General features: G+C 63.3%; 44 protein-coding genes, 2 tRNA genes, 1 pseudogene and 1 riboswitch (2 of these 48 only partly in view). Of the genes and pseudogenes, 12 read left to right on the top strand and 35 right to left on the bottom strand.

Annotation, left to right across the window (positions count from 1 at the left end; genetic code table 11):
• The 3 genes from rpsF to rnr form a co-directional block, all read right to left on the bottom strand.
• Positions 1-329, bottom strand: partial view of a 30S ribosomal protein S6 gene (gene rpsF / locus CAG00_RS03985; protein ID WP_013974420.1) — the 5' portion only. The gene continues 97 nt to the left of window position 1, outside the view; only the first 329 of its 426 coding nucleotides appear in the window; it begins with the start codon at positions 327-329; its stop codon lies beyond the left edge, outside the window.
• Between the two features lie 307 nt (positions 330-636).
• Entirely contained in the window at positions 637-1383 is a 747-nt protein-coding gene (gene rlmB, locus CAG00_RS03980; RefSeq protein WP_085663545.1) for a 23S rRNA (guanosine(2251)-2'-O)-methyltransferase RlmB, read from the bottom strand.
• Entirely contained in the window at positions 1380-3956 is a 2577-nt protein-coding gene (gene rnr, locus CAG00_RS03975) for a ribonuclease R (RefSeq protein ID WP_025340822.1), read from the bottom strand. Before rnr ends, rlmB begins: the two co-directional genes overlap by 4 nt.
• 271 nt (positions 3957-4227) lie before the next feature.
• Here rnr and CAG00_RS03970 point away from each other — a divergent pair.
• From CAG00_RS03970 to CAG00_RS03955, 4 genes are all read left to right on the top strand, one after another.
• Positions 4228-4314, top strand: a tRNA-Leu gene (locus tag CAG00_RS03970).
• A gap of 88 nt (positions 4315-4402) precedes the next feature.
• Positions 4403-4489, top strand: a tRNA-Leu gene (locus CAG00_RS03965).
• A gap of 313 nt (positions 4490-4802) precedes the next feature.
• A complete protein-coding gene (locus CAG00_RS03960; protein ID WP_085663544.1) occupies positions 4803-5816 on the top strand; it encodes an extracellular solute-binding protein in 1014 nt (337 codons plus the stop codon).
• On the top strand, positions 5816-7381 hold the full coding sequence (locus CAG00_RS03955) for an iron ABC transporter permease (RefSeq protein ID WP_085663543.1): 1566 nt from the start codon (positions 5816-5818) through the stop codon (positions 7379-7381). Before CAG00_RS03960 ends, CAG00_RS03955 begins: the two co-directional genes overlap by 1 nt.
• Before the next feature lie 176 nt (positions 7382-7557).
• Here the strand turns inward: CAG00_RS03955 and CAG00_RS29250 are convergent, their stop codons facing one another.
• The 13 genes and pseudogenes from CAG00_RS29250 to CAG00_RS03885 form a co-directional block, all read right to left on the bottom strand.
• Positions 7558-8262 carry a methyl-accepting chemotaxis protein gene (locus tag CAG00_RS29250; protein ID WP_371053067.1) on the bottom strand — a complete coding sequence of 235 codons (705 nt, stop codon included), beginning with the start codon at positions 8260-8262 and terminating at the stop codon, positions 7558-7560.
• A gap of 201 nt (positions 8263-8463) precedes the next feature.
• Positions 8464-8604 (bottom strand): annotated as a pseudogene (locus CAG00_RS29245) (hypothetical protein); the annotation flags it as partial.
• A gap of 1184 nt (positions 8605-9788) precedes the next feature.
• Positions 9789-11081 (bottom strand): adenylosuccinate synthase, encoded by a 1293-nt coding sequence (locus CAG00_RS03935; protein WP_061550605.1) that lies wholly within the window; start codon positions 11079-11081, stop codon positions 9789-9791.
• Positions 11082-11137: 56 nt separating this feature from the next.
• The gene (locus CAG00_RS03930; protein WP_013974431.1) at positions 11138-12325 is read right to left on the bottom strand and encodes an ATP phosphoribosyltransferase regulatory subunit; all 1188 of its coding nucleotides are present in this window, start codon (positions 12323-12325) and stop codon (positions 11138-11140) included.
• Positions 12326-12626: 301 nt separating this feature from the next.
• Positions 12627-13496, bottom strand: coding sequence for a protease modulator HflC (hflC, locus tag CAG00_RS03925; protein WP_013974432.1), 870 nt, complete (start codon positions 13494-13496; stop codon positions 12627-12629).
• On the bottom strand, positions 13496-14677 hold the full coding sequence (gene hflK, locus CAG00_RS03920) for an FtsH protease activity modulator HflK (protein ID WP_025340824.1): 1182 nt from the start codon (positions 14675-14677) through the stop codon (positions 13496-13498). The genes hflC and hflK overlap by 1 nt, the downstream gene beginning before the upstream one ends.
• Before the next feature lie 96 nt (positions 14678-14773).
• Positions 14774-16075, bottom strand: coding sequence for a ribosome rescue GTPase HflX (hflX, locus tag CAG00_RS03915; protein ID WP_015272005.1), 1302 nt, complete (start codon positions 16073-16075; stop codon positions 14774-14776).
• Positions 16076-16087: 12 nt separating this feature from the next.
• Positions 16088-16348: an RNA chaperone Hfq gene (hfq, locus tag CAG00_RS03910; RefSeq protein WP_003258160.1), complete on the bottom strand. Its 261-nt coding sequence runs from the start codon at positions 16346-16348 to the stop codon at positions 16088-16090.
• 94 nt (positions 16349-16442) lie between these two features.
• A complete protein-coding gene (miaA, locus tag CAG00_RS03905; RefSeq protein WP_013974436.1) occupies positions 16443-17414 on the bottom strand; it encodes a tRNA (adenosine(37)-N6)-dimethylallyltransferase MiaA in 972 nt (323 codons plus the stop codon).
• Position 17415: 1 nt separating this feature from the next.
• Positions 17416-19311 (bottom strand): DNA mismatch repair endonuclease MutL, encoded by a 1896-nt coding sequence (gene mutL, locus CAG00_RS03900; RefSeq protein ID WP_025340825.1) that lies wholly within the window; start codon positions 19309-19311, stop codon positions 17416-17418.
• Positions 19308-20738 (bottom strand): N-acetylmuramoyl-L-alanine amidase, encoded by a 1431-nt coding sequence (locus CAG00_RS03895; RefSeq protein ID WP_085663541.1) that lies wholly within the window; start codon positions 20736-20738, stop codon positions 19308-19310. The genes mutL and CAG00_RS03895 overlap by 4 nt, the downstream gene beginning before the upstream one ends.
• Positions 20739-20749: 11 nt before the next feature.
• Complete coding sequence (gene tsaE, locus CAG00_RS03890; protein WP_025340827.1) at positions 20750-21223, bottom strand: tRNA (adenosine(37)-N6)-threonylcarbamoyltransferase complex ATPase subunit type 1 TsaE; 474 nt, start codon at positions 21221-21223, stop codon at positions 20750-20752.
• Positions 21211-22071 carry an NAD(P)H-hydrate dehydratase gene (locus tag CAG00_RS03885; protein WP_085663540.1) on the bottom strand — a complete coding sequence of 287 codons (861 nt, stop codon included), beginning with the start codon at positions 22069-22071 and terminating at the stop codon, positions 21211-21213. The genes tsaE and CAG00_RS03885 overlap by 13 nt, the downstream gene beginning before the upstream one ends.
• A gap of 65 nt (positions 22072-22136) precedes the next feature.
• Between CAG00_RS03885 and queG the strand changes: the two genes are divergently transcribed.
• Complete coding sequence (queG, locus tag CAG00_RS03880) at positions 22137-23201, top strand: tRNA epoxyqueuosine(34) reductase QueG (protein ID WP_085663539.1); 1065 nt, start codon at positions 22137-22139, stop codon at positions 23199-23201.
• A gap of 112 nt (positions 23202-23313) precedes the next feature.
• Here the strand turns inward: queG and CAG00_RS03875 are convergent, their stop codons facing one another.
• Together CAG00_RS03875 and orn are read right to left on the bottom strand one after the other, a co-directional pair.
• Entirely contained in the window at positions 23314-23925 is a 612-nt protein-coding gene (locus CAG00_RS03875; RefSeq protein ID WP_013974442.1) for a trimeric intracellular cation channel family protein, read from the bottom strand.
• A gap of 100 nt (positions 23926-24025) precedes the next feature.
• Complete coding sequence (orn, locus tag CAG00_RS03870) at positions 24026-24568, bottom strand: oligoribonuclease (protein ID WP_025340831.1); 543 nt, start codon at positions 24566-24568, stop codon at positions 24026-24028.
• Between the two features lie 143 nt (positions 24569-24711).
• Between orn and rsgA the strand changes: the two genes are divergently transcribed.
• The gene (gene rsgA, locus CAG00_RS03865) at positions 24712-25743 is read left to right on the top strand and encodes a small ribosomal subunit biogenesis GTPase RsgA (RefSeq protein ID WP_025340832.1); all 1032 of its coding nucleotides are present in this window, start codon (positions 24712-24714) and stop codon (positions 25741-25743) included.
• Between the two features lie 189 nt (positions 25744-25932).
• Here rsgA and motB read toward each other — a convergent pair whose 3' ends face one another.
• Entirely contained in the window at positions 25933-26946 is a 1014-nt protein-coding gene (gene motB, locus CAG00_RS03860) for a flagellar motor protein MotB (protein ID WP_085587910.1), read from the bottom strand.
• 3 nt (positions 26947-26949) lie between these two features.
• Positions 26950-27801, bottom strand: coding sequence for a flagellar motor stator protein MotA (motA, locus tag CAG00_RS03855; RefSeq protein WP_015272014.1), 852 nt, complete (start codon positions 27799-27801; stop codon positions 26950-26952).
• Positions 27802-27931: 130 nt separating this feature from the next.
• On the opposite strand from motA, the gene CAG00_RS03850 reads away from it, so the two are divergent.
• The 3 genes from CAG00_RS03850 to asd are packed head-to-tail and all read left to right on the top strand — an operon-like array spanning position 27932 to position 31194.
• Positions 27932-29467 carry an HDOD domain-containing protein gene (locus CAG00_RS03850; protein ID WP_085663538.1) on the top strand — a complete coding sequence of 512 codons (1536 nt, stop codon included), beginning with the start codon at positions 27932-27934 and terminating at the stop codon, positions 29465-29467.
• A 44-nt stretch (positions 29468-29511) separates the two neighbouring features.
• On the top strand, positions 29512-30321 hold the full coding sequence (locus CAG00_RS28995) for a rhodanese-like domain-containing protein (protein WP_085663537.1): 810 nt from the start codon (positions 29512-29514) through the stop codon (positions 30319-30321).
• 9 nt (positions 30322-30330) lie between these two features.
• Complete coding sequence (gene asd, locus CAG00_RS28990; RefSeq protein ID WP_085587903.1) at positions 30331-31194, top strand: archaetidylserine decarboxylase; 864 nt, start codon at positions 30331-30333, stop codon at positions 31192-31194.
• A gap of 158 nt (positions 31195-31352) precedes the next feature.
• Here the strand turns inward: asd and serB are convergent, their stop codons facing one another.
• Positions 31353-32567, bottom strand: a complete 1215-nt coding sequence (serB, locus tag CAG00_RS03835) for a phosphoserine phosphatase SerB (RefSeq protein ID WP_025340836.1) — start codon at positions 32565-32567, stop codon at positions 31353-31355.
• A gap of 135 nt (positions 32568-32702) precedes the next feature.
• On the opposite strand from serB, the gene CAG00_RS03830 reads away from it, so the two are divergent.
• Positions 32703-34160 (top strand): AhpA/YtjB family protein, encoded by a 1458-nt coding sequence (locus tag CAG00_RS03830; protein ID WP_085663536.1) that lies wholly within the window; start codon positions 32703-32705, stop codon positions 34158-34160.
• Positions 34161-34260: 100 nt separating this feature from the next.
• Here CAG00_RS03830 and CAG00_RS03825 read toward each other — a convergent pair whose 3' ends face one another.
• The 9 genes from CAG00_RS03825 to CAG00_RS03785 all read right to left on the bottom strand — a co-directional run bounded on the left by CAG00_RS03825 (position 34261) and on the right by CAG00_RS03785 (position 43681).
• Positions 34261-34971: a membrane integrity-associated transporter subunit PqiC gene (locus CAG00_RS03825; RefSeq protein WP_025340838.1), complete on the bottom strand. Its 711-nt coding sequence runs from the start codon at positions 34969-34971 to the stop codon at positions 34261-34263.
• Between the two features lie 172 nt (positions 34972-35143).
• Positions 35144-37402, bottom strand: a complete 2259-nt coding sequence (gene parC, locus CAG00_RS03820; RefSeq protein WP_085663535.1) for a DNA topoisomerase IV subunit A — start codon at positions 37400-37402, stop codon at positions 35144-35146.
• Positions 37403-37412: 10 nt separating this feature from the next.
• Positions 37413-37931, bottom strand: a complete 519-nt coding sequence (locus tag CAG00_RS03815) for a TIGR02281 family clan AA aspartic protease (RefSeq protein ID WP_085663629.1) — start codon at positions 37929-37931, stop codon at positions 37413-37415.
• Positions 37928-38914, bottom strand: a complete 987-nt coding sequence (locus CAG00_RS03810; protein ID WP_025340841.1) for an esterase-like activity of phytase family protein — start codon at positions 38912-38914, stop codon at positions 37928-37930. Before CAG00_RS03810 ends, CAG00_RS03815 begins: the two co-directional genes overlap by 4 nt.
• Entirely contained in the window at positions 38911-40815 is a 1905-nt protein-coding gene (parE, locus tag CAG00_RS03805) for a DNA topoisomerase IV subunit B (protein WP_015272020.1), read from the bottom strand. The genes CAG00_RS03810 and parE overlap by 4 nt, the downstream gene beginning before the upstream one ends.
• 35 nt (positions 40816-40850) lie before the next feature.
• Positions 40851-41459 (bottom strand): YqiA/YcfP family alpha/beta fold hydrolase, encoded by a 609-nt coding sequence (locus tag CAG00_RS03800; RefSeq protein WP_025340842.1) that lies wholly within the window; start codon positions 41457-41459, stop codon positions 40851-40853.
• A gap of 275 nt (positions 41460-41734) precedes the next feature.
• On the bottom strand, positions 41735-42535 hold the full coding sequence (gene cpdA, locus CAG00_RS03795) for a 3',5'-cyclic-AMP phosphodiesterase (RefSeq protein WP_085663534.1): 801 nt from the start codon (positions 42533-42535) through the stop codon (positions 41735-41737).
• A gap of 85 nt (positions 42536-42620) precedes the next feature.
• Positions 42621-43073 (bottom strand): DUF1249 domain-containing protein, encoded by a 453-nt coding sequence (locus tag CAG00_RS03790; protein WP_016501905.1) that lies wholly within the window; start codon positions 43071-43073, stop codon positions 42621-42623.
• On the bottom strand, positions 43064-43681 hold the full coding sequence (locus tag CAG00_RS03785; RefSeq protein ID WP_015272022.1) for an NUDIX domain-containing protein: 618 nt from the start codon (positions 43679-43681) through the stop codon (positions 43064-43066). Before CAG00_RS03785 ends, CAG00_RS03790 begins: the two co-directional genes overlap by 10 nt.
• A gap of 185 nt (positions 43682-43866) precedes the next feature.
• Between CAG00_RS03785 and CAG00_RS03780 the strand changes: the two genes are divergently transcribed.
• Positions 43867-44613, top strand: coding sequence for an RsiV family protein (locus CAG00_RS03780; protein ID WP_025340845.1), 747 nt, complete (start codon positions 43867-43869; stop codon positions 44611-44613).
• On the opposite strand, the gene cytX is transcribed toward CAG00_RS03780, so the two are convergent.
• Both cytX and thiC read right to left on the bottom strand, forming a co-directional pair.
• Positions 44582-45865 (bottom strand): putative hydroxymethylpyrimidine transporter CytX, encoded by a 1284-nt coding sequence (gene cytX, locus CAG00_RS03775; RefSeq protein ID WP_085663533.1) that lies wholly within the window; start codon positions 45863-45865, stop codon positions 44582-44584. The two genes, CAG00_RS03780 and cytX, sit on opposite strands and share 32 nt — an antisense overlap.
• A gap of 173 nt (positions 45866-46038) precedes the next feature.
• A complete protein-coding gene (gene thiC / locus CAG00_RS03770; protein ID WP_025340847.1) occupies positions 46039-47919 on the bottom strand; it encodes a phosphomethylpyrimidine synthase ThiC in 1881 nt (626 codons plus the stop codon).
• Between the two features lie 154 nt (positions 47920-48073).
• Positions 48074-48180, bottom strand: a riboswitch (TPP riboswitch).
• Positions 48181-48340: 160 nt separating this feature from the next.
• Between thiC and CAG00_RS03765 the strand changes: the two genes are divergently transcribed.
• On the top strand, positions 48341-49777 hold the full coding sequence (locus CAG00_RS03765; protein WP_025340848.1) for a TolC family outer membrane protein: 1437 nt from the start codon (positions 48341-48343) through the stop codon (positions 49775-49777).
• A 115-nt stretch (positions 49778-49892) separates the two neighbouring features.
• Here the strand turns inward: CAG00_RS03765 and CAG00_RS03760 are convergent, their stop codons facing one another.
• From CAG00_RS03760 to CAG00_RS03755, 3 genes are all read right to left on the bottom strand, one after another.
• The gene (locus tag CAG00_RS03760; protein ID WP_139832728.1) at positions 49893-54662 is read right to left on the bottom strand and encodes a S8 family serine peptidase; all 4770 of its coding nucleotides are present in this window, start codon (positions 54660-54662) and stop codon (positions 49893-49895) included.
• Between the two features lie 644 nt (positions 54663-55306).
• The gene (locus CAG00_RS27570) at positions 55307-56110 is read right to left on the bottom strand and encodes a hypothetical protein (protein WP_139832720.1); all 804 of its coding nucleotides are present in this window, start codon (positions 56108-56110) and stop codon (positions 55307-55309) included.
• Positions 56111-56653: 543 nt separating this feature from the next.
• Positions 56654-57671 carry the 3' portion of an HlyD family type I secretion periplasmic adaptor subunit gene (locus CAG00_RS03755; RefSeq protein WP_085663532.1) on the bottom strand. Its footprint extends 401 nt past the window's final position, so only the last 1018 of its 1419 coding nucleotides appear in the window; its start codon lies beyond the right edge, outside the window; the stop codon is at positions 56654-56656.

The following is a 57671-nucleotide window of genomic DNA, read 5'->3' as shown; positions in this document are numbered from 1 at the left end:
CTGCGGTTTTCTTCAGCCTTCAGCATCTCGGACTGGCCGGTAACGGCTTCGTCGCGACGGATGACCAGGTTACGGATAACGGCATCGTTGTAGCGGAAGTTGTCTTCCAGCTCGGCCAGGGCCTTGCCGGTGCACTCAACGTTCAGCATCACGTAGTGAGCCTTGTGAACATTGTTGATTGCGTAGGCCAGTTGACGACGGCCCCAGTCTTCCAGGCGGTGGATCTTGCCACCATCTTCTTCGATCAGCTTGGTGTAACGCTCAACCATGCCGCCGACTTGCTCGCTCTGGTCCGGGTGAACCAGGAAGATGATTTCGTAATGACGCATGAATGCTCCTTACGGGTTAGTAGTCTGCCAGCGAATCTGGTCAGACAAGGAGTGAATGACACTGTATGTCTTGCACGGAGGGGAGGCACATGCGCGCCTGCCAGCTCGGCAAGGGGCGCAATTGTAGAGAAGGCGAGGCGTACAAGCAAGGTGATTGGTGAATATTTGAACAGCCTGAAAAATATTCAGAATGTGTCAGGCCCGATTCGCGGGCACGCCCGCTCCCACAGATCAACTGCTGCCTTTGGCATTGCAGATTACCTGTGGGAGCGGGCGCGCCCGCGAAGAGGCCGGCGCAGGTTATAGATCAGCGCTTGGCCTGACGCTGACGCACAGCCTCGAACAGGCACACGCCAGTCGCCACCGACACGTTCAGGCTGCTGACACTACCGCCCATCGGCAACTTCACCAGGAAATCGCAATGCTCGCGGGTCAGCCGGCGCATGCCCTTGCCTTCCGCGCCCATGATCATCACCAGCGGCCCGGTCAGGTCCTGCTGGTAGATTTCCTGTTCGGCCTCGCCGGCGGTACCTACCACCCACAGGCCACGCTGCTGCAGTTTTTCCAGGGTGCGCGCCAGGTTGGTCACGGCCACCAGCGGGATCACCTCCGCAGCGCCACAGGCCACCTTGCGCACGACCGGCGTCAGGGTTGCGGACTTGTCCTTGGGCAACACCACTGCCGTGGCACCGGCGGCATCGGCGGTACGCAGGCAGGCGCCAAGGTTGTGCGGGTCGGTCACGCCATCCAGCACCAGGATCAGCGGGGGTGTTTCGGTGCGTTCGAGCAATTCCTCGAGCATCAACTCGCCCCAGACCTGGCTCGGGCTCACCTCGGCGACCACACCCTGATGCACGCCCTCTACCCAGGCATCCATCTCACGGCGCTCGGCCTGGCCGACCGCCACGCGATTTTCCGCGGCCAGCGCCAGCAGCGCCTGCAGGCGCGGCTCGCTGCGCCCTTCCGACAGCCAGATCTGCTTGACCCGCTTCGGATGGTGCTGCAGCAATGCCTGCACGGCGTGCACGCCGTAGATCTTTTCCAGCTGACTCATGACTTGCTCTTGCTCTTGCGTGGCGCGCCGGACTTCGACGGGCCTTTACGGTGCTTGGTCGGCTTGCCGGAGGCCTTGCCACCCTTGTCCGACTTGCTGCTGGCATGGCCGCCACTGCGCGCCTCGCTCATCAGCGCCTTCTTCATTTCGCGGCTCTTGCGTACTTCGGCGTTACGCTGCACAGCGTCTTTCGGGAAGTACGCCTCGGCGGTCTCGCTCTTGCGGCTGCGCGGCTTCGGCGTGGCCTTGGCCTCGACCGGGGCCTGCTCGGCCTGGCCGGCAGCCGGTGCGGCACCACGCTGCTTGCGGCCGATCGGGGCGGCGAGGGTCTTTTCCGACACTTCGAAGTCGATCTTGCGCTCGTCCAGGTCGACGCGCATGACCTTGACCTCGATCGTGTCGCCCAGGCGGAAGCTGCGACCGGTACGCTCGCCAGACAGGCGGTGGTGCACCGGGTCGAAGTGGTAGTAGTCGCCCGGCAGCGCACTGACGTGCACCAGGCCTTCCACATAGATATCGGTCAGCTCGACGAACAGGCCGAAACCGGTCACCGCGGTGATCACACCCGGGAAGGTCTCGCCCACGCGGTCCTTCATGAACTCGCACTTGAGCCAGTTGACCACGTCACGGGTAGCTTCATCGGCCCGGCGCTCGGTCATCGAGCACTGCTCGCCGAGCTGCTCGAGGGTGTTCTCGTCGTACGGGTAGATGCGCGCCTTGGGGATGCTCATGGCGCCGGCACGCTTGACGTGCGGGGTTTCGACCCTGGAACGGATGATGCTGCGGATGGCGCGGTGCACCAGCAGGTCCGGGTAGCGACGGATCGGCGAGGTGAAGTGGGTGTACGCCTCGTAGTTCAGGCCGAAGTGGCCGTTGTTGTCGGTGCTGTACACCGCCTGGCTCAACGAACGCAGCATCACGGTCTGGATCAGGTGGAAGTCCGGGCGCCCGGCGATGCTCGCCAGCAGTGCCTGGTAATCCTTCGGCGACGGGTCCTTGCCCTTGTGCAGGGTCAGGCCCAGTTCGCCCAGGAAGGCGCGCAGCTTTTCCAGACGCTCCGGCGGCGGGCCGTCATGCACGCGGTACAGGGCCGGCACGCCATGCTTCTGCAGGAACTCGGCGGTGGCCACGTTGGCCGCCAGCATGCATTCCTCGATCAGCTTGTGGGCGTCGTTGCGCACGGTCGGGCGGATTTCCGCGATCTTGCGCTCGTCACCGAAGATGATGCGGGTTTCCTGGGTCTCGAAGTCGATCGCGCCACGGGTGTGACGGGCCTCCACCAGCACCTTGTACAGGTTGTACAGGTTCTTCAGGTCCGGCACGACTGCCTTGTACTCCTCGCGCAGCGCCTTGCCCTCACGGGTGCGGGAGTGCTCGAGCATGCTGCTGACCTTGTTGTAGGTCAGGCGGGCGTGGGAGTGGATGACGCCTTCGTAGAACTGGTAGTCGACCATCTGGCCGGCTTTGTTCATGGTCATTTCACAGACCATGGCCAGGCGATCGACATGCGGGTTCAGCGAGCACAGGCCGTTGGACAGCTCTTCAGGGAGCATCGGCACCACGCGCTCGGGGAAGTACACCGAGTTGCCGCGCTGCTGGGCCTCGACGTCCAGGGCCGAACCCAGGCGCACGTAGCTGGACACGTCGGCAATGGCCACATACAGGCGCCAGCCGCCGGAGAACAGGCGCAGCTTGCCCAGCGGCTCGCAATAGACGGCGTCGTCGAAGTCACGGGCGTCCTCGCCGTCGATGGTGACGAACGGCAGGTGGCGCAGGTCGACGCGCTTCTCCTTGTCCTTCTCTTCGACTTCGGAGCGGAACTTGCGCGCTTCCTTGATCACGTCCTTGGGCCAGACGTGCGGGATATCGTAGCTGCGCAGGGCAACGTCGATTTCCATGCCCGGCGCCATGTAGTTGCCGATGACCTCGACCACATCGCCTTGCGGCTGGAAGCGCGGGGTCGGCCAGTGGGTGATCTTGATCTCGACGAACTGGCCGATCTTGGCACCGCCGTTGCGCCCGGCAGTGACCAGTACTTCCTGCTGGATCTTCGGGTTGTCCGGGGTCACGTAGCCGATACCGCCTTCTTCGAAGTAACGGCCGACCACGCTTTCGTGGGCACGGGAGATGATTTCGACCAGCACGCCTTCACGGCGGCCACGGCGGTCGACGCCAGATACGCGAGCCAGGCCGCGGTCACCGTCGAACACCAGTCGCATCTGCGACGGGCTGAGGAACAGATCTTCGCTGCCGTCGTCCGGAATAAGGAAGCCGAAGCCGTCGCGGTGACCAGAGACGCGGCCGCAGATCAGGTCCAGCTTGTCTACCGGGGCATAAGTGCCGCGCCGGGTATAGATAAGCTGGCCATCGCGCTCCATTGCACGCAGTCGGCGGCGCAGGGCTTCGATCTGGTCTTCGTCGTAAAGACCGAACTCGGCCGCCAGCTCCTCGCGTGCGGCCGGTTCGCCACGGTCGGCGAGGCGCTGCAGGATCAGCTCACGGCTGGGAATGGGGTTGTCGTATTTTTCCGCTTCGCGAGCGGCCTCGGGATCGAGGGATTGCCAATCGGCCATCAGAAGGGGTTCACCTTGGGGTATATAGATATGAATTCTGGCATAGGCGTATTGAAACCGGAAATGTCAGCCTTGGACAGCCCCACCGGCGCCTCCGGCGAGCAGGAATAGGCCTGCGGAATCAACAAGTTGAATTTTTTGAAATTTTTTTCGCTTGGGGGGTTTACAGCCCCCCGGACCGTCCGTATAGTGCGCACCACAACGACGGACAACCCCGAAGTTGTAGTAGAGATGAGCGGCGCTGTAAAGCATCAAGTAATCTCGAATGTGTGCCCAGGTGGCGGAATTGGTAGACGCGCTGGTTTCAGGTATCAGTGGCTTAACGGCCGTGGAAGTTCGAGTCTTCTCCTGGGCACCAAATATTTTCAAGTAACAGATGACCAAGGATCTGTTACTACTGTGTGAAAGCGAACGATAGTCGCCTTCTCCAGATGATGTAAAGCTTTGCCCAGGTGGCGGAATTGGTAGACGCGCTGGTTTCAGGTATCAGTGACTTAACGGTCGTGGAAGTTCGAGTCTTCTCCTGGGCACCATACAAAAACCCACTAGCTTGCTAGTGGGTTTTTTCTTGCCTGCGATTTTTGTATCCCTCCTCTTTCGGTCATAGGTGCAAACCTGTGCCGGCCTCTTCGCTGCTAAAGCCGCTCCCACAGGTATTTCCCCCCCTCAAGACCTGTGATTTCCCTGTGGGAGCGGGTTTACCCGCGAAGAGGCCAGCACAGCCAACACACCTTCAGCCTCTTGCACCATGGTCTGACCATGAATTTCTCGTCACCCGGCCACTTGAGAAACGATTTCGTTTACCATTGTTTCCAAATATGTAGCCGTAAGCGAGGAAGTACCCGCATGACGATCCGCCCGCAACCGCTGATGCGTACCTTGGCCGCCGCCGTGCTGAGCCTGGTCATCGGCGCTCCGGCCGCCATGGCAGACGCACCGGTCACCCTGACCATGTACAACGGTCAGCACAAGGAAATCGGCGAGGCCATCGCCAAGGCCTACGAGGCCAAGACCGGCATCCACATCGATATCCGCAAGGGCAGCAGCAACCAGCTGGCCAGCCAGATCATCGAGGAAGGCGAACGCTCGCCGGCCGACATCATCTATACCGAAGAGTCCCCTCCCCTGAACAACCTGGGCGAACTGGGCCTGCTGGCGAAGATCGACGACGCCACCGCGAACATGATGCCCAAGGAGTACGTTGGCGCCAACGGCACCTGGATGGGCATTACCGCCCGTACGCGCATCGTCGTGTTCAACCCGAAGAAGGTCGACGAGAAAGACCTGCCGACCACAGTGATGGACTTTGCCAACCCCGAGTGGGAAGGCCGTGTCGGCTATGTGCCCACCAGCGGCGCCTTCCAGGAACAGGCCGTGGCCATCCTGAAAATGCACGGGCGAGAAGCCACCGAAGAATGGCTGACCGGCCTGAAGGCATTCGGCAAGACCTACACCAACAACATGGTCGCCCTCAAAGCCGTGGAAAAAGGCGAAGTGGCTGCGGTACTGGTGAACAACTATTACTGGTATGCGCTGGAGCGCGAGCGCGGCAAGCTGGACACCAAGCTCTACTACCTGGCCGATGGCGATGCCGGCAACCTGGTCACCATTTCTGGTGCAGCCGTGGTCAAGGCCAGCAAACACCCGAAAGAAGCCCAGGCCCTGCTCAACTGGATGGCCAGCGAAGAAGGCCAGCGCGTGATCACCCAGACCACCGCCGAGTACCCGCTGCACAAAGGCATGGTCTCCGACCGTGGCCTGAAGCCGTTCGAAGACCTGCGCCCACCGAAGATCTCACCAGCCGACCTGGGCAATGCCGAGGAAGCGATCGAGCTTGAGCGCGAGGTCGGCCTGCTCTGATGACTGCCGTCCTGTCCGAGCCGGTGCCGGTACGCTTCGTACCGCGCCGCAAGCGCCCCTCCGTCTGGGTAGTGCTGCCTGTGCTGTTCCTGGTAGCGATGAGCTTGCTGCCTTTGCTGTACGTTGCCATGAAAGCCTGGGAGGCCGGCTGGCGCGAAGCCCTGCACCTGCTGTGGCGGCCGTTTGTCTGGGGGCTGATGCGCAACACCCTGATGCTGATGGTCGGGGTGACGCTGACCTGCATGGTGGTCGGCCTGGCCCTGGCCTGGCTGCTTGAACGCAGCAACCTGGCCGGCCGTCGGCTGTGGGGCGTGGTGCTGTGCCTGCCGTTCGCCGTGCCGTCGTTCGTCAGCAGCTTCACCTGGGTGTCGCTGAGCTCGGACTTCGAAGGGCTGGGCGGGGCGATCATGGTCATGGCCCTGTCCAAGTACCCACTGGTGTTCCTGCCGGTAGCCGCGACCCTGCGCAACCTCGATACCTCGCTGGAGGAATCGGCACGTACGCTGGGCTGCAGCCGCTGGGGCGTATTCATCAAGGTCACCCTGCCGCTGCTGTGGCCATCGATGCTGGGCGGCGCACTGCTGATCGCCCTGCACATGCTGGTGGAGTTCGGCGCCTTGTCGATCCTCGGCTTGCAAACCTTCACCACGGCGATTTACCAGCAGTTCGAACTGGAGTTCAGCAATGCCAACGCGGCCATGCTGTCCGCCGTACTGTTGGCGATGTGCCTGGTGATGCTGTGGCTTGAACTGCGGGTACGCGGCAAAGCCCGTCATGTGCGCATCGGCCAGGGTGTGGCGCGGCGAGCACAACCGGTGCGGCTGCGTGGCTGGGCAGTGCTGGCGCAACTGTTCTGCGTGGGCCTGGCGGTGTTGGGCAGCGGTATTCCGCTGGCCATGCTCGGCTACTGGTTGAGCGTGGGTTCATCGGCGGCATTCCCTGTGGCAGCCATTTCCAAGGCGCTGTTCACCTCATTGTCGGTGTCGCTGGGGGGGGCCGGTTTCTGCGTGTTGCTAGCCCTGCCAATCAGCTTCCTGGTGGTGCGCTACAAGGGCCGCCTGGCAATTTGGGCCGAGCGCCTGCCATACCTGTTGCACGCCCTGCCCGGCCTGGTGATTGCCCTGACCCTGGTATTCTTCGCCCTGCATTACGTGCCGGCGCTGTACCAGACCACGGCACTGTTGCTGCTGGCCTATGCGCTGCTGTTCCTGCCGCTGGCGCAGTCGCCGGTGCGCACCGCACTGAACAAGGCTTCACCTACCCTGGAGGAAGCGGCACGGACCTTGGGCGCGAGCAGCTTTGCCGCGTTCTGCCGGGTGACCCTGCCGATCATCTTCCCGGCCATGGCGGCAGCCTTTGCCCTGGTGTTCCTGGATGCCATGAAGGAACTGACAGCTACCTTGCTGCTCAGCCCGACCGGCATGACCACCCTGGCCACCGAGGTGTGGGCGCACACGGCCAACGTCGAGTTCGCGGCGGCAGCGCCTTATGCGGCGTTGTTGATTGTGGTTTCGGGGTTGCCAGTGTATCTGCTGACTACGCGGATGTATCTGAACAAGGCGTAACCTTCTTCGCGGGCTTGCCCGCTCCCACAGATACCGCGCAGCCCTGCTGCCCACAGAGGCAAGGGCTCTGTGTCGCGATCGATGTGGGAGCGGGCATGCCCGCGAACACCGGCGAAGCCGGTGCCATCCACCGTGTCGCCTGCTTCGCGGGCACGCCCGCTCCCACAATGATCGGGTCAGGCTCTGAATTGCCCCAGGCTGGCACGCAGCTGTGCCGCCAGGTCATCCAGCACCTTGCTGCTGGCGGTGGTCTGCATCACCACCTCGGCCGAGCGTTCGGCCTGGGCGTGTATGGTTTCCACCCGTCCACGCACTGCCTGCGCCCCGCTCGCCTGCTGCTCGGCCGCCCGGGTGGCCAGGCCGATGGCCGCGTGCACCTGCTCCACCGCTGCCTGCACCGACTGCTGGCGGCGCTCGTTGTCACGCAGCACCAGCAGCCCTTCGCTGGCCTTGAGCCCGGCCTGGCTGATGGTGGCCACGGCCTCCTTGGCCCCCTTCTGCAGCGCGGCGATATGCGCCTGGATATCGCCCGTGGAACTTTGCGTCTTGCTCGCCAACGCCCGCACCTCATCGGCCACCACGGCAAACCCGCGCCCGGTTTCGCCAGCACGGGCGGCTTCGATGGCCGCGTTCAAGGCCAGCAGGTTGGTCTGTTCGGCGATGCCGTGGATAACCGTCAGCACCACTTCGATCTGCTCGCTCTGCTTGGCCAGGCGCTCGATCACCTGGGAGCCGGCCTCCACCTGCCCAGCCAGGTTCTCGATCAGACCGGCTAGCTGGGTCGATGTGCGGCTGTTCTCGTCAGTTGCCTGGCGGATATCCACCACCTGCTGCAGGGCTGCCTGCATCGCGTGGCTTTCAGCCTGGGCCTCGTCGGCCATGCTCGACAGGTCGCGCAGGCTGGCCGCCACTTCGTCGCGTTGCAGTGCAGCGGCAGCATCGGCACCGGCATTGCGCTGGGCCATCGCGCCAATCTCAACGCCGGTGCGCTGCGCCACCTCGCCCGCCTCGCGCACGATGGGTTGCAGCTTGTCGACAAAGCGGTTCACCGCCGAAGCCATGTCGCCAATTTCGTCGCGGCTGTCGAGGGGCACACGCTTGGTCAGGTCGCCTTCACCAGCCGCCAGGTCATCGAGGGCGGCAATCAGCAGGCGCAACTTGCTCAGCACCCGGCGACCAAGCACCACAGCCACCACCACCAGCACACCCAGGCCGACCAGCATCAGGCCCAGGCCGATGCGCCAGCGCAGTTCGGCGGCAGCATCGCGCACGGTCTGTGCGGTATTGGCCTGCATCGCGGCTGCGCTGCCCTGCGCCTTTTCCAGGCGCTCGCGCAAGGTCTTGCCACTGTCGGCTGCAGCACCGACCAGGCTGTCGCCGACCAGTTGCTCGCCGCTGGCGATCAGTGCGGCGAAGCGCTGGTCGAGGGCCTTGAGCTCCTGGTCGATGCCGGCGGTGGAAACGCCCATCACCACCTTGCCGATTTCTGCACCATTGGGGTTGATCGAGGCCTCGACGAAGTACACCGCCGGGTCGCGCCGGGCCGCGTCGATCACCTTGTCCAGCGCACGTTCGCCCTGGCCCTTGTCCATCAATGCCTGGTTGATCGGGTTTTGCCGGTTCAGGTAGCGAGTCAGGTGCTGGCCCTGGGCGTCGTCGTAGACCACGAACAGCACGTTAGGGTTGCGCTGGGCGCGCCGGGCGAAGTCGGAGAGCACCGGCACGTCGTTGTCCCATATCGCCCGCGGTGCGACCGACGCCAGCAGCTCGGCCATATCGTTGGCGGAGTCCTTGAGGTTCTTTTCCAACGTGCTGCGCAGCTGCTGCTGCTCGCTTTGCAGGCGCGCCGACAAACCTGCGCTAAGGCGCTGGCGGGTGCTGCTGGAGAGGCCGTCGAGGCCTGAGCGCACGTCTTGCCCGGCTTGCTCCAGCTCACTGGCGAGCTGGCGGCTGTCATTGCCCAGGCGTTCGCCCAGGTCGGCTTCCAAGGCGGTGACCGTGCTTCGGGTAAGCGCAACGGCGACCAGCACCTGCACCAAAAGAGCGATACCAAGGGCAACAAACACAGGCCGCAAAAGGCGGCTTCGTAACAGTGAGAGGATGGCAGACACGGTGTAACCCTCGTGTTTTCTGGCGCCACTATTTTGATGGCATCTTCAGAAACTTCTTACAGCAAGGGTTGTGCCGGGGTCAGCAGGGATAAGTGCCAAGGTTCAGCAATGGGTTTTCCTGTACTGGCCTCTTCGCGGGCTTGCCCGCTCCCACAGGTACTCCACATGTCTTGAGGCCTGTGGTGTACCTGTGGGAGCTGGCTTGCCGGCGATAGGGCCGGGACAGGCATACCCCACAAATGAAAACGCCGCAGCCCCTTTCAGGGCCACGGCGTCAGATCAGCCTGGAAGGCAGATCAGGCGAACGGATGACGCAGAACGATGGTCTCGTTGCGGTCCGGGCCGGTGGAGATGATGTCGATCGGCGCGCCGATCAGCGCTTCGATGCGCTTGATGTAGGCGCGAGCGTTGGCTGGCAGATCTTCCAGGGTTTTCACGCCCAGGGTCGACTCGCTCCAGCCTGGCATCTCTTCGTACACCGGCTCCAGGCCGATGTAGCTGTCGGCATCGGAAGGCGCGTCGATGACGGCACCGTTCTCGTTCTTGTAGCCAACGCAGATGTTGATGGTTTCCAGGCCATCCAGCACGTCCAGCTTGGTCAGGCAGATGCCCGAAATGCTGTTGACGTCGATGGCGCGGCGCAGGATCACGGCATCGAACCAGCCGCAACGGCGCGCACGGCCGGTGGTGGAGCCGAACTCATGGCCACGCTTGGCCAGGGTAGCGCCAGTCTCGTCGAACAGTTCGGTCGGGAACGGACCGGAACCTACGCGAGTGGTGTAGGCCTTGGTGATACCCAGGATGTAGTCCAGGTACATCGGGCCAACGCCAGAACCGGTGGAGATGCCGCCAGCGGTGGTGTTGGAGCTGGTGACGTACGGGTAGGTACCGTGGTCGATGTCCAGCAGCGAGCCCTGGGCACCTTCGAACATGATGTCCTTGCCAGCGCGACGCAGGTTGTGCAGCTCGGCGGTGACGTCGAGCATCATCGGCTTGAGCTGCTCGGCGTAGGCCATGCATTCGTCCAGGGTCTGCTGGAAGTCGATGGCCGGCTCTTTGTAGTAGTTCACCAGCTGGAAGTTGTGGTAGTCCAGCAGCTCACCCAGCTTGGCGGCGAAACGCTCGCGGTGGAACAGGTCGCCCACGCGCAGGCCGCGGCGTGCGACCTTGTCTTCGTAGGCTGGGCCGATACCACGGCCGGTGGTGCCGATCTTGGCTTCGCCACGGGCTTTTTCGCGGGCCTGGTCCAGGGCAACGTGGTACGACAGGATCAGCGGCGCAGCCGGGCTGATGCGCAGGCGCTCGCGCACCGGCACGCCCTTCTCTTCCAGCTTGGTGATTTCACGCATCAGGGCATCCGGGGCAACGACCACGCCGTTGCCGATCAGGCACTGTACGCCTTCACGCAGGATACCGGACGGAATCAGGTGCAGAACGGTCTTTTCACCGTTGATCACCAGGGTGTGACCCGCGTTGTGGCCACCCTGGTAGCGCACTACGGCGGCAGCATGTTCGGTCAGCAGATCGACGATCTTGCCTTTGCCCTCATCACCCCACTGGGTGCCCAGGACGACGACATTCTTACCCATTACATTGGTCCTCATTCACGCAAACTTGGTTGCCGGCCTACTGCCGGCGCAGAAACTCACTGGGCCAGCGGCAGAACCTGCCAGCGCCCGTCTTGCTGAATCAATTGCCGATCACAATCCGCCTCGAGAGCAGCACTCAACGGCTGGCCAGGCAGAGCCTGGACCACACGCTGGCCCTCGTTGCGCAACTGGCAGACTTGCTGCCAGAGGGCCGCGTCGCCACTGTCCGGCATCCAGATGCCGCCAGTTGGCAATACGACCTCCGCTCGCCCCAGTGTGACCAGGGTCTTCAAATCCGTGGAGAAACCGGTGGCCGGGCGAGCCCGGCCGAAGTCGGCGCCGATGTCGTCATAGCGCCCGCCCTGGGCGATCGATTGACCTTCGCCCGGCACGAACACGGCGAACACCACGCCAGTGTGATAGTGGTAACCGCGCAGCTCGCCGAGGTCGAAGTACAGCGGCAGGTCCGGGAAGCGCGACGCCAGGCGATCGGCGATCGCCAGCAGGTCGTCCAGCGCCGCCAGCACGCTGGCCGGGGCACGGCCCAGGCGCACGCGGGCTTCGGCCAGCACTTCGCGGCCACCGCACAGCTCGACCAGCGCGCGCAGCATGTTGCCCAGGTCCTTCGGCAGGTCGGCGGTCAGCACCTGAACTTCATCCACGGCCTTGCGCTGCAGGGCGTCGAACAGCTGCTGCTCGACCGCACCGGACAGGCCGGCAGCACGAGCCAGGCCTCGGTAGATACCGACGTGGCCGAGGTCCATGTGCACATCCGGCACATCGGTCAGTTGCAGCGTGGCGAGCATCAGGCTGATGACTTCGACATCGCTGGTGGGGCTGGCGTCGCCGTACAGCTCGGCACCCAGCTGGATCGGGCTGCGCGAGGTGGACAGGGCACGCGGCTGGGCGTGCAGCACGCTGCCGGCATAGCACAGGCGGCTCGGGCCTTCACGGCGCAGGGTGTGGGCGTCGATACGTGCCACCTGCGGGGTGAAGTCGGCGCGGAAGCCCATCAGGCGGCCGGACTGCGGGTCCACTACCTTGAAGGTGCGCTGATCCAGGTCCTGGCCGGCGCCGGTGAGCAGCGACTCCAGGTACTCGATATGCGGGGTGACGACCAGTTCGTAGCCCCAACTCTGGAACAGGTCCAACACCTGGCGGCGCGCGATCTCGATACGCGCAGCCTCAGGTGGCAGTACTTCCTCGATGCCATCTGGCAGCAGCCAGCGGTCTACCGTTGCCATTACGCCATTTCCCCTCTGGTCCGGGCGGCTTGCCAGCAGGCTAGCCGTCAGTAAAGCCGGTATCGCGCACAGCAGCGGGCAGCACTGATCCCAGCGCAGCCACCGTACCCGACACCCTCGAATTGCCTTGCGACCTGACCAAACCGTCAACTGGCGGTTTGCCAATCAACCTTGCAGACGCAAAAAAGCCGGGAAATTTCCCGGCTGCCTCATCATACACCCCTTTTCATTCAGGATGCACCCCGCCTGGTGTTTTAGCTGCCAGGCGGGGCGCCGCTGCATGAAAATCAGGGCCTGAGCATCACGGCCTGCTCTTGTCCAGGAAGCGGAAGAACTCGTTCTTCGGGTCCAGGACCAGCACGTCGCTCTTGCTCGAGAAGCTCTCGCGGTACGCCTGCAGGCTACGGTAGAACGCATAGAAATCAGCGTCCTGGGTGTAGGCCTTGGCGTAGATGGCGGCCGCCTGGGCGTCGCCGTCACCGCGGGTTTCCTCTGCTTCGCGATAGGCCTCAGCCAGCAATACGCGGCGCTGACGGTCGGCATCGGCACGGATACCTTCAGCCAGCTCGTTACCCTTGGCGCGGTGCTCGCGGGCTTCACGCTCACGCTCGGTGCTCATGCGGTCGAACACGCTGCGGTTGACTTCCTTCGGCAGGTCGATGGCCTTGACGCGCACGTCGACCACCTCGATACCCAGCTCCTTGGCGGCCATGCGGTTCAGCGAAGCAGTGATGTCAGCCATCAGCGCGTCACGTTCACCGGAAACCACTTCGTGCAGGGTACGTTTACCGAACTGGTCACGCAGGCCGCTTTCCAGACGACGCGACAGACGCTCGTCGGCGATCTGCTTCATGCCGGACGTGGCGGTGTAGAAGCGTTCGGCGTCCTTGACGCGCCACTTGGCGTAGGCGTCGACCATCACCGCTTTCTTCTCCAGGGTCAGGAACCGCTGGGTCGGGGCGTCGAGGGTCATCAGGCGGGCGTCGAACTTGCGCACCTGGTTCACGTACGGAATCTTCACGTGCATGCCCGGCTGGACATCCGCCTGGACCACCTTACCGAAGCGCAGCAGTACCGCACGTTCGGTCTGGGACACGATGTAGAAGCTGTTCCAGGCCACGATGGCCAGGACCACGGCGGCGATCAGGGCGATCAGCGATCTGTTGCTCATCAGCGGCTCTCCCTAGTGCGCAGCGGCTGCTGTTGCTGTTGCAGGTCCTGCGCCGCACGCGCGGCCGCATCGTTGACCGATGGCGACACGCTGGCGGTCGGCGCGGACGGGTTGCGGCTGCCTTCGACCATCTTGTCCAGCGGCAGGTAGAGCAGGTTGTTCTGCCCGTCCTTGGTCGCCACCATGACCTTGCTCGAATTGCTGTAGACCTCTTGCATGGTCTCCAGGTACAGACGCTGACGGGTCACGTCAGGTGCCTTGCGGTACTCGGCGACCAGCTTGGTGAAGCGGTCGGCCTCACCCTTGGCGCGGGCGATGACTTCGTCGCGGTAACCGTTGGCGTCCTCAATGATGCGCTGGGCCTGACCACGGGCTTCCGGCACCACGCCATTGGCGTAGGACTCGGCCTGGTTGCGGGCACGCTGCTCGTCTTCGCGGGCACGGATCACGTCGTCGAAGGCTTCCTGCACTTCACGCGGGGCTGCCGCGCTCTGCACGTTGACCTGGGTAACGCTGATACCGGTGCGGTAGGTGTCGAGGAAGCGCTGCAGGCGCTCGCGGATATCCACGGCCATCTGCTCGCGGCCTTCGGTCAGCACCTGGTCCATCGAGGTGGAACCCACCACGTGGCGCAAGGCACTGTCGGTCGCATGCTGCAGGCTGACCTCAGGCTGGTCGACGTTGAGCACGAAGTCCTGCAGGTTGCTGATCTTGTACTGGACGGTCAGCGGTACCTCGACGATGTTCTCGTCTTCGGTCAGCATCTGGCCCTGCTTGGTGTAGGCACGCTCGCGCGTGACGTTCTCCATGTACTTGCGATCGATCGGCGGGAAGTAGATGTTCAGGCCGGGACCGACCGTCTCATAGTACTTGCCGAAGCGCAGCACCACGGCCTGCTCCTGCTCGTCGACCACGTACACGGCGCTGTACAGCCAGATAGCAGCCAGCACCGCCAGGCCGATGCCCAGCAGGCCCAGGCCACCGCCCTTGCCGACATTGCGGTCACCGCCGCCACGTTTCTTGCCACTGCCGAACATGCCGTTCAGGCTGTCCTGCAATTTGCGGAAGGCCTCGTCCAGGTCCGGTGGACCTTTCTTGTCACCACCGCCGCCACCGCCATTCCGGCGACCGCCCCAGGGATCCTGATTGTTCGAGTTGCCACCCGGCTCGTTCCAAGCCATAGCGCTCTCCATCTGATAAAGCAAAGACGCGCCCACGGCGCGCCGTCCAATGCTACAGAATGCCTGTCACTGCTGCCCGGCGACCTCGACGAGCATTTATTGCAAAGTGTGTTGCTCGACAAACACTTGCGGCTCCATGCCTTCGCGGCTGACCAGGCGATTCAGTTCGACCATGGGCAGTCGCACGCTCAGCAGGCTGCGCCCTTCTTCATCATGCTCTTCACTCTGCACGGCACCCAGGGCAAAGAATTGCGCGCGCAAGCGGGCAAAACGCTGCTCCAGACACAGGGTACCGACAAACAGATCATCCCCCAGCAACTCGGCGATCGCCTGGCCGACCAGCTCCAGGCCACGCCCATCGCGTGCCGATACCCAGACCCGTTCCGGCTTGCCATCGGCATTGCGCTGGATCTGCGGCTCGACATCTTCGAGCAGGTCGAGTTTGTTATACACCTCGAGGATCGGCAACCCTTCGGCACCAATCTCGCCCAACACCGCCAATACCTGCTCGATCTGCTCCATGCGCTCCGGCTCATGGGCGTCGATCACATGCAGCAACAAGTCGGAGTTGCTCGACTCTTCGAGCGTAGCCCGAAATGCCTCGACCAGCTTGTGCGGCAGGTGGCGAATGAAGCCCACGGTGTCGGCCAGCACGATCGGCCCCAGGTCGTTCAGCTCGAGTCGGCGCAGGGTCGGGTCGAGTGTGGCGAACAGCTGGTCCGCGGCATACACCTCGGATTCGGTCAGGGCGTTGAACAGCGTGGACTTGCCGGCGTTGGTATAACCCACCAGCGATACCGACGGAATGTCCGCACGCTTGCGCCCACGGCGCGCCTGCTCGCGCTGGCTGCGCACCTTCTCCAGGCGTGACTTGATCTGGCGAATGCGCACCCGCAACAGGCGGCGGTCGGTTTCCAGCTGGGTTTCACCCGGGCCACGCAAGCCGATACCACCCTTCTGTCGCTCAAGGTGGGTCCAGCCGCGCACCAGCCGCGTGCTCATGTGCTCGAGCTGGGCCAGTTCGACCTGCAGCTTGCCTTCATGGGTACGCGCCCGTTGGGCGAAGATATCGAGGATCAGCCCGGTACGGTCGAGCACACGACACTCGAACACACGTTCGAGGTTGCGCTCCTGACTGGGCGTGAGGGTGTGATTGAAAATCACCAGGTCTACCTGTTCGGCATGGACCAGGTCGTGCAACTCTTCGACCTTGCCACTGCCAATCAGGTATTTGGCGGAAGGCTGATGCCTTGCCACCGTGACCAGCGAGACGATGTCGGCACCGGCCGACAATGCCAGCTCCTGGAACTCCTGCGGGTCTTCGCGCGCCTCAGGGTTCTGACCTTCCAAGTGAACGAGCAACGCCCGCTCACCACCACCGTGGCGCTCAAAGAACAATGCAGGCTCCTATCAGGCGTTGCCTGGCTCGCTGTCGCCGTGTTCGGAATCGGACGGGCTTGGCAGACGAACCGGACGGGCAGGAACCACGGTCGAGATGGCGTGCTTGTAGACCATCTGGCTGACGGTGTTCTTCAGCAGTACCACGAACTGGTCGAAGGACTCGATCGAACCCTGCAGTTTGATGCCGTTGACCAGGTAGATGGATACCGGGACCTTTTCTTTTCTCAAGGTGTTCAAGTAAGGGTCTTGTAGCGAATGCCCTTTTGACATATGCCGCACTCCTGTAAGGATAAATAATAGAAAATCAAGAAAATCGATAAATTAGGCCGCCCCTTCGCAAGAATAGACGGCAATCAGCAGGGACTCAGCTCAATATGGAGATGGCCCCAAGGTATTTCAAGGTGCGGGACAGATTGTCGCAGGCCAGGCTGTCAAGCCAGTGTACTTCGGGCCAGCCACGCAACCAGGTGAACTGCCGCTTGGCCAGCTGCCTGGTGGCAATGATACCGCGTTCACGCATCTCATTCTCAGTCAGCTTGCCGTCCAGGTAATCCCAGACCTGCCGATACCCCACTGCCCGTATAGACGGCAGCCCGGCGTGCAAGTCACTTCTGGCTCGCAGCGATCGGACCTCGTCGACGAAGCCCTGTTCCAGCATCTGTGAAAATCGTAACGCAATTCGCTGATGCAAAATGTGACGATCTGTAGGAGCAATCGCCAAACTCGCGACAGTATAGGGCAAATGTCCGCCAGCGCCTGCGTCTGCGCCGCGACTTTCCGCGAATTGACGCTGTCGATGTGCCGTCATGCTCTCGCCGCTCACCCGGTACACCTCCAACGCCCGGATCAACCGCTGCGGGTCGTTGGGGTGGATACGCGCCGCCGACTCAGGGTCAACCTCGGCCAACTGGCGGTGCAACTCGGCCAGGCCCAGCGCCTCGGCCTGGGCTTCCAGTTCGGCACGCACCGCGGCATCGGCCGCCGGCATGTCGGCCAGGCCATCGATCAACGCCTTGTAATAGAGCATGGTGCCGCCCACCAGCAGCGGGATCTTGCCGCGCGCGGTGATCTCGGCCATGGCCTCCAGGGCATCGGCACGGAACTGCGCAGCCGAATAGCTCTCGGCCGGGTCGCGAATATCGATCAGCCGGTGCGGGTGAGCGGCAAGGATTTCTTTCGACGGCTTGGCCGAACCGATGTCCATGCCGCGGTAGACCAGCGCCGAATCGACGCTGATCAGCTCGCACGGCAGTACTTTGGTCAGCTCGATGGCCAGGTCGGTCTTGCCGGCCGCCGTCGGGCCCATCAGGAATATTGCAGGGGGCTTGCCGCTCATTTCATCGACCGCGCAGGAAGAGTTTGTCCAGGTCGTCCAGGCCCATCTGGGTCCAGGTGGGGCGACCATGGTTGCACTGGCCGCTGCGCTCGGTGTTTTCCATGTCACGCAGCAGGGCGTTCATCTCGGGGATCGCCAGGCGCCGGTTGGCGCGCACGGCGCCGTGGCAGGCCATGGTGCCGAGCAGCTCGTTGAGGTGCGCCTGGATACGGTCGCTGGTGCCGTATTCCATCAGGTCGGCGAGTACATCCTGCACCAGTCGGTTGGCCTCAGCCTGCTTGAGCAAAGCCGGGATCTGGCGGATGGCCAGGGTCTCGGGGCCCAGCCGCTGCAGTTCGAAGCCCAGCCGCTGGAACCACTGCGCGTGCTCTTCGGCGCAGTCTGCTTCGCGCTGGCTCAAGGCAAGGGTCTCGGGCACCAGCAGCGGCTGGCCGCTGAGGCCTTCGCTGGCCATGGCTACCTTCAGGCGCTCGTACATGATGCGCTCATGGGCCGCATGCATGTCTACCAGCACCAGGCCGATGGCGTTCTCGGCCAGGATATAGATGCCCTTGAGCTGCGCCAGCGCGTAGCCCAGCGGAGGAATGTCACCCTGGCTTTCGGGCAACGCCGTCGGCGCCGCGCCTTCATCCAGCGGTTTGTAAAACTCGCGATAAACCGCCTGTGCCTCGGCGGCTGGCAGCGGCTGCGAGGGGCGCGGGGTGTACTGGTACTGGTAACCCGCGCCACTGCCGCCACTGGAAAACGACTGCTGCGGGGCTCGCGGCTGCTCGAGCACCGGCGAGGCCAGGCGCATTTCGCCCTGAGGGCCGAACTCACCGGCCTGCTGGCCCGTGGGGCGGACCACTTCGGGCACGGCAGCAGGCGCCGCCAACTGGTCTTCCGGGCGTACATCGGCCAGGGCGCGATGCAGGGTGCCATACAGGAAGTCGTGCACCGAGCGCCCCTCGCGGAAACGCACTTCGTGCTTGGTCGGGTGCACGTTGACGTCGACGCCGTTGGGCTCCAGCTCCAGGAACAGCACGAAGGTCGGGTGCCGACCATTGAACAGCACGTCGCGGTAGGCCTGGCGCACGGCGTGGGCGACCAGCTTGTCGCGCACGGCACGGCCGTTGACGAAGAAATACTGCAGGTCTGCCTGGCTGCGCGAGAAGGTCGGCAGGCCGACCCAGCCCCACAGGCGCAGGCCATTGCGTTCCACATCGATCGGCAGCGCCTGCTCCATGAAGCCTGGGCCGCAGATGGCGCCCACCCGCCGCGCACGGGCGGTTTCATCGTGGGCCTCGTGCAGGCTGAGGATGCTCTTGCCGTTGTGGCGCAGGTGGAAGCCGACATCGAAGCGCGCCAGCGCCAGGCGCCGTATCACTTCCTGCAGGTGATCGAATTCGGTTTTCTCGGCCTTGAGGAACTTGCGCCGGGCCGGGGTATTGAAGAACAGGTCGCGCACTTCCACCGAAGTACCCACCGGGTGCGCCGCCGGTTGCACCCGCGGGGTCATGTCGCGGCCTTCGGTTTCCACCTGCCAGGCCTCGGTAGCGCTGGCGGTACGCGAGGTCAGGGTCAGCCGCGCCACCGAGCTGATCGAGGCCAGGGCCTCACCACGGAAGCCCAGGCTCAATACCCCTTCCAGGTCTTCCAGCTCGCGGATCTTGCTGGTGGCGTGACGGGCCAGGGCCAGCGGCAGGTCGTCGGCGGAAATGCCGCTGCCATCGTCACGCACCCGCAGCAGCTTGACGCCGCCCTGCTCCACTTCCACGTCGATACGCCGCGCGCCGGAGTCCAGGCTGTTCTCCAGCAACTCCTTGGCGACAGAGGCCGGCCGCTCGACAACCTCACCGGCGGCAATCTGGTTGGCCAGCCGCGGGCTGAGCAGCTGGATGCGCGAACCGCCACTCATTGCGAGGCCAACGTGGTAGCGGGGATATCGAGGCGCTGGCCGACCTTCAGCTCATCGGTCTTGAGGCTGTTGGTGCTGCGCAGGCTGATCACGCTGACCTGGTAGCGCACGGCAAGCATCGCCAGGGTCTCGCCAGGGCGTACCGTGTGCTCACGCGGGCCAGCGGCGATCTTGCCGGTGTCGCGCAGCCAGGCGATGTAGGTGCCAGGCGGCGGGTTCTGCTGGAAGTACTGGCGCACACCGGTGTGGATCGAACGGGCCAGGGCCTGCTGATGGCTGGCGGTGGCCAGCTTGGCGGCTTCGTTGTTGTTCGAGATGAACCCGGTTTCAACGAGGATCGACGGAATATCCGGCGACTTCAGCACCATGAAGCCGGCCTGTTCCACCCGCTGCTTGTGAAGCGAGGTAATGCGGCCCATGTTGCCCAGCACCTTCTGCCCCACATTGAGGCTGGAGCTGAGCGTGGCGGTCATCGACAGGTCGAGCAGCACGCCGGCCAGCATGCGGTCCTTGTCGTCGAGGCTGACGTTACCGGCACCACCGATCAGGTCGGAACGGTTTTCCGTGTCGGCCAGCCAGCGCGCGGTCTCGGAGGTAGCGCCGCGGTCGGACAGGGCGAACACCGAGGCGCCAAAGGCGGCGCGGGACGGCGCGGCGTCGGCGTGGATCGAGATGAACAGGTCGGCGCCCTTCTTGCGGGCGATTTCCGTGCGCTTGCGCAGCGGGATGAAGTAGTCGCCGGTACGGGTCAGCTCGGCCCGGAAGCCTTTTTCGCTGTTGATCTGGCGCTGCAGTTCCTTGGCGATCTGCAGCACGATGTCTTTTTCATGCTGGCCACGCGAGCCGGACGCACCCGGGTCTTCGCCGCCGTGACCGGCGTCGATGGCAACCACGATGTCACGCTTGCCGTTGGGAACCGGCGGCAGCTTGATGGCAGGCTGGGCCGGGGTCACCGGCACTGCCGGCGTGGTTGCAGGCGTTGGTGCCGGAGTCGGGGCCGGCGCCGGCGCGCTGGCCGCAATGGCGTCAGCCTCCTGGTCGTACAGGTCGACCACCAGGCGGTTGCCGTACTGGGCGTTGGGCGCCAGGGTGAAGCTTTTTGGGGTGACCGACTTTTTCAGGTCGACCACCACGCGCAGGTCGGTCGGGGTGCGCTGAGCCGAACGCACGCTGCTGATCGGCGTATTGGAGGTAGCCACGTTCAGTGGCGCGGCCAAGGTCGCGCCATTGATGTCGATAACCAGGCGATCAGGTGCGCTCAGGGTGAAGACGCTGTGCTGCACGGGGCCAGACAGGTCGAAGACCAGCCGCGTGTTGTCCGGCGCGCGCCACAGGCGCATGCTCTTGACTTGAGTGACGGCCAGAGCGTCAACGGTCACCGTTGTCAGCAGCAGCCCAACGATGGCGACCAGTGCGCGTATGCGCATACCTACCCCACTTACTGTTTATAGTGTTCGGCCAGTGCCACGCACCAGGCCTCGCCGCGAGCCCCCTGCGGCGAAAGGATCAGCGAGCGTCCGCCCGCTTGGGGGCTTATGGTAATGGTCAGGTCGGGCTTTGGCAAAACGCCCGCACCCTTTTGTGGCCACTCGAACAGGCACAGCGGGTCGCCCTCGAAATAGTCACGAATACCCATGAACTCCAGCTCTTCCGGATCGACCAGGCGATACAGGTCGAAATGGAACGCCCGCACCTCACCGATCTCGTAAGGTTCGACCACGGTGAAGGTCGGGCTTTTCACCGCACCAGTATGGCCCAGGCCACGAATCAGGCCACGCGACAGCGTGGTTTTGCCCGCGCCCAGGTCACCTTCCAGAAAAATCACGCCGTGACCGCCGGTCACCCCGGCAAGTTGTGCGCCGAATTCGACCGTGGCCGCTTCATCGGCCAGAAACAGGTTTAAGCCAGACACGCAGAATGCTCCTCCAACAACTCACGAATGACCGGCGCCAGATCGCTGGCAGCCAGGCCTCTACCTTTAACGCCCAGACGCTCGCCGGCACAGGCGTGCAGCCATACCCCCAGCCCCGCGGCATGCCAGGCATCCAGGCCCTGGGCCAGCAGCGCCGCCAATACACCGGTCAGCACATCGCCCAGGCCGGCACCGGCCATGGCCGGGTGGCCACGTTCGCACAGCAGCAGCTGCCCGGCTGGGTCGGCCACCAGAGTGCCGGCCCCCTTGAGCACGCAGACGCTGTTGTAACGGCGCGCCAGCTTGCGTGCGGCGCCCGCGCGGTCCGCCTGTACAGCCTCGGTGGAAATGCCCAGCAGCCGCGCCGCCTCCCCGGGGTGCGGGGTAAGGATGCTGCCACTGGGCAGGGCCAGCGGGGTGCGCGCCAGCAAGTTCAGGGCATCGGCGTCCCACACCTGCGGGCGTTCGGCATTGGCCACCGCCGACAGCAGGCTGCGACCCCAGGCTGCCTGGCCCAGACCAGGGCCGACCACCAGCACCGAAGCGCGCTCCAGCACGCCCATCAGTTGGTTGGCTGAAGTGACGCCCAGGCACATGACCTCCGGCAGGCGCGCCAGGCTGGCAGTCACGTGTTCGGGCCGGGTCGCCACACTGACCAGCCCCGCGCCACAGCGCAGGGCGGCTTCGGCACTGAGCAGCACAGCGCCTCCGGTACCAAGGTCGCCACCGACCACCAGTACATGGCCGAAGTCGCCTTTGTGGGCATGCGCATGACGTGCCGGCAGGTGCGCGACAGTCACACTGCTGAGCAATTGAGGGGTATGGCTGGGGTGTTTGGTCTGCGGCATGGGGTCAAAGGCTCCAATGTCTGGCAGAATTATACGCACCTGAGCCCGTATTGCCTTGCCCATCCATGTCCGTCTGTACGCCTGACCTCACCCAACTGGCCCAATCGATCAAGATTTGGGGCCAAGAACTCGGTTTTGCCCATGTTGGCATCGCCGGGGTAGACCTTGGCGAACACGAACACCACCTGCAGCGCTGGCTCGACGCCGGCTACCAGGGCGAGATGGATTACCTGGGTGCCCACGGCAGCAAGCGTGCACACCCAGAGCAATTGATCCCTGGCACGGTACGCGTGGTATCGCTGCGCATGGACTACCTGCCCGGCGACACACAGATGGCGCAGCGCCTGGCGCAGCCCGAAAAAGCCTACGTATCGCGCTACGCCCTGGGCCGGGATTACCACAAGCTGGTGCGCAAGCGCGTGCAGTTCCTGGCCGATCGCATTCAGGAAGCCATCGGCCCGTTCGGCTACCGCGCCTTCGTCGACAGCGCTCCGGTGCTGGAAAAGGCCCTGGCCGAGCAGGCCGGGCTGGGCTGGATCGGCAAGAACACCCTGCTGCTCAACCGCAAGGCGGGCAGTTATTTCTTCCTCGCCGAGCTATTCGTCGACCTGCCGCTGCCGGTGGACGAAGCCACCACCAGCGAACATTGCGGGCGCTGCCAGGCCTGCCTGGACATCTGCCCGACCCAGGCCTTCGTCGGGCCGTATGTGCTGGATGCACGGCGCTGCATCTCCTACCTGACCATCGAACTGCGGGGGCCGATCCCCGTCGAGTTGCGTTCGAAGATGGGCAACCGGGTGTTCGGTTGCGATGACTGCCAGATCGTCTGCCCGTGGAACCGCTTTGCCAGGCACAGCCAGGAACAGGACTTCCAGCCACGGCACGGGCTGGAGAATGCCGAGCTGGCGGAAATGTTCCTGTGGGATGAAAGGACCTTCCTGCGCAAGACCGAAGGCGGGCCATTGCGCCGGGCCGGGTATGAGCGCTGGTTGCGCAACCTGGCGGTGGGGCTTGGCAATGCGCCATCGACGATCCCGGTGATCGAAGCGCTGAAGGCGCGGCGCGAGGATGCCTCGGAGCTGGTGAGGGAGCATGTGGAGTGGGCGCTGGCGCAGCACGGCATTTCGTAGCCACACCCCCTGTGGGAGCGGGTTTACCCGCGAAGAAGCCACCGCGGTGGATGGCACGGGCTGCGCCCGTGTTCGCGGGTGAACCCGCTCCCACAGGGGTCGCATGTCAAGGCTACTGCTGGTCGTTGTAGTGGAACTTGGGCATTTCCCAATGGAACCGAATCGCCAGCAACCGCACCAGGAACCCGCCAAACAAGGTCAGCAGCATCGCCTGCTCCGCCGGCACCTTGAAATACACGCAGCCCAGATAGAACCACGCCGCGGCAAACGACACGCTGGCGTACAGCTCGCGGCGGAACACCAGGGGAATGTCGTTGCAGAAGATATCCCGCAAGATCCCGCCAAATACCCCGGTGATCACCCCGCTGATCGACGCCACGAGCATGCCCTGCCCCATCTCCAGTGCGGTCATGCAACCGATCAGTGTAAAGGCCACCAGCCCCAGGGCATCGAGCACCAGGAACAGCGAGCGCAGGCGGCGCATCATTGGCGCGATGAAGATGGTCAGCAGCGCCGCACAACTGGTCAGCACCAGGTACTCCGGGTGCTTCACCCAGGTCAGCGGGTAATGCCCGAGCAGCACGTCACGCACCGAGCCGCCACCCAGGGCGGTGACGCAGGCAATCAGCACCACGCCGAACCAGTCCATGCCGCGGCGGCCAGCAGACAACGCGCCGGTCATGGCTTCGGCGGTGATGGCGATGAGGTAGAGCATCAACAACATGGTGCGGGGTCCGTGCGGGCGTGCGAGAAAGGCGCGCAGTCTAACCAGTTGCCCATGGCACCAAAAGAGGGCGCAGATACAATATCTGCGCCTTTTCGGCTCACACCTTGATGAAGTGCTCGCGATAGTGGCGCAGTTCGGCGATGGATTCGCGGATGTCGTCCAGCGCCAGGTGGGTGTTGCCCTTCTTGAAGCTGTCACGCACATCAGGCGCCCAGCGTGCAGCCAGCTCTTTCAGGGTCGAGACATCCAGGTTGCGGTAGTGGAAGTAGTTTTCCAGGTTGCGCATGTGCCGGTAGAGGAAGCGGCGGTCCTGGCAGATGCTGTTGCCGCAGATCGGCGACTTGCCTTTCGGTACCCACTGCTCGAGGAAGGCAATGGTCTGCGCCTCGGCTGCGGCCATGTCGACCTTGCTCTCGCGTACGCGCTGGGTCAGGCCCGAAGCGCCATGGGTGCGGGTGTTCCACTCGTCCATGCGCGCCAGCACTTCGTCACTGTGGTGGATGGCGATCACCGGCCCTTCGGCCAGGGTGTTCAGTTCGCTGTCGGTGACGATGGTGGCCATCTCGATGATGACGTCGCTGTCCGGATCCAGGCCGGTCATTTCCAGGTCGATCCAGATCAGGTTCTGTGGGTTTTGCATGCGGGGGCTCCTCGTATAGGCCGTCATAGTAGCGTAGTGGCCAAGGCACGCCCATTCACGGCGCGACGGTAAGCCAAATGGTCCGGCGCCTGGCGTGCTAAACTGCCTGCCGTTTTCAACCTGCCCCCACGCACGGAATCTTCATGGCCAAACGCCAGCTCAATCGCCGCCAGAACTGGCGCATCGAAAAAATCCAGAACGAGCGCGCCGCGCGTGCGGCCAAACGCGAACAGCACGTGCTGCAGGAACTGGAGGGTGGCGACCTGGGGCCGGAACAGCTGGGCCTGGTGATTGCGCACTTCGGTGTGCAGGTAGAAGTGGAAGCCCAGGACGGCGAAGCCGCGGGCCAGGTATTCCGCTGCCACTTGCGCGCCAACCTGCCGGCGCTGGTTACCGGCGACCGCGTGGTATGGCGCTCGGGCAACCAGGGCATTGGCGTGATCGTCGCGCAGATGCCGCGCAGTACCGAGCTGTGCCGGCCGAACAACCACGGCCAGCTGAAGCCGGTGGCGGCCAACGTCGACCTGATCGTGATCGTCTTCGCCCCCGCGCCCGAACCGCACCCCAACCTCATCGACCGTTATCTGGTGGCGGCGGAGCACGCCGGCATTCGCCCGCTGCTGCTGCTGAACAAGGCCGACCTGATCAACGACGAGAACGGCCCGGGCCTGCATGCGCTGCTGGAGGTTTACCGCGAGCTGGGCTACCCGCTGCTGGAGGTCTCGGCCCACCACGGTGACGGCATGCAACGCCTGCAGCAGATGCTCGACGGCCACATCAGCGTGTTCGTCGGCCAGTCGGGGGTGGGCAAGTCGTCGTTGGTCAACAGCCTGCTGCCGGACGCCGGCACCCGTGTCGGCGACCTGTCGGAGTGGTCTGGCCAGGGCACCCACACCACCACCACCGCGCGGTTGTACCACTTCCCCAATGGTGGCGACCTGATCGACTCGCCGGGCATCCGCGAGTTCGGCCTGGGTCACGTCAGCCGCAGCGATGTGGAGGATGGTTTCATCGAGTTCCGCGACCTGTTCGGCACCTGCCGCTTCCGCGACTGCAAGCATGATCGCGAACCGGGCTGTGCGCTGCTCAAGGCGCTGGACGAGGGGCGTATCAAGCAGCAACGGATGAACAGCTACCGCTCGATCATTGCCAGTTTGCCGGAAGACGCTTACTGACCGCTTGCGCCACAGGTTCTGCGCCGGTTTCAGCTACGGCGCGATCCTGTGGGAGCGGCCTTGCGTCGCGAAAGGGGCGCGCAGCGGCCCCAGATATCAGCATTAATGCAAATATTGCCGGGGCCGCGTTGCGGCCCTTTCGCGACACAAGGCCGCTCCCACAAGGGACCGCGCAAGACGAAAAAGGGTTTACTGGTCCTTGGCCTCATCCATCTTCAGCGTCCCCTCTTCGAAGATGTTCAGCTTCTGGCGCAGTTCACGCGGCTGCATGGGGGCCTGCCCGGCCTCCCCTGGCGCCGCCGGTGCCGCCGCGGCCGGCGGTGCAGGCTCGGCAGCCGGTGCTTCCGGCGCGCCCTGCTCGCCTTCGATATTGCGCTGGGCCTTTTTGGTCAGCACGATGATGTCGATGCGGCGGTTGACCGGGTTGAACGGGTCCTTGCGATCGAACAGCGACGACGAGGCATAACCCACCACCCGCGCCACCTGGTCATCCGGGTAGCCGCCGGCCACGAGTGCACGGCGCGCGGCGTTGGCGCGGTTGGCCGACAGTTCCCAGTTGCCGAACTCGCCACTACCGGCATAAGGCTTGGCGTCGGTGTGGCCACTGATGCTGATCTTGTTCGGCACCGCCTTGATGGTGTCGGCCATGGCCAGCAGGATGTCCTCGAAGTACGGCTGCAGGCGCGCGCTGCCAATGTCGAACATCGGCCGGTTCTCGGCGTCCATGATCTGGATGCGCAGGCCGTCCTGGGTGATCTCGAACAGGATCTGGTCCTTGAACTTCTGCAGCTGCGGGTTCTCTTCCACCTTGTTCTGCAGTTCCTGCAGCAGCAACTCCAGGCGCTCACGCTCGACCTGCTCGGCCATGGTCTCCACCTGGTCCTTGTCCAGCTGGATGCTGGTATCAGGCGTCGGCTCCGACTTGGCTTCGGGGTTGATGGTCTTTTCCGGCGCCAGCTGAGGCGAGCCGCCCAGGTCGATGACGTAGGGCGTTCCGCTTTCCGAGAAGCCGATCGGGTCCTTGAAGTAGCCGGCAATGGCGATCTTCTGTTCCGGTGTGGCCGTGGACAACAGCCACAGCACCAGGAAGAACGCCATCATCGCCGTGGCGAAGTCGGCGAAGGCGATTTTCCAGGCGCCGCCGTGATGGCCGCCGCCAAAGCGCTTGACGCGCTTGACGATGATGGGCTGATTGTTCTCCATGACTCAGCGACCGCGAACCGCTTGTTCCAGTTCGGCGAAGCTTGGGCGGTGCTTGGGGTACAGCACCTTGCGCCCGAACTCGACCGCCAGCGAAGGCGGCATGCCCGAGGCCGAGGCCACCAGCGAAGCCTTGATCGATTCGTAGAGGTTCAGCTCTTCCTTGGCATCGTGCTCCAGGCACTTGGCCAATGGGCCGAAGAAGCCGTAGGCCGCCAGAATACCGAAGAAGGTACCCACCAGTGCCGCACCCACATGGAGGCCGATGGAGGCCTGGTCACCGTCGCCGAGCGAGGCCATGGTCACCACGATACCCAGTACCGCCGCAACGATACCGAAGCCGGGCATGCCGTCGGCGATGCCGGTCACCGCATGGGACGGGTGCTCCAGTTCTTCCTTCATGCTCAGCAGTTCCATGTCGAACAGGCCCTCGAGCTCGTGCGGGGCCATGTTGCCGGTGGACATGATGCGCAGGTAGTCGCAGACGAACGCGGTCATGCGTTCATCGGCCAGCACCGTCGGGTACTTGGCGAAGATCGGGCTGGCGGCGGCATCCTCGATATCGGCCTCGATGGCCATCATGCCTTCGCGCCGGCTCTTGTTGAGGATCTCGTACACCAGGCCCAGCACTTCCAGGTAGAAGGCATGAGTGAAGCGCGAGCCGAACATCTTCATCGACTTCTTGATGACGTGCATGGTCATGTGGCCAGGGTTGGCCTGCAGGAATGCACCAAAGGCCGCACCGCCGATGATCAGTACTTCGAACGGCTGGATCAGCGCCGCGATCTTGCCGTGGGAAAGCACGTATCCGCCGAGCACGCTCGCGAATACGACGATGATGCCGATAATTTTAGCCATAGGTTCAAAGCACTTGCTGTCGTGGTCAGGGGAAGAGACGGGAGCTTTAAAACTCTTCTTCTACTTATCGGCAGAACTGCGCCAGACTATAGCCACTCAATGCGAAAAGCCAGTTCGGACTGATGTCAAAATGCCAATTGAAACCAAGGTGCCCGCTCAGGCTCCACGTACGCTAGAGGCCTGGGTAAAGCTGCTCGAGAGTGTTCGCATCCCCGTGCCGAAGCACAGCTACGACCGGGTCATGGCCGCCATCCACGATAGCCGCCGCTCGCTGCGCGATATCGCCGAACTGATGCAGGATAGCCCGGCACTGGTGCTGTCGGTGATGCGCGAAGCCAATCACCCCACCAATGCCAGCCTGGCAGAGCCCGCCGAAAGCCTGGAAGTCGCCCTCAACCGCCTGGGCCTGGAGCGCAGCGAACAGCTGCTCAAACGCCTGCCAGCTGTGCCCGTCGAAGAGATCCCGCCGGTACTGTGCCAGTTCCAGCTGATCAGCCAGCACGCCTCGCAGCAGGCCAGCGGCCTGTTCGCCAGCCGCCTGGCACGGCTGTGGCAGGAAATCCACTGGGGCAGCCTGTTGTTCCTGTCGCCACTCTGGCCGCTGGCGCTGGCCTACCCCAAGCTGCTCGATACCTGGGAGCTGCGGGTTATCCACAAGGGCGAAGACGCCGCCCATGTCGAGGAAGAACTGTTTGGCGTGCGCATCATGGAGCTTTGCCAGACCATGGCGGAGTACTGGCGCCTGCCACAATGGGTGACCCAGGGTTACCGCCTGTTGCTGGAAGAACGCGAACAACTGGCTCAAGTGCTCAGTATCGCCCGCGACCCGGACCTGCTCAGCCAGCAACACCGTCTGGACGCCGAGCCTGGCCTGCGCCGCTGGTTCAACCAGCCGGCCAACACCGTGCTGCTGGCCAACAACCTGGCCCTGGCGGCACAGGTGGGCTGGGACAACCCACACCTGCTGCGCTGGCAGCTGTTGACCGCACTGTACCTGCAGACCTCGCTGGAAGACGTGCAGCAGCAGGTGCACCAGCAGGCTGCGGCCAGCGCCCGCCGCCATGCCCAGCATGCCCTGTTCCACCCGGCCGAAGCGCTGATCTGGCCCTGGCACCAGCGCCGCCCGCACCCAGACATGCTGGCTCCGCCACCGCCCACCAGCGACGAACTGGCGCGCTGGCGCAAGCTGTGCCAGGACCTTCTGGCCCAGCCCAGCCCGTTCACCAACAGCGTGCACCTGGCCACGCAGGTTATCGAGGCCCTTCTGGCCTCTGGCATGCAGCGGATCCTGCTGCTGAGCCTGGACAAGGCCAAAGACGAGCTGCGCGTGCAGCAGATGGCCGGCCTGCCCAAGGAAGCCGGGGCGCTGGTGCTGCCGGTGGCGCAGAACAAACTGCTGCAAAAGCTGCTGGCCAAGGCCGGGCAATTGCGTATCACCCCGGAAAACCACAGCCAGTTCTCGGCCCTGCTGCCGGCCCCGCTGCGTGCCTTGTTCCGCAGCGAGCACGTGCTGCTGCGCTCGCTGGCGGTGGCGGACCAGGTGCTGATGCTGATGGTGGCTGACCAGGGCTGCCGGCCGCTGGCCGATATCAGCGTGCAAGCCTTCGGCAAGACCGCACAGTGCACCGAACGGGCGCTGTCGGTGTTTGCCAACCGCAAGGCCTGAGCCTTGCGCTACAATCGCCCCTCTTTCCACACTGGAGACCGTGGATGACTGACTTTTCCGGCCTGCCCCTGGTGATCGAAGCCGCGGACCTGCTGCCGCGCCTGGATTCGCCACAGCTGATCCTGGTCGACCTGAGCAGCGCCAACCGCTATGTCAGCGGGCATATCCCCGGCGCACGCTTTGTCGAAGGCAAGCGTACCCAGCTCGGCCAGCCCCCCGCGCCCGGCCTGCTGCCGGCCCTGGGCGAGCTGGAAAAACTGTTCAGCGAACTCGGCCACCGCGACGATGCCGTGTATGTGGTGTATGACGATGAGGGCGGCGGCTGGGCCGGGCGCTTCATCTGGCTGCTCGACGTGATCGGCCACAAGCGTTACCACTACCTCAATGGCGGCATCCAGGCCTGGCCCGCCGACAAGCTCTCCACAGAAGTGCCCGCCAGCGGCAACACGCCGGTGCGCCTGCGCATCGACAGTTCGCCCACCGCTACCCGCGAGTACCTGCAAAGCCGCCTGGGCGCCGACGACCTGGTCATCTGGGACGCCCGTGGCCCGCAGGAATTCAGCGGCGAGAAAGTGCTGGCAGCCAAGGGCGGCCACATCCCCGGCGCGATCAACTTCGAGTGGACCGCCGGCATGGACCTCAACGACCACCTGCGCATCCGCCAGGACATCGCCGAAGTCCTGCAGAAGCTGGGTATCACCCCCGACAAGGAAGTGATCACCCACTGCCAGACCCACCGCCGCTCCGGTTTCACCTACCTGGTGGCCAAGGCCCTCGGCTACCCGCGCGTCAAGGCCTACGCCGGCTCGTGGAGCGAATGGGGCAACCACCCGGACACGCCTGTAGAAGTCTAAGGAACCTGCATGAAATCCCGTTTGTTCATCATCAGCCAGTACCTGCTGCCGCACCACCTGCTGTCGCGGCTGGCCGGCTGCATCGCCGAGTGCCGCGTGCGCTGGTTCAAGAACGCCTTCACCGCCTGGTTCGCCAAGCGTTACCAGGTCAACATGAGCGAAGCGCTGGTCGAGGACCTGAGCGCCTACGAGCACTTCAATGCATTCTTCACCCGCGCCCTGAAGCCGGGTGCCCGCCCGCTGGACGAGACCCCGGGCGCCATCCTGTGCCCGGCCGACGGTGCCGTCAGCCAGCTTGGCCCGATCGAGCACGGCCGCATCTTCCAGGCCAAGGGCCACGGTTTCAGCGCGCAGGAGCTGCTGGGCGGTGACCCGGCCATGGCCGCGCCGTTCATGGGCGGCGAGTTCGCCACCATCTACCTGTCGCCCAAGGATTACCACCGCGTGCACATGCCGCTGGCCGGTACCCTGCGTGAAATGGTCTACGTGCCGGGCCGCCTGTTCTCGGTCAACCAGACCACCGCAGAGAACGTCCCCGAGCTGTTCGCCCGCAACGAGCGCGTGGTCTGCCTGTTCGATACCGAGCGCGGGCCGATGGCCGTGGTGCTGGTTGGCGCGATGATCGTCGCTTCGATCGAAACTGTGTGGGCCGGGCTGGTGACGCCACCCAAGCGTGAACTGAAGACCTTCCGCTACGACGAAGCCAGCCGCGCGCCGATCCACCTGGAGAAAGGCGCCGAACTGGGCCGTTTCAAGCTGGGGTCGACTGCTATCGTGCTGTTCGGGCCGGAGCAGGTGAAGTGGGCGGAGAACCTGGGTGCTGGTTCCGCGGTGCGCATGGGCCAGCAGTTGGCGGTGCCTGTGCAGGCTTGATTCGAGCAGTATGAAAAGGCCCTGCACTGCAGGGCCTTTTTATTGGGGCCGCTGTGCGGCCCTTCGCGGGCACGCCCGCTCCCACAGGGTAAGCGCGGCTCTCTCTGTGGGAGCGGGCGTGCCCGCGAAGGGCTGCGAAGCAGCCCCAAACTTGCAAATCAGCCGCGCGCGTCGCGGTCCCGCAGGCCCAGCAGATACAACACCCCATCCAGCCCCAGGGTAGAAATCGCCTGCTTGGCCGACTGGCGCACCAGCGGCTTGGCGCGGAACGCCACGCCCAGGCCGGCCAGCGACAGCATCGGCAGGTCGTTGGCACCATCACCCACGGCAATGGTCTGCTCCAGCTGCAAGCCTTCTTCGCTGGCCAGCTTCTGCAGCAGCTCTGCCTTGCGCTGGGCATCGACGATCGGCTCCACAGCCACGCCGGTAACCTTGCCATCAACCACTTCCAGCTCGTTGGCGAACACATAGTCGATGCCCAGGCGCGCCTGCACCTGGCGGGCAAAGTAAGTGAAGCCACCGGACAGGATCGCCGTCTTGTAACCCAGGCGCTTGAGCTCGGCAAACAGGTTCTCGGCACCCTCGGTCAGGCGCAGCGACGCACCGATCTCGTCCAGCACGCCCACATCCAGGCCCTTGAGCAGCGCCATGCGCTCCTTGAAGCTAGCGCGGAAGTCCAGCTCGCCACGCATGGCACGCTCGGTGATCGCGGCCACCTGCTCACCTACGCCAGCGGCCTTGGCCAGTTCGTCGATGACTTCGGCTTCGATCAGCGTCGAGTCCATGTCGAACACCGCCAGGCGGCGGTTGCGGCGGAACAGGTCGTCCTTCTGGAAGGCGATGTCGATGCTCAGCTCTTCAGCCAAGGCGAAGAAGTCGGCACGCAGCGCCTGGGCATCGCTCGGCACGCCGCGTACGGAAATCTCGATGGCCGCCTTGCCCTTGTCGGTCTCGGCATCCAGCGCCACACGGGCCGACAGGCGCTCGATGCGCTCGATGGTCAGGCCGTACTGGCTGATCACCGCACTCACCCGCTGCAGCTGCTCGGGGGTGATCTTGCGGCTGAGCAAGGTGACGATGTGGCGCGCCTCGCCGTGGCCATCGGCCCAGTGCTGGTAGTCCGCCTCGGAAATCGGCGTGTAGCGGGCCTGCAGGTTCAGTTCGTGGGCCTTGGCCTGCACGCTCTGCAGCAGGGAGGTGGCCACTTCGTTGTCCGGGATATCGACCAGGATGCCGAACGACAAGGTACCGTGCATGACTGCCAGGCCAATGTCGAGGATGCTCACACCGCCCTGCAGCAGGACGCCGGTGATAGCCGCAGTGAGACCGGGACGGTCCTCACCGGTGATGTTGATCAGGACGATTTCGCGCACAACCTGGCTCCGACTTCGATGAAAAATGCGCATTCTACCGATTTTCCGTGACCGTCGGGCGCCAACGATACTTTGCCGACAAAACCCGGCTCGCTATACTGCCCCACACTTTCATGCCATTAAGAGCCGAGCTCAGTGAACCGGCCCACGCCCGTCAAAGCAGACAACTTCTTCCTGATGATCTATCGCGCCCTGAGTCAACGTCGCGTGCCGCTGGCACTGCGCATCGCCTGCACCAACATTTTCCTGGTGGCGCTGGCGTTGGTGATCTACGCCTGCGTGATGGGCCTGCAGTTCAAGCAGGCCATGCACGAGCAGGCCGATGCCCTGGGCCAGAGCCTGACCACCCAGACCGCCACCTCGGCGACCGAGCTGCTGGTGGCCAACGACATCCTCAGCCTCAACGTGCTGCTCGGCAACCTGGTGAAAAACCCGCTGGTGGCCCATGCGGCGATCTACAGCGTGGACAACCGCATCCTCGCCGAGGCCGGCCAGCGCCCGCGCAACAGCCTGCTGGGCGAGGCCGAAGGCCTGTACCAGACCAAGATCACCTTCCAGGACGTGACCGCCGGGCAACTGCGCATCAGCCTGGACATGAGCCAGTTCCAGCAGCCGATGCTGATCAGCCTGCAGAGCATGGGCATCCTTGCCGCCATCTTGCTGGTACTGGCACTGACCCTGAGCCTGCGCCAGGGCCGCTTCATCACCCTGCCGCTGCTGCAGCTGCGGGTGTGGCTGCGCGACCCGCAACCCTATACCCCGGCCACCGACCGCCAGGACGAGATCGGCGACATCGCCCGCCAGCTGCACGCGCGCCTGGCCCCGCCGCCGCCACCTGAGCCAGAGCCTGAAGAAGAGGACGACGAGCAGTTCGACGACCTGCACGACGCCGCCCCGGCAGCCAAGCCCGCACCGCGCGCCAAGCTGGCCGCCCAGGCGGACGAGGATGACGATGAAGCCTTCGCCGGCCTGCTGGACGACGAAAGCGCGCCCAAGGCCGCCGTGGTCGAATCCGACGAGCCGCAGTACAGCGCCGTGCTTGCCGTGCAACTGGGTTCGCAGGAGCAGCTGCGTCGCCTGCCGCGCACGCGCCTGACCGAGCTGACCGAGCGCTACCGCGATTGCCTGGAGCACGCCGCCTCGCTCTACGACGGCGAAACCCACACGCTCAACGACGGCAGCACCTTGGTGCTGTTCCACAGCCGCGACTGCAGCGAGGACTACCTGACCAATGCCATCTGCTGCGGCGAGCTGTTGCGCGCCCTGGGCCATGCCCTGCAGATCGAGGTGGCAGACAGCGGCATTACCCTGCAGCTGCAACTGGGCCTGGCCCTGGGCAACGACCTGCAAGGGCTGGAGCTGGTAGACCTGCTGATGGCCGAAAAGGCCCAGGACGCCCTGGCGCTGTCGCAGCACAGCCGCAACCTGTTGCTGGTGGAGCGGCAGATCAGCGATGACACGCTGATTCGCCAGCGCGCCCGCATTCGCCCGATTGCCAGCCCCGAGGGCGCCTGCTGCGTGGAGCGCCTGATGGAGCCGTACCCGTCGATGCTGGAGCGGCAGTTGGCGCGGATGCACGAACGCCGGGTCTGATACCGGGTTTACCCGCGAAGAGGCCAGCACAGACAGTACAAAAATTGCAGATACGAAAAAGCCCGCATCGTTGCGGGCTTTTTCGTATCTGGCAGTTGGATCAGAACCGGTAGACTTCCATATCGGTTCGAATCGGCGCAGCCATCGGGATCTTGGATTTCTCCGGCGTCTTTTTCACCTGCACCGGAGCAGCCGGCTTTTTTGGCGACTCTTCGGCAATCGCCGGCTGGTTGGCCAGCGGCTTGACCGCAGTGCTCAGCTGTTCGGCCAGCTTCTGCAGCAACTGGCCCTGGGCCTGTACCTGCGACGCCTCGCTGCCCGCGTGTGGCTGCTCGAGGTGAACGATGCGGTTGTCACGCACATGGCCACGGCGGTCCAACAAGCGCCACTGGGCATCCAGGACGGCCGGCTGGTCCTTGCCCGAGTCCAGGCGAGTAATCGACAGCAGTACTTGTACATCCGGGTTGAAACCGGTCGCCGCCGGGGCCAGCACCACGCGCTGGCTGTCCAGGCGCCAGGCGAGTTGGCGCACCAGCAGCTGGTCGATATCCGACGAAAGGCTGCCGGCCCAACGACCGTCGGTCGCCGAACTCAGGCTGCCATCGGCCTGACGTTGCAGGAAGGTTTCACGTTGCAGGTAATCGGCAACCGATACCGGGCCGAGCACCACGGCCATGCCCGCACTCTGCGAAGGCTGGCCAGGATCACCACTGTCGAGCTGGTACAGGGCAACCGGCTGGTGCATGGTGCACCCGCCAAGGCCCAGCAGGCCAGTCATCAACAGCGCAAATGGAAGGCGCAGAAATTTCATCATCCCATCCAGGCGGTCGCCAAAAGGCCAACCGCAGTGATACACATAGATTCAAACGGGCACACGGCCACGCCGGCACCGCAAGGGCCATATCATCCGCGAAATAACCGTCCGACTCCAGCATTTCTGCCCGGAACGACGCTGAAATTGCCGTTCCAGACATTTCAACCGGTTACGCCGGCACTTCCACCTGCAACCCATCGACCCGCTGGAACCCGCGTGGCAGCTTGCTGCCGCGCCGTCCGCGCTCGCCCTTGTAATGCTCCAGGTCGTCCGCTTTCAGAGATAGGGTACGCTTGCCGGCTTGCAATACAAGTGTCGCGCCATCGGCAATCACAGCCAGATCGGTAACAAATTCTTCACGGCTGGCTACCCGGTCGCCCGGCACCCCGATGATCTTGTTGCCCTTGCCTTTGCCCAGCTGAGGCAGGTCGCTGACCTTGAACACCAGCAGACGGCCTTCGGTGGTCACCGCCGCCAGCCAGTCCTGCTCGCGGTTGGCCACCGGGCGCGGGGTCATGACCTTGGCACCGTTGGGCAGGCTGAGCAGGCCCTTGCCGGCCTTGTTCTTGGCCTGCAGGTCTTCACCCTTGACCACGAAGCCATAGCCGGCGTCCGAAGCCACCACGTACAGCGCATCGTCGTCCGGCAAAAGCACGCACTCGAAGGTGGCCCCCGGTGGTGGCGTCAGGCGACCGGTCAGCGGTTCGCCCTGACCACGCGCCGACGGCAGGGTGTGGGCGGCCAGCGAGTAGCTGCGGCCAGTGGAGTCGATGAGCACGGCAAACTGGTTGGAGCGCCCGGCGGCGGCGGCCTTGAAGCCATCGCCGGCCTTGTACGACAGGCCGGTGGCATCGATGTCGTGGCCCTTGGCGCAGCGCACCCAGCCCTTCTCCGACAGCACCACGGTGACCGGCTCGGTCGGCATCAGTTCGTTTTCCGACAGCGCCTTGGCCTCGGCACGCTCGACGATCGGCGAGCGGCGGTCGTCGCCATAGGTTTCGGCATCCTTGATCAGCTCGCTGCGTACCAGTTTGCGCAGCTTGGCATCGCTGCCCAGCAGGGCGAGCAGTTTGGCCTGCTCTTTCAGCAATTCATCCTGCTCGCCGCGGATCTTCATCTCTTCCAGGCGCGCCAGCTGCCGCAGGCGGGTCTCGAGGATGTAGTCGGCCTGGATTTCGGTCAGGTCGAAACGGGCGATCAGGGCTTGCTTGGGCTGGTCCTCGGTACGGATGATGTGGATAACTTCATCCAGGTTGAGGAACGCGGTCAGCAAACCTTCCAACAGGTGCAGGCGCTTCTCCACCTTGTCCAGGCGGTGCTGCAGCCGGCGACGGACGGTAGTGGTACGGAACTCCAGCCACTCCAGCAGCAGCGCTCGCAGGTTCTTCAGCTGTGGCCGGCCGTCCAGGCCGATGATGTTGACGTTGACCCGGTAGCTGCTTTCCAGGTCGGTGGTGGCGAACAGGTGCTGCATCAGTTCATCGGCATCCACGCGGTTGGAGCGCGGAATGATGACGATGCGGCACGGGTTCTCGTGGTCCGACTCGTCACGCAGGTCGGCGACCATCGGCAGCTTCTTGGCCTGCATCTGCGCTGCGATCTGCTCCAGCACCTTGGCCCCGGAGACCTGGTGCGGCAGCGCGGTGACGACGATGTCGCCATCCTCGACGCGGTACACGGCGCGCATGCGGATGGAGCCGCGGCCGCTTTCGTACATCTTGAGGATTTCTGCCCGCGGCGTGACGATCTCGGCCTCGGTCGGGTAGTCCGGCCCCTGGATGTGCTCGCACAGCTGCTCGATGGTGGCCTTGGGCTCGTCGAGCAGGCGCACACAGGCCGTGGCCACTTCACGCAGGTTGTGCGGTGGCACGTCGGTGGCCATGCCCACGGCGATACCAGTGGTGCCGTTGAGCAGGATGTTGGGCAGGCGCGCCGGTAGCACGGCCGGCTCCTGGAGGGTGCCGTCGAAGTTGGGCACCCAGTCCACGGTGCCCTGGCCGACTTCGCTGAGCAGCACTTCGGCGTAGCGCGAAAGACGCGCTTCGGTATAACGCATGGCGGCGAACGACTTCGGATCGTCCGGCGCACCCCAGTTGCCCTGGCCGTCGACCAGGGTATAGCGGTAGCTGAACGGCTGCGCCATCAGCACCATGGCCTCGTAGCAGGCCGAGTCGCCATGGGGGTGGAACTTGCCGAGCACGTCACCGACGGTACGCGCCGACTTCTTGTGCTTGGCATCGGCATCGAGCCCCAACTCGCTCATGGCGTAGACGATGCGTCGCTGCACCGGCTTCAGGCCATCGCCGATGTGCGGCAGGGCGCGGTCCATGATCACGTACATGGAGTAGTTGAGGTAGGCCTGTTCGGTGAAGTCAGCCAGCGAGCGGCGTTCCACGCCGTCCAGGCTGAGTTCCAGTGAGTCGCTCATGCGGGCCTCGTCATTTCAGGTTCTGGCGCAGCAGCATGGTGCCGCCGCGCTGGGTAAATTCAAGTTGTTTCAGGGCACTCATGCCCAGCAATACGGTCTGCCCATCCAGGCCCGGCACCACGATGGCGCGCACGTCCTGCAGGCGGATATCCCCCAGTTGCAGGCTGGCCAGGCGCGTGCGGTAGCCTTCTGTACGGCCGTTGGCGGTACTGAGCTGCACCGGGCTGCCACGCTCCAGGCCCAGCTCGCGGCCCAGCGCCTCGGGGATGGCCACGTCGGTGGCACCGGTGTCGAGCATGAAATGCACCGCCTGGCCGTTGATTGCGCCATCCATCACGAAGTGGCCCTGGCCGTTGCCCAGCAGGCGCACCTCGATAAAGCCTTCGCCATGCGACGACTGCACCTGGGCATTGGGGTTGCGCTGGCTGTCTTCCCATTGGCCGAAGAAACGCGTGGCAAGGAACAGCGCCGCCGCCCAGGCGACGATCATCAATACCTTGCCAGCCCGCTTGCCCGGTGCCTGGCTCATGGCTTGGCGCTCCATCCGCCTTCCGGCGCATCGAAGCGCCAGACGATCGGGCGTGCCTCGCCATCGGCGCGGGCGCCGTTGTTGTTGTCCACACCGATCCAGGCGCCCTTGGCATCGATCACCAGGGCCTCGGCCAGGCCGAACGGCTGTTGATAGCGGCGCGACTCGACCAGGGCATCGGCAGCGAACGACCAGCAGCGCTCGACCTTGCCACTGTCGGTATCCCGACGACAGACCCGGTAGGCGTTGCGTTCGAGGGTGAACAGCTTGCCTTCGAACCAGGCAAGGTCAGCGAAGTCGCGCGACAGTGCCTGGGCATTGGGCATCTGCGCCGGCTGCATTTCGACGCCAGCCTCGCTCAGCAGCACGCAGCTGCGGCCACAGGTCCACACCGATTGCTGGCGCTCGATGGCCACCAGGCCCCGCCGCTCGCGCTCGGCGGCCAGCCACAGGCGGTCACCCGCCGGGTTGATCGCCAGGCCTTCGAACAAGGCGTTGAAGTTCAGCAGCATGCCGCTGGCCCGGGCCTGACGAACCATGGCCGGGTCGATCTTCAACCAGTCCGCTTCGCCTTCCAGCGGCAGTTGCAGCACCGCGGCATGCGCCTCGCTGACCAGGTACAGGTTACCCGCCTGGTCACAGCTGATACCTTCGAAATCCAGCTCGCCACCACGAATATACGACGCCGCCCAGTTGCGCGACTTCAGGCCCCACGGCAGGCCACTTTCCGGCACCGCTGGCGGGGTGAAGGTGAGCGGCTGCGCGCGCCAGGTCGGGTTTTGCTGGTCGAAGCGGTAGATACGGTCGTCGTCGCGGTCGGACACGCCCCACAGCCCGCCCCGGCATTCCACCAGGCCAGACAGGTTGCCACCGCGCATGCCTTCGATCGGGTGCTCGGCGCTCAGCTTCAACTCTGGCCAGTTGCCCGCCAGGCTCGGCAGGGCAACCAGCGCCAGGCAGGCAGCCAGAAGCCGCCGAATCAAACCATGACCTCGGCCAGGTTGCCCTTGGTTTCCAGCCAGCTCTTGCGGTCACCCGCGCGCTTCTTGGCCAGCAGCTTGTCCATCAGCTCGCAGGTGGCCTGCACATCGTCCAGGGTCAGCTGCACCAGGCGCCGGGTGTTCGGGTCCATGGTGGTCTCGCGCAGCTGTGGCGGGTTCATCTCGCCCAGGCCCTTGAAGCGGGTGACCTGTGGCTTGCCGCGTTTCTTCTCGGCCACCAGGCGATCGAGGATACCGTCGCGCTCGGCCTCGTCGAGGGCGTAGTAGATTTCCTTGCCCAGGTCGATGCGGTACAGCGGCGGCATGGCCACGTACACATGCCCGGCCTCGACCAGCGCGCGGAAGTGCTGGACGAACAGCGCGCACAGCAGCGTGGCGATGTGCAGGCCGTCGGAGTCGGCGTCGGCGAGGATGCAGATCTTGCCGTAGCGCAGCTGCGCAAGGTCAGTGGCCCCCGGGTCGACGCCAATGGCCACGGCGATGTTGTGCACTTCCTGGCTGGCCAGGACTTCGCCACCGTCCACTTCCCAGGTGTTGAGGATCTTGCCACGCAGCGGCAGGATCGCCTGGAATTCCTTGTCGCGTGCCTGCTTGGCCGAGCCACCGGCCGAATCACCCTCGACCAGGAACAGTTCGGCGCGCATCGGATCCTGGCCGGCGCAATCGGCCAGTTTGCCGGGGAGTGCCGGGCCCTGGGTGATGCGTTTGCGTTCGACCTTCTTGCTGGCCTTCAGGCGGCGCCCGGCGTTGCTGATGGCCAGCTCCGCCAGTTGCATGCCCAACTCGGGGTGGGCGTTGAGCCACAGGCTGAAGGCATCCTTGACCACGCCGGAAACGAAGGCCGCCGCCTCGCGCGACGACAGGCGCTCCTTGGTCTGCCCGGAGAACTGCGGGTCCTGCATCTTCATCGACAGCACGAATGTGATGCGTTCCCAGACGTCTTCCGGCGCCAGCTTCACGCCGCGCGGCAGCAGGTTGCGGAACTCGCAGAACTCGCGCATGGCATCCAGCAGGCCCTGGCGCAGGCCGTTGACGTGGGTGCCGCCCTGGGCGGTAGGGATCAGGTTGACGTAGCTTTCCTGGATGCTGTCGCCGCCTTCTGGCAGCCACAGCAAGGCCCAGTCCACCGCCTCCTTGTTACCGGCCAGGCTGCCGCAGAACGGCTCGTCGGGCAGGCGTTGGAACTCGTTTACCGAGTCCACCAGGTATGAGCGCAGGCCGTCCTCGTAGTGCCATTCGACCTTCTCGCCGCTGGCCTTGTCCTCGAAGCTGACCAACAGGCCCGGGCACAGCACGGCCTTGGCCTTGAGCACGTGCTTGAGGCGGCTGATGGAGAACTTCGGCGAATCGAAGTACTTGGGGTCGGGGCTGAAGTACACGCTGGTACCGGTGTTGCGCTTGCCGACCGAGCCGACCACTTCCAGCTCGCTGGCCTTGAAGCCATCGGCGAAGGTCATCTGGTATTCGTTGCCGTCACGTTTGACGCGCACGCGCACCTGGGTCGACAGGGCGTTGACTACCGAGATGCCCACGCCGTGAAGGCCACCGGAGAACTGGTAGTTCTTGTTGGAGAACTTGCCGCCGGCGTGCAGTTTGGTGAGGATCAGCTCGACCCCGGAAACGCCCTCTTCCGGGTGGATGTCCACCGGCATGCCGCGGCCATCGTCGCTGACTTCCAGCGAGTGGTCGGCATGGAGGATGACCTGCACCGAACGGGCGTGACCGGCCAGGGCTTCGTCGACACTGTTGTCGATGACTTCCTGGGCCAGGTGGTTGGGGCGGCTGGTATCGGTGTACATGCCCGGCCGCTTGCGGACCGGGTCAAGGCCCGAGAGGACTTCGATGGCGTCTGCGTTATAGGCGCTAGCGCTGGGAGTGGCCATAGGGTCTCGTCGTCAGTCTGGTGAATGCAAAAAAGTCAAAATACAGAAAAATCGAGCGCTGCGTACTGCCCACGGGCAATGCCGGCAAAGGCCAGCAGTGCCGGCAGGCGCTCGGCGAAGCCCTGGAAGCTGTGGTCGCCACCGGCCTGGATGCGCAGGGCACAAGCACGGTAATAGCGCTCGGCGTGGCGATAGTCCAGGGTTTCATCGGCGGTCTGCAGCCACACTTGATAGCGGCTGGCGTCCACCGGGGCTGGTACTTCCAGCTCGGCCAGGGCCTGCACGTGATCGTGGGTCAGCTCCCAGGCTTCACCGGTGTAGTGATTGTGCTGGGTACCCAGGTAGCCGTCGAAATGCTTGTGCGGTGTTACCGCCGGGTTCACCAGCAGGGCCTTGAGGCCGTGGCGCTCGGCCAGACAGGTGGCATAGTAGCCGCCGAGCGAACTGCCCACCAGCAGTGGCGCGCCCAGCTCGGCGATGGCCGCTTCGAGCTGGGCGATGGCCTGCCGTGGGTGGTGGTGCAAGGCGGGCACCCGCAATTGGGCCGACAGGCCCAGTTGCTGCATCACGGCCTCGAGTTGGCGCGCCTTGGTCGAAAGTGGCGAGCTGTTGAAGCCATGGATATAGAGGATGGAACCCGACATGCTGCCCCCGGAATCTGTGGCTTCGCGCCCGGTGATATGGGCGCAGGGACGCGCAGTGTAGCGCGTTCGCCGGGTTTTGACGCAGTGTCACGGGTTTCGCAACAATTTCTTCACCGAAGTCGCAACCACAGTTCCCTGTAGGAGCGGCCTTGTGTCGCGATGGGTCGCGAAGCGGCTCCCGGGTTTCAGCTGCGCCACAAATATTGCCGGGGCCGCTCTGCGGCCCATCGCGACACAAGGCCGCTCCTACAATTGACCGCGTCTGCAGCCGCAGCTCAATAGCCAGGGCTATCGAAGTCGAGCTTCACTTCGAAGTCCAGTGCCCGCTCCACACCGGTCTCCAACCGCCCGTCGGCGTGCAGGCGCAGCCAGCGGTATCCAGGCTGCTCCTCGCTCACTTGAAAATCCTCGCTACGCGCCGCGAACTGGATACAGGTCGACGGAGTGGCCAGCAGGCGCAGGCCGTCGCGCACTTCATCCCATTCCTGGTGCACATGCCCCCACAGCAGCGCCCGCACCTGTGGATAACCCTCGACGATATCGAACAGCGCCTGGGCATTGCGCAAGCCGATCGGCGCGATCCAGGCACAGCCGATATCCACCGGCTGATGGTGGAAGCACACCAGGCAATGCCGTTCACCCGCCTCTCGCAAGGCCGTTTCCAGCGCTGCCAGCTGATCACCCTCCAACAGCCCATGCGTCGCCCCGGGTACGGCCGTGTTGAGCATGACGATGCGCCACGCACCGATATCGGTCACCGCCTGTACCAGCTCCGGCGCCACTTGCGCCATGACTCGGGCCTCGTCATGGTTGCCAGGCAACCAGCGGGTGGGTACGGCAAATGGCGCGGTCAGCTCACGGAATGCTTCATAGGACGCCACGCTGGCGTCCTGGGACAGGTCGCCAGTGCACAGCAGCAGGTCGACAAGCGGTTGCTCCCGCCGCACCTGGGCCACTACATGGCGCAGGCTGTCACGGGTATTGAGGCCCAGCATGCTGCCGGCCGGGTCGGCGAACAGGTGGGCATCGGTCAGTTGCACCACATGCACGGGGCGCGATTGGTCTGGCTGCGGCAACGGCCGTCTCCTCGAACGGATTCAGCGCGAATTATGGCTGCACAACGGGTGCTAGCAAACACCCACGAACGACCTGCGTCACACTTCAGCGAACGCTCGCCAGTTCGTGACCACAAGCCAGGCAGTGGCTCAGCCATTCACCGAGGAACAGGTTGAGCTGGGCCTTTTCGTCCGGCTGGTGCATGGCCTCGTTCGGATACGGGTAGATGCTGCGCAGGCGCCGGGTGTGTTCGGCACTGACCACTTCGGCCATGCGCGCATCGTGGTACACCTGCACTTCCAGGTGCGGCACCGGCAACCATGGCAGGCTGTGCTCCTGGCGCACGTGCAGGGTGGTGGTATACGGGCAGGCCAGCACCACGTCGAGCACCAGCACGCCGAGCATCTGGTCGCCCTGGGTCATGCCGATGCGGCGCGAGCTCTGGGTGGTGCGCATGTCGGGCAACAGGCGCATCAGCCGGGCGTAGTTGGCCTCGCAGGCTGCCTGCAGCCCGACCAGGTCGACCCGATAACGCTCGCGCAGCAGGTTCACTTCCACATACCTCGTACTTCGTCACGGTTCAGCGCCAGCCATTGCAGGCCGATGATGGTCGCCGCGTTGCAGATGCGCCCGTCGCGCACCGCCTGCATGGCATCCTCGAACGACCACACGCGCACGCGAATGTCCTCGCCCTCTTCTTCCAGGCCATGCAGGCCGCCCGCCCCTTCACTGCTGCAACGGCCGAGGAACAGGTGAACGTATTCGTCACTGCCGCCGGGCGACGGGAAGTAACGGGTCATCGGCCACAGGGCGCTGAAGGCCAGGCCGGCTTCTTCTTCGGCTTCGCGGTGGGCGACTTCCTCGGGTTGCTCGTCCTTGTCGATCAGCCCGGCCACCATCTCGATCAGCCAGGGGTTGTCGACCTTGTCCAGTGCACCGACACGGAACTGCTCGATCAGCACCACTTCATCGCGCAACGGGTCGTACGGCAGCACGCACACCGCATCATGGCGCACAAACAGTTCGCGGCTGATCTCGCGGCCCATGCCCCCGGCAAACAACTCGTGGCGCAGGCGTAGCTTGTCGAGCTTGTAAAAGCCCTGGAAGCAGTTGGCCCGCTCGATGATTTCGAAGCCCTTGGGCACTGAGTTCAACGCGTCTGACATGGAAATCCTCATTACCTCGAATACCGCATCGCGCCATCCTACTCTGCACGCCTGCCGGTTTCATCCCTTTCCGGCAACCGTTCGCGCACTCGGGACAGCGCGCCTTCTCTCTGTTAGCTTAGTGGCGAACTGAAGGCCGCGCAGACGGTCAAAGGCCGACTTTTCCCTGTTCTGCAAGGATCCTCATGACACTTGTCAAACTGACTTCCGTGGCTGTGCTGGCCCTGGCCCTGGGTGCCTGCCAAAGCCTGTTCACGCCCAACTACCGGGCGCCGCTCGAGGTCAAGCGTGATGCCTGGGAGCATGTCAAACCCGGCTGCAGCGAAAGCGACTGCCCACTGGTGAACATCGACATGATCCACTTCCCGGCCTTGCCCAAGCTCGATGGCATCGTCGAGAAACGCCTGCTGCAACTGACCGAAGACAACCAGCGCGGCAACGCACCGACCAGCCTGCAAGCCTACGAGCAGCAGTACCTGGCCAGTGCCGACAAGCGCAACAGCAGCTACCTGCAGGCCAAGGTACGCGAGCAGCATGACGGACTGGTGATCATCGAACTGTCCAGCTACCTGGACAGCGGCGGCGCCCATGGCATGCCCGGGCGTGGTTTCATCAACTATTCGCGCAAGCTGGACAAGGTGCTGACCCTGCAGGACATGCTGGTGCCTGGCCAGGAAGACACCTTCTGGAAAACAGTCGAGGAGTCGCACCGCGCCTGGCTGATCAGCGTAGGCATGGACAAGGACGCCGAGTTCATCAAGACCTGGCCGTTCAAGCAGTCGCCGCACGTCGCCCTGACGTACGGCGCGGTGGTGGTCAAGTACGAGGTCTATTCCATCGCGCCCTACTCCATGGGCCACGTGGAGTTGAAGATCCCGTACCCACGCCTGAATGGCGTGCTCAAGCCCGAGCTGTTTCCCGGCCGCGGCTGAAGCTCAACAGCCCGTGCAGTAGCCCTGCCAGCAGCAATGCTGGCAGGGTCGCACCCAGGTCGGGCGCTTGCGCGGCGATCAGATGGTACGCAGCAACGCCCACCGCCCAGGCCAGCAGTGCCTGCCAGTGCAAGCCATGCACCTGTGCCGGCAAGCGACGGCGACGGATCACGTAATGGTCCATCAATACTACACCGAACAGCGGTGCAAACACCGAGCCGATCAGCAGCAGGAAGTTCTCGTACTGTGCCAGTGGCGCCAGCAAGGCGATCAGCGTGCACAGCACGCCAATGGCCAGCGCCAGGTGCTCGACCTTCAGGCGCACCAGCACGCCGGTGGAAACGGCTGCCGAGTGAATGTCGGCAAAAGCCTTTTCCGACTCGTCCAGCAGAATCAGCAGCAGTGGAATGCCCATGCCGGCGCCCGCCAGGGCCAGCAGCAGGGCGTTGGCTTCGCCACTGCCGGCGAAGGCCAAGGTGTAGCCCACACCCAGGCTCATCAGCCAGGTGTTGCCGATGAAGTAGCCCAGCACCGTACCGCCGAATACATGTTTGCCGTTACGGGCAAAACGCGAGTAGTCGGCGATCAGCGGCAACCACGACAGCGGCATGGCGATGGCGATGTCGAAGCCCACGGCCAGCGACATCGAACCGTCACCGGCACGTTCCCACAGTGCCGCCAGGTCGGCCTTGGCGAACAGGTTCCAGGTCAGCCACAGGCAAGCGCCCAGCAGCAGCCAGATGCCCCAGGTGCGCAGCACCTTGCGCACGAACGCCAGCGGCCCACCGACTGCGAGCAGGGTGGCCAGGGCGCCGAAGCACAGGGTCCAGAGCACAGGGTTGTTCCAGGCGCTGGCTTCGCCGAACGCCCGCGCGCCCAGCAGGCTGGCGGCATCGCGCATGACGATGATCTCGAACGCGCCCCAGCCCACCAGTTGCAGCAGGTTGAGCAGCGCCGGCAAACGCGCGCCATGGCCACCCAGGCTCAGTTTCAGCGTGCCCATGGCCGACAGGCCGGTATCGCTGCCGATGACACCGGCAGCCCCCAGCAGCAGCACACCCACACCGGTGCCCAGGGCGATAGCCAGCACCGCGCCGGCAAGGCCCAGGCCAGGGGCCAGCATGGCGCCGACCTGCAGCACCATCAGGCCGATGCCGAGGGAGAACCATAGCGAGAACAGGTCGCGGGCGCCGAAGATGCGCTGGGCGGTGGGGACCGGGTGGTCGGGGGAGAATTGGCTGGGGGTGGTCATGCTTTGACACTCGGCAAGGTATTGGATTGGACGCGGTCGCTGTAGGAGCGGCCTTGTATCGCGAAAGGGCCGCAAAGCGGCCCCAGGCTTTCAGCTTCGCGGCTGAAATTGCCGGGGCCGCTTCGCGGCCCATCGCGACACAAGGCCGCTCCTACAGAGGGCAGCGCTGCGACTTAGACTTTGTGATACAGCTGGCTGCCTTCCTGGCGGAACCGCTCGGCCTGCTCACGCATGCCTTGCTCGACCGTCACATCCACGGTTTCGATCTTGGCGGCGTATTCGCGCACTTCCTGGGTGATCTTCATCGAGCAGAACTTCGGCCCGCACATCGAGCAGAAGTGCGCGACCTTGGCCGATTCCTTCGGCAGGGTTTCGTCGTGGTAGGCACGGGCAGTGTCCGGGTCCAGGCCGAGGTTGAACTGGTCTTCCCAACGGAACTCGAAGCGTGCCTTGGACAAGGCGTTGTCACGAATCTGCGCACCCGGGTGGCCCTTGGCAAGGTCGGCGGCATGAGCGGCGATCTTGTAGGTGATGATGCCGGTCTTCACGTCATCCTTGTTCGGCAGGCCCAGGTGCTCCTTGGGCGTGACGTAGCAGAGCATCGCGCAACCGAACCAGCCGATCATCGCCGCACCAATGCCCGAGGTGATGTGGTCGTAGCCAGGAGCGATATCGGTGGTCAGCGGGCCGAGGGTGTAGAACGGCGCCTCGTCGCAGCACTCCAGCTGCTTGTCCATGTTCTCCTTGATCAGCTGCATCGGCACGTGGCCGGGGCCTTCGATCATGCACTGCACGTCGTGCTTCCAGGCGATCTTGGTCAGCTCGCCAAGGGTTTCCAGCTCACCGAACTGCGCGGCATCGTTGGCGTCGGCAATCGAGCCGGGGCGCAGGCCGTCGCCCAGCGAGAAGCTGACGTCGTAGGCCTTCATGATTTCGCAGATTTCGTCGAAGTGGGTGTACAGGAAGTTTTCCTTGTGGTGCGCCAGGCACCACTTGGCCATGATCGAGCCACCACGGCTGACGATGCCGGTGACGCGCTTGGCGGTCAGCGGCACATAGCGCAGCAGCACACCAGCGTGGATGGTGAAGTAGTCCACGCCCTGCTCGGCCTGCTCGATCAGGGTGTCGCGGAACAGCTCCCAGGTCAGGTCTTCGGCCACGCCGTTGACCTTTTCCAGGGCCTGGTAGATCGGCACGGTACCAATCGGCACCGGCGAGTTGCGGATGATCCACTCACGGGTTTCGTGAATGTGCTTGCCGGTGGACAGGTCCATGACCGTGTCCGAACCCCAGCGGATGCCCCAGGTCAGCTTGGCCACTTCTTCCTCGATCGAGGAACCCAAGGCGCTGTTGCCGATGTTGCCGTTGATCTTCACCAGGAAGTTGCGGCCGATGATCATCGGCTCCACTTCCGGGTGGTTGATGTTGGCCGGGATGATCGCGCGGCCACGAGCGATTTCCTGGCGAACGAACTCGGGGGTGATTTCTTTCGGAATGTTGGCCCCGAAGCTGTGGCCGGCGTGCTGCTCGTCGAGCAGGCCGGCGGCGCGTGCCTCTTGCAGCTTCATGTTTTCGCGGATGGCCACGTATTCCATCTCGGCGGTGATGATGCCCTGGCGGGCATAGTGCATCTGCGAGACGTTGGCGCCCGCCTTGGCACGGCGCGGGTTGCGCACGTGGGCGAAACGCAGCTTGGCCAGTTCGGCATCGTTCAGGCGCTGCTGGCCGAAGTCGGAGCTCAGGCCGGCCAGGCGCTCGGTGTCACCGCGTGCCTCGATCCACGCCGAACGCACGTCGGCCAGGCCCTTGCGCACGTCGATGACAACGTTGGGGTCGGTGTACGGGCCGGAAGTATCGTAGACCAGCACCGGGGCATTGGACTCGCCACCGAAATCGGTCGGGGTGTCGTCCAGGCTGATTTCACGCATGGGCACGCGGATGTCCGGGCGCGAGCCTTCGACATACACCTTGCGCGAACGCGGGAACGGTTGCACGGACTGCTGATCGACTTGTGCCGATTCGCTGAGGTTGATCGCTTTTTCTTGTTTGGTCATCACAGGCTCTCCAGACGGCTTCCTAGCAGTGGAATGTCGGGGTGAACCTGAAAGGCGCGGACGCACCCTTGATGGGTGCAGTGCCGGATATGGGGGTGCCTGAAGCTGCATGCAGCTGCGACATTCCCGGACCTGGCACAAGAGGCTCCCCGGGAAGGCGAGCAATCTTGTTCCCTACGCAGGCGCTAACCTGATCAGGTTCAACGGGATCCGCAACTTTGCGATCTCAGCCTTTGCTTCAAGGCACCCCGACAAGAACATGCGCAGTCTAGACTGGAGTGGTCGGCAAAGCCAAGCAGGTAAATGCGCGGATGATGAAAGGCACCCCGAGCGATTGTTGCCGGGTGCGCATGGCACTACACTGGCCCATCGCTCGATACTCAACAGTTCAGTAATTCAATTTCGTACAAGGATTGCCTCTATGCTGCGCAAACTCTCACTGGCAATAGCCGTGTCTTGTGCGTCCAACGGAGTGGTCTGGGCAGCGGACGTGCCCACTACAGTGAAAACCGACCTGGTCAGCGTTTATCAGGAAGCGGTCGACAACAACGCTGACCTGGCTGCGGCCCGCGCCGATTACGGCGCCCGCCGTGAAGTGGTACCGCAGGCTCGCGCCGGGTTGCTGCCCAACCTTTCGGCCGGTGCCGAAATGCTGAACACCCGCACCAAGCTGGACGAACCATCGGCCACCAGCAACCGCAGCGGCAATACCTGGAGCGCGACCCTGGCGCAGCCTATCTTCCGCGCTGACCGCTGGTTCCAGTTGCAGGCGGCCGAGGCGGTCAACGAACAGGCAGCGCTGGAGCTGTCGGCGACCGAACAGAACCTGATCCTGCAAACCGCGCAGAATTACTTCGCCGTGCTCCGTGCCCAGGACAACCTGGCCGCGACCAAGGCCGAGGAAGCTGCCTTCAAGCGCCAGCTGGACCAGTCCAACGAACGATTCGACGTCGGCCTCTCCGACAAGACCGACGTGCTGCAATCCCAGGCCAGCTACGACACGGCCCGGGCCAACCGGATCATTGCCGAGCGCCAGGTACAGGATGCCTTCGAGGCCCTGGTGACCCTGACCAACCGGGAGTACACATCGATTCAAGGCGTGGTCCATACCCTGCCGGTGCAGGTCCCTACGCCCAACGACGCCAAGGCCTGGGTCGAAACCGCCGGGCGCCAGAACCTCAACCTGCTCGCCACCAACCACGCGGTCGTCGCTGCCGAGGAAACCCTGCGCCAGCGCAAGGCCGGCCACGCGCCGACCCTGGACGCAGTTGCCAAGTACCAGAAGGGTGACAACGACAACTTCGGTTTCACCAACCCCGCACCGGCCCCCGTTTCGCGCTATAGCGGCGACGTCGAGCAGACCAGCATCGGCCTGCAGCTGAACATCCCGATCTACAGCGGCGGCCTGACCAGTTCGCAGGTGCGCGAGGCCTACCAGCGCCTGAGCCAGAGCGAGCAGCAGCGTGAAAGCCTGCGCCGCCAGGTGGTGGAAAACACCCGCAACCTGCACCGCGCGGTAAACACCGACGTGGAGCAGGTGCAGGCGCGCAAGCAGTCGATCATCTCCAACCAGAGCGCGCTGGAAGCCACCGAGATCGGCTACCAGGTGGGTACCCGCAATATCGTCGACGTGCTTGACGCCCAGCGTCAGCTGTACACCTCGGTGCGCGACTACAACAACAGCCGCTATGACTACATCCTCGACAACCTGAGCCTGAAGCAGGCGGCCGGCACCTTGAGCCCGCAGGACCTGCAGGACCTCAAGCGGTACCTGAAGCCAGACTACAACCCGGACAAGGACTTCCTGCCGCCGGACCTGGCGGCTGCAGCGGCGAAGAACTTCGAGCGCAGGCCTTGAGATAGGTGTTGGACCAGTCGCGGGCAAGCCCGCTCCCACCGCGGGGTAACCTGGGGGAGTTGGCGTGCCGGCGATAGGGCCATCAAATATCACTCCAGCCGCTAGAGGACAGCGACTAGGCCGCTACGGCAATCGTCGAGTCGATGCGTTGAGCCGACATATCCCCGATCAGCGCAGAGCCAGCCGGCTCAGGGGCAAACGCAGCCATTGCATCCACAAGATTTCCCAGGCTCGGCAGCGAGTGCTCGACAGCAAACAGAGATGCCCCCGCTGAAAGGGCCAAGGCCTCAGACATGGCAACCATTTCAGAGGTGACTATTGCCGGCTGCGCAAAGATGAAGTCCTCCGCTGTCACTTGCGCAACTTCGAGCGCATCCAGGTACAGTATATTCACGATACCTTCCTGCCCCGGCACTGCCTGGGTATCAACGGCCACACCATGAATCTGTGCAAAGTCATTTAGCATGAAGCGCTCGACTTTGCTGACCTGCAGATCCTCGAAGCGACTGATGCCTACCTGGCTGAGGTCAATCTTGTCGATACCGTGCCGGAACCCCCGCAGGGTGTTCTTGTAATCGCTCACACCTTCTTGTTTTGTCACCAGGAACACGCTGGGCGCAACCGTTGGCGGGGCATAGATCGTGCCTGTCAGAGAAGCCACCAACTGCCCCGATTCGTCGCTGGCAAGCGACACGCCATCTGCACCACCGGTAAGCAGAACATTCGCGTTGGCAGGCGGCGACGTCTGCACTTCAGGGTTGCCCTCGAAGTAACCTGGCGCAGCAGTGAATGCGTCAAGGAAGCGAAAGTTCGCTGGCTGCAGTTCGGCGATCGGTTTGTCCGCAAGCGTGAGCTTCTGCCCATCGCCAAGGTCTAGCACAGCCGCATTGCCGTCCTGTCGCATCTGCAGGTCAGCAAACCCTAAACCACCAAAACCGACCAGATCGATCACTTCACGCGAAGTTTCGAAGTGCTCGAGTACATCGTTTCCGGCTGCACGCCTGTGGATAACATAGCGGTCAGTACCCTCCCCGCCCTTGAGCAGGTTGTATCCACGGCCACCATCCAGTAATGCCCCGGCGGGCCCAGCGATCAAGGTATCGTCGCCGTCGCCACTGATGAGGTTCTGCACCGAACCAGAGGCTATGGTCAGCGCCACTCCGGCGATATTGGCACTGCCACTGGCCAAATCCACCGAAATACTGCGACTTACCGCAGCCGCATTCAACGTATTACGCCCGCCAGCGGTGCCGCTGATTGCGTCGTCAAGCAGCGCTCGCCCGGCGTTTTCTGCCACCAGGTTCGCATAGTCATCGGTGAAGTAATAAGTATCATCGATGGTGCCGGGGCTGCCAACGAGGCGCAACGTCCAGCGATCGAGTGTCAACGGCAAACCAGCATCGGCATTGCGCACCTCGAGTTTCCACTCCCCTGCTGAGCGCTCTGCGCGATGATGGGTCGACATGAACCCATATTTGAACGCTCCTGAGCGCGAATCGCCCAGATCGTCATCACCGGAGCCCGGTGCCTTGCCCGTACGATCGAGCAGCACGCTCCTCGTGCCGCCAGGCGACACCAGCGTGAGCGTCATGTCACCCAGACGGCCCACCATCGAATGGATATCGACCTCCACATGCTCCACCAGCACATCAGCCGGCAGGGTCAAGGACAAAGTCGCGACCTGCCCCGCCGCAACTTGGTGGGCAAGCGGCTCACTGGCAGCGGTCAGCACCCGTTCATTGGCCTTGGTCGCCTGGCTACCCCATGACTCGGCAAGACGCACAGCCGCACGGGCGTCGACCATACCAAAACCGTAGTCGTGACTGGTGTGCATGCCACCGCCATTCCAGTTGCGCCCTGCGTTGTAGGCCCATTGGGTGGATGCGTCATCCACCTTGCGCGCAGACAGTGCGAGGATCTGCTGGATGTCCCGATAACCGAGCCCCGGATTGGCCTGCAGCATCAACGCCACCACGCCTGATACAATCGGCGCAGCGAAACTGGTGCCCTGGGTCGTGCTATAGGCGCTGCCCACCGATGCACCGCGCTCCGCTTCAAGGCTGACGCCAGTGGACAACACATGGCTTCCTGGTGCAGCGACCAGCAAGCTGGAACCTGGGTTGGAAAAGGGTGCAGTGGCAGCTTGCAGCACCGAGAGGTCTGCCTTTGCATTGATCGCCGCTACTTCGATGGCGTGGCGGTTGTTGTTGGTCAGCGAGCCCTGGGCACTACCACCTTTGTCGCGCTGGTTGCCGCCAGAGGCGACGACGATGGTGCCAAGCCCGCCACGACCATTGGTGGCCGCAAGCGTAGTACTGAAAGCGAGCGCCAGAGCGGTATCGACCTTGCCTTCCGGAACATTCCCCAATGCGAAGTCCTTTTTGAACCCCCAACTGTTGTTGGCAATGTCGTAGTTGACCATTTGCCCCAGGTTGGTCAGGTCGTCGCCTTTGTTGGCCAGGTAGTGCCCGCCGATCTTCGCATCGTATGCAATGCCGATTCCCCCTTGATCATTGCGCGCTCCAACCATGACACCCGCCACTTGGGTGGCATGATTGGACGCCAGGGCAGCCAGCGTGCCATTGGTACGTTGGGTTTGCAGCCAGATGGGGTCGATATTCGCCTTGAGATCGGGGTGCTCGATATCGAAGATTTCCGGCGCGACGGCAAATTCACCGCCAGGCTCGAACTGCCCGATCCTCACGCCCTTGCCCGTGAAGTCACGCCATACTGGCGCGACATCGATCTCGTCCAGATACCACTGCCGCCCAGAGAGCGGGTCACCAGGTGATCGCTCATGGCGCAACGTTACCGTCGCGCGCAAGGGTGCCGATGCACCGCTGCCCACCTCGGTAACACTCATGGAGGCGTTGCCGGCCGCATCGACCAGGTCGTAGCGGAAACTGACATCACCGTCATGGCCAGGCAACGGCGTGACCTCCACATCACCCTGCTCGTTCAGCCGCACTGTAGCGCCCTTGCCCGTACTGACCGACGCGATGCGCAACGGCCCACTGCTGTTGAATGGCTGGTCGTTGGCCAGCAGCGCCGTCGCAGGGACTATCAGCGCGGTGTCAGTGGTGGTGAAGGTAGCCAGTTGCTCAGGCGACAGCCTGTCGCCGATTGGCATGGCGCCCGCGCCGAGAAGATCGATAGCGGCAATATCGGCGAAGCTGAGCTTCTGGATGTTGCTCAGGGTCAGGCGGCCGTCTCGCCCCGTTACGGTGTCGGTGATCTGGTGACCCGATTCGGTACGCGTGATCAGGTACTCGTCGTGTGCACCATGCAAGCTGACCAAGTTGGTTCCCGCGCCTCCATCGATCGTGGCATCGCCCCGACCGGCTTCGATCACGTCATCGGCCGCCCCACCCGTAATCCGATCCGCGCCACCACCAGCGTAAATAATGCTGCCGCCCGCCGAGGCCTGGATGCGATCACCATTTGGGCCTGCGTAGATAACGGACTTGCCGGTACCACCAATGATGTCGTTGCGGCCGCTGCCACCGACAAGCACATCGTCGCCACCGCCACCGATCAGCAAGCTATCGCCCGAGCCGCCCTTGATGAAAACTCCGCGTTGACCGCCGCTGGCGATGATGTCCCTACCCCGCCCTCCTTGCGCGATGGTCAACCCGGCCTTGGCCATGTTCAGCCCAACGCCCTGCTCCCCCACGATCAGCGCCGTGTCACGCCCGCCATTGCCGTGCATGTTCGCCCAGTCGTCACTGGCACTGATCACGAATACATCATCGCCCGCCCCGCCGCGATAGGTATTGCTGCCAGCGCCGCCGACCAGCCAGCTGCCACCCGGGGCTGCGGTCAAGACATCATCGCCTGCGGCGCCGTACAGCGTGTCCACGCCGAGCGCGGCGGCGTCCAGAGTGCTGCCTTGAGGACTCTGGCTGATGTAAGCCCGCCGCGAAGTGGGCCCGCTTGATGAAGTCAGTACCGTACCGCCCCCTTGGGCCTCGATCCGATTGCCGACGGTATCAGCGAGGAACTTCACCGCCAGTACTTCCCGGTCCTCGCCATTGATGGTGAATGCACTGCGGGAGAGGACCTGGTTACCCTGACGTGCTTCCCCCACCGGCTCGACCTGACCGAGCTTGATTTGGCTGATGCCATGCTCCTTCAATGCCTTCAATTCTCCGGCATCGGCACGCCCGTCATGGTTGCCATCGACCCAAACCTTCAATTGTGCCCAGACAGCATCTTCAACGTTGATAGCGCCATCGGCGTTGGCGTCCACGCTTGCCAGGGCGGCGAAGCCATCTTTGAACGGTGTTTCGCCGGAGTTGCCATCGCTACCGGCTTTGCCTCCGTAGTATTCGGAAAACAGTTGGCTGATGTTGCTCACCTGCCCGGTGCCTTTGTCATGTACCAGCATGCCGGTCACACGATCTGCCCAGCCTGTACGACGTAACGTACCGCTGTTATCGACATCGAACAGCACGCCGTCCTCGATACCGGCCAAGCCCACACCTTGCCCGCTCAGATCGAGTAACAGAGGGTCGACGAAGGTGTTCACCGTGGTCATCGCCGCCAGCCCGTTGAGCACCACTGCGTTACGCAGGCTGAAGTCAGGCTGTTCGCTACCCTCCCGATAGAACTGGGCGAGGTGCTGGTTCGGCCGCACGTTGGGGTCGAGCTGGATCTCGCCGGGGCGGATACCACCGGTGGCCAGGCTGCCCAACTGGGCGGAGGTGAAGTCGGTGTTGTCGAGGGTGCTGTCGGTGAAAGCGATGCTGTGGGTCAGGCGGCGGTTGACGTAGCCGCTGGAGACGTCGTTGCGGATGTCGTCTTGGCCTTGGAGGTCGCGACGGGATTCAGTTGCGGGGGTAATTTCGATTTTGAGCGTTTCATTTGAAATAGGCTCAGAGACCATCAAAGCTGAGAGGCTGGCCTCGATGGAATTGAAAACCGCATTGGCCGTAGCGTTTATCAAGTCAGGGACCCCTGAGGGTGACTCGACTCGGGAGATCCACTCTTTCGCAAGTAAGCGATTCTCGGCATCTGTAATTACTGATGCCATTGCCATCATTCGATGAGTACGTAAAGAAAGCAGCCCTTCGTCTATAAAATTACCTGACGAAGAAAGCACGATCCGCCAATAGTCTTCTTTGCTAGCATCCGCCATCACATTGAATACTGGGTGCAAGGTCCAAGCCTTCTCGGGGTACCCCAGAGAAGTGAAGGTTTCAGCGTGAAAAGCTGACACTTCACTTTGCCGAACTTGCTCAACTATAGGACCATCAGCAACCTTATCCGCTAGTATCCTTAAGTACCCCCGCGCCATTGCGACTCTAATCGTATTCACATCACTATCTGACATTGGCCGCCCTGCATCCGCAGCCACCATCTTCATATAGTTTATTGCCGCAACACCTGCAACTGAATCGCCACGAGCAACGCCATTTGCGAGAACTGCATATTTATCCCCCTTAGCAGCCAACAGGTCGTACATCGCTGACGGCCCCTTACCCTCAAGAGCGACACTTGCCTCTTCAATATCTGCAACCTCGAGCCTGATCATTTAACTCCTCCTTGTTTTACACTTCGTTTTAGAAATTCCTCAACTCTATTTACCATACTCCTCCACCCCCCTAGCTTACCCCGCAGAAACTTAACACTCACAAGAGCATCCCCACCAGAAAGCACAAACTTCAAATCGCAGTAAGAATTATCTTCATCATATGCCCTTACACAATAAACTATGTATTGCATGCGCCCATCCTTTTCCAGCCAGAAAAAGTCCTGCTTATCTCCAGGAAAAACTCTACTGACACCCTCTACATATGTCATTCCAATGTCTGGTTCGTAACCTGCCTGTTCAACCGCCGTTATCGGGGTTGCCCGAAGATAACTTTTGAGTCTCTTTTCTAACCCGGTCGCCCCATGAACCCAGGGCTCGACGGCAACGGTCACGCCGCCAAAACTGAAAGATGTTGCCTCACCGTAAGGGACAGGCTGCATCTCCGGCCAACTCATTGCCATATAGAGCGAGACCAAATTTGCACCACAGCCTTTTTTGTTGTTTACGAAACCCGGCTCCCAGGAACTCTCACCTTCATATTCTGGCCAATAGATTACATATTTCCTAGGAAGCTCATAAACAACACCTGAGATCTTTCCACACACCATTGGACTAGGGGCAGTGAATTTCTTGGGCGCCCAATTCGAGGTAGTAGCAACGACAACTAACAGCCAGGCGATACATAGAAATAACAATAGCTTGCTGAGGCGCCACAGCACACGACCAAAAAATCTGCCCATCGCACTCAGATTCCCGAGTAGCATCTTCAAAAAAAACAAAAAATATTTGAACGTAACCATCACTCCCCCTAGAGCCAGCCTACCTATATCAGGCACTAGGCCAACTGAGCTTCAGACAATTCATAAGCGACTTTGAAATTCCTTTCGCACAGCACGGATATCCTGCCCCTAGCTCCGAAAGTATCTGAACCCATGAGTCCACCAGCATGAAAACCTGCTATAGCAGCCAAAATTACTGCGCAGGGTACATCGCCGACAGGCCTTCATTTTTCAGCAAGACCCTCGCAAGTTCTATATCAGAATGGCTTAGCCTCGTCACCCCCCTATTTTTCATTAAACTTCAAGAAATTCTTGGATTGCAAAGCTATTTCATTCCATTTATCTAGCTTATCCCACCCACATTCGATCTTCACAATACTTTGCCTGTCCTCAGATGGTGCAATTGGCCTTGGTTTTTCACTGATCATGACATATCCGAAAGCCAGCCCCGCACAACCAGCAGGAACACATAAAGCGACTGCAGCACTAACTCTAAGTGCATTCCATACAATCTCGTATAGCATTATCCAGCCGCCTTTTTTTGCGCTCGCTCCGAACTCATTTTTATCGCTCCACTAGACTTTCATTCATATGCCGCTGCAGCGGGCTCAGGAAATAACTTATAACTTTCCGCCTATCTACAATTACTTCCGCACGCACAGACATTCCCGCTGTCAACGGCATATCCTTTTCCCCTATGCGCAACGTTTCCTTACCCAATTGGACCCGAGCGCTATAGACCAAGCCCCGCCGCTCGTCCTCAATGGCGTCATGTGAAATGCTCTGAACTACACCAGGCACAACCCCGTACTTGGTAAACGTGAACGTCTCGACTTTCACTTCCACCGGCTGCCCCGGATACACAAAGCCGATATCCTTGTTCTCGACTTTCACTTCCACTTCCACCGGCTGGCCCGTTGGCACAATGACCATCAATGTCTGCGCGGGCGTAACCACACCACCTTGGGTATGGATGGCCAGTTGCTGGACGGTACCGTCAACGGGTGATGTCAGAACCTTGAGGCGATGGCGCTGCTCGGCCTTGTTCAATTCTTGTTCAAGGGTTGCAATGCGCCGCTGCGCATCACCGTGAAGATCGAGCATGGCTCTGCGCAGCTGGGCAATGGCACCGCTTCGACGGTGCTGAGCAGCAAGCCGTGCAGCGTTCAACTCGTCGATGCGTGAGCGCTGGAGTGCCAGTTCGCGCTCTTGCTCCAGGCGGGCCTGTTCCTTTTCCAGGTAGGTGTGCTTGGCCACGGCCGATTCACTGAACAAAAGCTTGTAATCCGCCGTCAGTTGGCGGGTGATAACCAGCAGTTGCCGGAGCGCGTCAGCCCGGCCTTGGGCAGAACGGATTTCGGCAGCGCGTTGACCGATTTCGGCATCAGCCTGTTCCAACGTGGCCTGAAGCTCGAGGTACTGCCCTTCCAGCCAGCGTTGCGCGCTTGCCTGCTGCGCGGCCGTGGCCTGCGGTATCAGTGGTGCCAGGGAAGCAGGCGCGTCATCGCCGTCCAGCGCACTCAGCAGTGTGCTGGCTCGTGCCTGGTCGATCCGCGCCGCCAGCAGTTCGCTGCCCAAGCGC

The sequence above is a fragment of the Pseudomonas sp. B5(2017) genome (assembly GCF_002112825.1).
Classification (GTDB): domain Bacteria; phylum Pseudomonadota; class Gammaproteobacteria; order Pseudomonadales; family Pseudomonadaceae; genus Aquipseudomonas; species Aquipseudomonas putida_Z.
This window is presented reverse-complemented; position numbering and strand designations above follow the sequence as displayed.

Bases quoted from the DNA above. Each gene is read 5' to 3' on its own strand.
- rlmB (WP_085663545.1), bottom strand. From the start codon at position 1,383: ATGAGTCAGCTGGAAAAGATCTACGGCGTGCACGCCGTGCAGGCATTG.
- rnr (WP_025340822.1), bottom strand. From the start codon at position 3,956: ATGGCCGATTGGCAATCCCTCGATCCCGAGGCCGCTCGCGAAGCGGAA.
- CAG00_RS03960 (WP_085663544.1), top strand. From the start codon at position 4,803: ATGACGATCCGCCCGCAACCGCTGATGCGTACCTTGGCCGCCGCCGTG.
- CAG00_RS03955 (WP_085663543.1), top strand. From the start codon at position 5,816: ATGACTGCCGTCCTGTCCGAGCCGGTGCCGGTACGCTTCGTACCGCGC.
- CAG00_RS29250 (WP_371053067.1), bottom strand. From the start codon at position 8,262: ATGGCCGACGAGGCCCAGGCTGAAAGCCACGCGATGCAGGCAGCCCTG.
- CAG00_RS03935 (WP_061550605.1), bottom strand. From the start codon at position 11,081: ATGGGTAAGAATGTCGTCGTCCTGGGCACCCAGTGGGGTGATGAGGGC.
- CAG00_RS03930 (WP_013974431.1), bottom strand. From the start codon at position 12,325: ATGGCAACGGTAGACCGCTGGCTGCTGCCAGATGGCATCGAGGAAGTA.
- hflC (WP_013974432.1), bottom strand. From the start codon at position 13,496: ATGAGCAACAGATCGCTGATCGCCCTGATCGCCGCCGTGGTCCTGGCC.
- hflK (WP_025340824.1), bottom strand. From the start codon at position 14,677: ATGGCTTGGAACGAGCCGGGTGGCAACTCGAACAATCAGGATCCCTGG.
- hfq (WP_003258160.1), bottom strand. From the start codon at position 16,348: ATGTCAAAAGGGCATTCGCTACAAGACCCTTACTTGAACACCTTGAGA.
- miaA (WP_013974436.1), bottom strand. From the start codon at position 17,414: ATGAGCGGCAAGCCCCCTGCAATATTCCTGATGGGCCCGACGGCGGCC.
- mutL (WP_025340825.1), bottom strand. From the start codon at position 19,311: ATGAGTGGCGGTTCGCGCATCCAGCTGCTCAGCCCGCGGCTGGCCAAC.
- CAG00_RS03895 (WP_085663541.1), bottom strand. From the start codon at position 20,738: ATGCGCATACGCGCACTGGTCGCCATCGTTGGGCTGCTGCTGACAACG.
- CAG00_RS03885 (WP_085663540.1), bottom strand. From the start codon at position 22,071: ATGCCGCAGACCAAACACCCCAGCCATACCCCTCAATTGCTCAGCAGT.
- queG (WP_085663539.1), top strand. From the start codon at position 22,137: ATGTCCGTCTGTACGCCTGACCTCACCCAACTGGCCCAATCGATCAAG.
- CAG00_RS03875 (WP_013974442.1), bottom strand. From the start codon at position 23,925: ATGTTGTTGATGCTCTACCTCATCGCCATCACCGCCGAAGCCATGACC.
- orn (WP_025340831.1), bottom strand. From the start codon at position 24,568: ATGCAAAACCCACAGAACCTGATCTGGATCGACCTGGAAATGACCGGC.
- rsgA (WP_025340832.1), top strand. From the start codon at position 24,712: ATGGCCAAACGCCAGCTCAATCGCCGCCAGAACTGGCGCATCGAAAAA.
- motB (WP_085587910.1), bottom strand. From the start codon at position 26,946: ATGGAGAACAATCAGCCCATCATCGTCAAGCGCGTCAAGCGCTTTGGC.
- motA (WP_015272014.1), bottom strand. From the start codon at position 27,801: ATGGCTAAAATTATCGGCATCATCGTCGTATTCGCGAGCGTGCTCGGC.
- CAG00_RS03850 (WP_085663538.1), top strand. From the start codon at position 27,932: ATGCCAATTGAAACCAAGGTGCCCGCTCAGGCTCCACGTACGCTAGAG.
- CAG00_RS28995 (WP_085663537.1), top strand. From the start codon at position 29,512: ATGACTGACTTTTCCGGCCTGCCCCTGGTGATCGAAGCCGCGGACCTG.
- asd (WP_085587903.1), top strand. From the start codon at position 30,331: ATGAAATCCCGTTTGTTCATCATCAGCCAGTACCTGCTGCCGCACCAC.
- CAG00_RS03825 (WP_025340838.1), bottom strand. From the start codon at position 34,971: ATGAAATTTCTGCGCCTTCCATTTGCGCTGTTGATGACTGGCCTGCTG.
- parC (WP_085663535.1), bottom strand. From the start codon at position 37,402: ATGAGCGACTCACTGGAACTCAGCCTGGACGGCGTGGAACGCCGCTCG.
- CAG00_RS03815 (WP_085663629.1), bottom strand. From the start codon at position 37,931: ATGAGCCAGGCACCGGGCAAGCGGGCTGGCAAGGTATTGATGATCGTC.
- parE (WP_015272020.1), bottom strand. From the start codon at position 40,815: ATGGCCACTCCCAGCGCTAGCGCCTATAACGCAGACGCCATCGAAGTC.
- CAG00_RS03800 (WP_025340842.1), bottom strand. From the start codon at position 41,459: ATGTCGGGTTCCATCCTCTATATCCATGGCTTCAACAGCTCGCCACTT.
- CAG00_RS03785 (WP_015272022.1), bottom strand. From the start codon at position 43,681: ATGTCAGACGCGTTGAACTCAGTGCCCAAGGGCTTCGAAATCATCGAG.
- CAG00_RS03780 (WP_025340845.1), top strand. From the start codon at position 43,867: ATGACACTTGTCAAACTGACTTCCGTGGCTGTGCTGGCCCTGGCCCTG.
- cytX (WP_085663533.1), bottom strand. From the start codon at position 45,865: ATGACCACCCCCAGCCAATTCTCCCCCGACCACCCGGTCCCCACCGCC.
- thiC (WP_025340847.1), bottom strand. From the start codon at position 47,919: ATGACCAAACAAGAAAAAGCGATCAACCTCAGCGAATCGGCACAAGTC.
- CAG00_RS03765 (WP_025340848.1), top strand. From the start codon at position 48,341: ATGCTGCGCAAACTCTCACTGGCAATAGCCGTGTCTTGTGCGTCCAAC.
- CAG00_RS03760 (WP_139832728.1), bottom strand. From the start codon at position 54,662: ATGGTCTCTGAGCCTATTTCAAATGAAACGCTCAAAATCGAAATTACC.
- CAG00_RS27570 (WP_139832720.1), bottom strand. From the start codon at position 56,110: ATGGTTACGTTCAAATATTTTTTGTTTTTTTTGAAGATGCTACTCGGG.